Origin of the sequence: Pedobacter gandavensis, assembly GCF_014172405.1 — a bacterium.
Lineage (GTDB): Bacteria > Bacteroidota > Bacteroidia > Sphingobacteriales > Sphingobacteriaceae > Pedobacter > Pedobacter gandavensis.
Map to the genome: position 1 here is coordinate 1 of NZ_WNXC01000003.1, position 57,671 is coordinate 57,671.

The 57,671-nt window shown below is 41.1% G+C and carries 35 protein-coding genes; 12 read left to right on the forward strand and 23 right to left on the reverse strand.

The window, feature by feature from the left end; genetic code table 11:
- Nucleotides 1-980 precede the first annotated feature (980 nt).
- From GM920_RS10255 to GM920_RS10285, 7 genes are all read right to left on the reverse strand, one after another.
- Entirely contained in the window at nt 981-1,850 is an 870-nt protein-coding gene (locus GM920_RS10255; protein WP_182956655.1) for a DUF6266 family protein, read from the reverse strand.
- A gap of 599 nt (nt 1,851-2,449) precedes the next feature.
- Nucleotides 2,450-3,175, reverse strand: a complete 726-nt coding sequence (locus tag GM920_RS10260) for a hypothetical protein (RefSeq protein ID WP_182956658.1) — start codon at nt 3,173-3,175, stop codon at nt 2,450-2,452.
- A gap of 115 nt (nt 3,176-3,290) precedes the next feature.
- Nucleotides 3,291-3,668: a GntR family transcriptional regulator gene (locus GM920_RS10265; RefSeq protein WP_182956661.1), complete on the reverse strand. Its 378-nt coding sequence runs from the start codon at nt 3,666-3,668 to the stop codon at nt 3,291-3,293.
- Nucleotides 3,669-3,670: 2 nt separating this feature from the next.
- Nucleotides 3,671-4,450, reverse strand: a complete 780-nt coding sequence (locus GM920_RS10270) for a hypothetical protein (protein WP_182956663.1) — start codon at nt 4,448-4,450, stop codon at nt 3,671-3,673.
- A gap of 8 nt (nt 4,451-4,458) precedes the next feature.
- A complete protein-coding gene (locus tag GM920_RS10275; protein ID WP_182956666.1) occupies nt 4,459-5,289 on the reverse strand; it encodes an ATP-binding cassette domain-containing protein in 831 nt (276 codons plus the stop codon).
- 60 nt (nt 5,290-5,349) lie between these two features.
- Nucleotides 5,350-5,523: a hypothetical protein gene (locus GM920_RS10280; protein WP_182956669.1), complete on the reverse strand. Its 174-nt coding sequence runs from the start codon at nt 5,521-5,523 to the stop codon at nt 5,350-5,352.
- 28 nt (nt 5,524-5,551) lie between these two features.
- Nucleotides 5,552-7,957 carry a glycoside hydrolase family 3 N-terminal domain-containing protein gene (locus tag GM920_RS10285; RefSeq protein WP_235964495.1) on the reverse strand — a complete coding sequence of 802 codons (2,406 nt, stop codon included), beginning with the start codon at nt 7,955-7,957 and terminating at the stop codon, nt 5,552-5,554.
- A gap of 383 nt (nt 7,958-8,340) precedes the next feature.
- Here GM920_RS10285 and GM920_RS10290 point away from each other — a divergent pair, with 383 nt between their 5' ends.
- The 9 genes from GM920_RS10290 (at nt 8,341) to GM920_RS10330 (ending at nt 18,348) form a co-directional block, all read left to right on the forward strand.
- On the forward strand, nt 8,341-9,270 hold the full coding sequence (locus GM920_RS10290) for an outer membrane protein assembly factor BamD (RefSeq protein ID WP_182956675.1): 930 nt from the start codon (nt 8,341-8,343) through the stop codon (nt 9,268-9,270).
- Nucleotides 9,270-9,596, forward strand: coding sequence for a DNA-directed RNA polymerase subunit omega (locus GM920_RS10295; protein WP_062550173.1), 327 nt, complete (start codon nt 9,270-9,272; stop codon nt 9,594-9,596). Before GM920_RS10290 ends, GM920_RS10295 begins: the two co-directional genes overlap by 1 nt.
- A 43-nt stretch (nt 9,597-9,639) precedes the next feature.
- Entirely contained in the window at nt 9,640-10,836 is a 1,197-nt protein-coding gene (gene coaBC / locus GM920_RS10300) for a bifunctional phosphopantothenoylcysteine decarboxylase/phosphopantothenate--cysteine ligase CoaBC (RefSeq protein ID WP_182956679.1), read from the forward strand.
- Complete coding sequence (porD, locus tag GM920_RS10305; RefSeq protein WP_182956682.1) at nt 10,836-11,750, forward strand: type IX secretion system protein PorD; 915 nt, start codon at nt 10,836-10,838, stop codon at nt 11,748-11,750. Before coaBC ends, porD begins: the two co-directional genes overlap by 1 nt.
- 100 nt (nt 11,751-11,850) lie before the next feature.
- On the forward strand, nt 11,851-12,234 hold the full coding sequence (locus tag GM920_RS10310) for a BlaI/MecI/CopY family transcriptional regulator (protein ID WP_182956685.1): 384 nt from the start codon (nt 11,851-11,853) through the stop codon (nt 12,232-12,234).
- A 20-nt stretch (nt 12,235-12,254) separates the two neighbouring features.
- On the forward strand, nt 12,255-14,162 hold the full coding sequence (locus GM920_RS10315; RefSeq protein ID WP_182956688.1) for a M56 family metallopeptidase: 1,908 nt from the start codon (nt 12,255-12,257) through the stop codon (nt 14,160-14,162).
- Between the two features lie 110 nt (nt 14,163-14,272).
- Nucleotides 14,273-15,928 (forward strand): DNA repair protein RecN, encoded by a 1,656-nt coding sequence (gene recN / locus GM920_RS10320; RefSeq protein WP_182956690.1) that lies wholly within the window; start codon nt 14,273-14,275, stop codon nt 15,926-15,928.
- A gap of 61 nt (nt 15,929-15,989) precedes the next feature.
- Nucleotides 15,990-17,237: a carboxypeptidase-like regulatory domain-containing protein gene (locus tag GM920_RS10325; RefSeq protein WP_182956693.1), complete on the forward strand. Its 1,248-nt coding sequence runs from the start codon at nt 15,990-15,992 to the stop codon at nt 17,235-17,237.
- Between the two features lie 37 nt (nt 17,238-17,274).
- Nucleotides 17,275-18,348, forward strand: a complete 1,074-nt coding sequence (locus GM920_RS10330; RefSeq protein ID WP_182956696.1) for a PA0069 family radical SAM protein — start codon at nt 17,275-17,277, stop codon at nt 18,346-18,348.
- 19 nt (nt 18,349-18,367) lie between these two features.
- Here GM920_RS10330 and GM920_RS10335 read toward each other — a convergent pair whose 3' ends face one another.
- From GM920_RS10335 to GM920_RS10350, 4 genes are read right to left on the reverse strand one after another with little or no spacing between them, the layout of a single operon-like run.
- Nucleotides 18,368-19,303: a hydroxypyruvate isomerase family protein gene (locus GM920_RS10335; RefSeq protein ID WP_182957552.1), complete on the reverse strand. Its 936-nt coding sequence runs from the start codon at nt 19,301-19,303 to the stop codon at nt 18,368-18,370.
- 31 nt (nt 19,304-19,334) lie between these two features.
- A complete protein-coding gene (locus GM920_RS10340) occupies nt 19,335-20,345 on the reverse strand; it encodes an FAD:protein FMN transferase (protein WP_182956698.1) in 1,011 nt (336 codons plus the stop codon).
- A 13-nt stretch (nt 20,346-20,358) separates the two neighbouring features.
- On the reverse strand, nt 20,359-21,678 hold the full coding sequence (locus tag GM920_RS10345) for a Gfo/Idh/MocA family protein (RefSeq protein WP_182956701.1): 1,320 nt from the start codon (nt 21,676-21,678) through the stop codon (nt 20,359-20,361).
- A 48-nt stretch (nt 21,679-21,726) separates the two neighbouring features.
- Nucleotides 21,727-22,692 (reverse strand): formylglycine-generating enzyme family protein, encoded by a 966-nt coding sequence (locus GM920_RS10350; protein WP_182956704.1) that lies wholly within the window; start codon nt 22,690-22,692, stop codon nt 21,727-21,729.
- A 234-nt stretch (nt 22,693-22,926) separates the two neighbouring features.
- Between GM920_RS10350 and GM920_RS10355 the strand changes: the two genes are divergently transcribed.
- Nucleotides 22,927-23,844: a sugar phosphate isomerase/epimerase family protein gene (locus GM920_RS10355; RefSeq protein ID WP_182956707.1), complete on the forward strand. Its 918-nt coding sequence runs from the start codon at nt 22,927-22,929 to the stop codon at nt 23,842-23,844.
- 94 nt (nt 23,845-23,938) lie between these two features.
- Here the strand turns inward: GM920_RS10355 and ettA are convergent, their stop codons facing one another.
- Nucleotides 23,939-25,618, reverse strand: a complete 1,680-nt coding sequence (gene ettA / locus GM920_RS10360) for an energy-dependent translational throttle protein EttA (RefSeq protein WP_182956710.1) — start codon at nt 25,616-25,618, stop codon at nt 23,939-23,941.
- Between the two features lie 534 nt (nt 25,619-26,152).
- Between ettA and GM920_RS10365 the strand changes: the two genes are divergently transcribed.
- Nucleotides 26,153-28,696 (forward strand): ATP-dependent Clp protease ATP-binding subunit, encoded by a 2,544-nt coding sequence (locus GM920_RS10365; protein WP_182956714.1) that lies wholly within the window; start codon nt 26,153-26,155, stop codon nt 28,694-28,696.
- A gap of 104 nt (nt 28,697-28,800) precedes the next feature.
- Here GM920_RS10365 and GM920_RS10370 read toward each other — a convergent pair whose 3' ends face one another.
- The 8 genes from GM920_RS10370 to GM920_RS10405 form a co-directional block, all read right to left on the reverse strand.
- A complete protein-coding gene (locus GM920_RS10370; RefSeq protein WP_182956716.1) occupies nt 28,801-29,625 on the reverse strand; it encodes an alpha/beta hydrolase in 825 nt (274 codons plus the stop codon).
- 8 nt (nt 29,626-29,633) lie between these two features.
- On the reverse strand, nt 29,634-30,500 hold the full coding sequence (locus tag GM920_RS10375; protein ID WP_182956719.1) for an ROK family protein: 867 nt from the start codon (nt 30,498-30,500) through the stop codon (nt 29,634-29,636).
- A 276-nt stretch (nt 30,501-30,776) separates the two neighbouring features.
- Entirely contained in the window at nt 30,777-32,771 is a 1,995-nt protein-coding gene (locus tag GM920_RS10380; RefSeq protein ID WP_182956722.1) for an OmpA family protein, read from the reverse strand.
- Between the two features lie 15 nt (nt 32,772-32,786).
- The gene (locus tag GM920_RS10385) at nt 32,787-33,782 is read right to left on the reverse strand and encodes a PorP/SprF family type IX secretion system membrane protein (RefSeq protein ID WP_182956725.1); all 996 of its coding nucleotides are present in this window, start codon (nt 33,780-33,782) and stop codon (nt 32,787-32,789) included.
- Between the two features lie 21 nt (nt 33,783-33,803).
- On the reverse strand, nt 33,804-51,119 hold the full coding sequence (locus tag GM920_RS10390) for a T9SS type B sorting domain-containing protein (protein ID WP_182956727.1): 17,316 nt from the start codon (nt 51,117-51,119) through the stop codon (nt 33,804-33,806).
- Nucleotides 51,120-51,464: 345 nt separating this feature from the next.
- Nucleotides 51,465-51,713 (reverse strand): DUF1456 family protein, encoded by a 249-nt coding sequence (locus tag GM920_RS10395; RefSeq protein ID WP_182956730.1) that lies wholly within the window; start codon nt 51,711-51,713, stop codon nt 51,465-51,467.
- Nucleotides 51,714-51,762: 49 nt separating this feature from the next.
- Nucleotides 51,763-53,070 (reverse strand): DEAD/DEAH box helicase, encoded by a 1,308-nt coding sequence (locus GM920_RS10400; RefSeq protein WP_182957554.1) that lies wholly within the window; start codon nt 53,068-53,070, stop codon nt 51,763-51,765.
- Between the two features lie 67 nt (nt 53,071-53,137).
- A complete protein-coding gene (locus tag GM920_RS10405) occupies nt 53,138-53,356 on the reverse strand; it encodes a hypothetical protein (RefSeq protein WP_182956733.1) in 219 nt (72 codons plus the stop codon).
- 366 nt (nt 53,357-53,722) lie between these two features.
- On the opposite strand from GM920_RS10405, the gene GM920_RS10410 reads away from it, so the two are divergent.
- Nucleotides 53,723-54,196: a ribonuclease H-like YkuK family protein gene (locus tag GM920_RS10410; RefSeq protein ID WP_182956736.1), complete on the forward strand. Its 474-nt coding sequence runs from the start codon at nt 53,723-53,725 to the stop codon at nt 54,194-54,196.
- On the opposite strand, the gene GM920_RS10415 is transcribed toward GM920_RS10410, so the two are convergent.
- The 3 genes from GM920_RS10415 to GM920_RS10425 all read right to left on the reverse strand — a co-directional run bounded on the left by GM920_RS10415 (nt 54,197) and on the right by GM920_RS10425 (nt 57,407).
- Nucleotides 54,197-54,796, reverse strand: coding sequence for a DUF4468 domain-containing protein (locus tag GM920_RS10415; RefSeq protein ID WP_235964496.1), 600 nt, complete (start codon nt 54,794-54,796; stop codon nt 54,197-54,199). It lies immediately after the preceding gene.
- A gap of 95 nt (nt 54,797-54,891) precedes the next feature.
- The gene (locus GM920_RS10420; protein ID WP_182956739.1) at nt 54,892-55,911 is read right to left on the reverse strand and encodes an outer membrane beta-barrel protein; all 1,020 of its coding nucleotides are present in this window, start codon (nt 55,909-55,911) and stop codon (nt 54,892-54,894) included.
- Between the two features lie 119 nt (nt 55,912-56,030).
- Nucleotides 56,031-57,407: an ammonium transporter gene (locus GM920_RS10425; RefSeq protein ID WP_182956742.1), complete on the reverse strand. Its 1,377-nt coding sequence runs from the start codon at nt 57,405-57,407 to the stop codon at nt 56,031-56,033.
- Between the last annotated feature and the right edge of the window lie 264 nt (nt 57,408-57,671).

The window sequence follows — 57,671 nt, forward strand, 5'->3', positions numbered from 1 at the left end:
GTCAGTTTCTGACTCGAAAAAATAGCGTTGGTTTTCATGTACTTTGAAACCGTACTTTCTTACCTCGCTACGTATATAAATGACATCTCTTTAATGAACTTCTCGAATCACCTCACGGATCCTCTTGTATATGTTGCAATCTGCTTTCTCTGTTTTCCGCAGGTCTTATCGTCCTGGGCTGGTTTCGAATCTCGATTGTTTCAGTCTTTTTGTTTTGTTACTAAACTCCGTTTGGTAACCCCCGTTTTTGTTGGGACTGCAAAGGTAGAAATCTTTTTGATATTGTCAAGCTTTTATTTAAACTTTTTTACTTTGTTCTATTTGGTGATTAAACCTTCAAAACAACCTCTGACTCTTCTCTACTGCAATCTTTCAAATTCTTCTCTCTGTAGCTCTCGCACAAACCCTTCCTCCGAATCGGGATGCAAAAGTAAGAAAATTAAACGCCCCCACAAACTATATTACCCTTATAATTGAATCACATCCATAACTGTGTGATCTACAGTGCAAAAAACTTAGTCCAAACTAAGTAAATTAACCATAATCAGGTCAATTCTAACTCCATTTCAGGATAAAGCGAATCGCAAACCCGTTATCCTGCTAGTAATTCCCTTAAAAACCGAGTAATTTCATTGGTAGAACAACCATGTGGCACGGTAAACCGGCAACCATAACCTACACCATGCAATCCTACTATTTATAGTATAGCTTATATATACAACACAGCAACAACACATCGAATTACGGAGCATGGTTAATCTATTTCATTTCTGACCACATAAATGCCTTTTCAGAATACATTTAGTTCAGCATACCCACCGCTTAATCTATCATATAATCCTTATACTATATATAATATACTGTCAACAACATAGAGTGCAAGTCTTGGTTTCACAATCCATACTATATATGTGGCAGACCATCAAAAACAATTCCTACCATTAAATCAAAAAATACTAATCCTATATTGATGCCCGCTCCTAACCGGCTTTTGATTGTCGGGATCTAGATGTAGATTCATACCTGTTCATGAGTACCAGGTATTCCTTTTCTAAGTTTCTGAAAGCTTTCTCCGATATCCTGTCATTAGGCTTTAGTTTCATTTGCACTTTATATTGTTCCTTTATCTGCTCATACCTCAACTTCGCCCGCAAACCACCTCCCTGCTCGTTTTTTTCCTTTCTTTCTCTTTGCGCTGTAATTTCAGGATTTTCCCAGGCACCGTTTAAATTGCCCAGATATACTGTATCCGAAACTGAATCATGGTTTGCGGCACTTAAAAACAGATAAACTTCCATTGACCTTTCCAATTCTTCCGCCGCTAAAGGCAGAAAGGCAGTTCCCATCTCTCTTTTAGAGAAATTCAGCTCTACCTTTCTTGTTCGGCTTTTTGGAAAATAAACAGCTAGTTGCAGACAGTCATCATATTGTGAGCCAGATCCAGATAGATATGACGGGTCCCAACTGATTTGCAGACCACCTGACACTTTCTCCATACGGAGCTGGTCAGGAATATTTAAAGTCCCTTTACTGAGTTGTATTTTAGCATAATCGATACTGATGTTAGGAAACACCCCCTGCAATGCATTTTTCTTATTAAAGGAAACTGCGAGGTTATGCTGATTTCTGATCGTCCCACGGGCTTCCAGTTCAAATCCATTGTTAAGGTAGTCTTTAAAATGACCTAGAAAATGTGTGGTTATTGCCATAGACTGATGATTAGCTTTCTGCCTTAGGCTAGGTTTTCCTTGTTTGCCGATAGTCCGATGAACAAGCTGTCCTCTTAACATATAAGACACTATATTACCGAGCTTACCGATTGGCCAGCCACCGCTTCTTGAAATTGACATAATTTTAAAATTTAGTTGTTTCCTCCGTCCAAGTTGGACATAATTAAATCACTAAACAACCACCTAAAAACCTACATTCACATTTCTCATAAGCAGGCATTCATATGGTTTAAGAGCCGCATTTGTACCAAAAACCACAGACAGCTATTCACAAAAATCACAGACAGTTAAGCCTTTAAAAAGCGTAAAATCAAACATGAAAGATACCATGATCCATTTCAGAACAAAAACAAGGTAGTTGGAGATTCAGATAAAAGTCCACATTGAAAAAGAGCAAATTTAAATGACGATGCAAATCGCAAAACTAAAATGGATAGTAGAACTGCGTTAAGATTAAAAAGGATAGGTAGCCTTAAAACAGGGCTTTCTGGGCCATAAAGCCGGCTATAGCCCCAGCAATCCCCCTACAAAAGTGGCTCACCCCCCTCATAAATTAAACCAATTCCACAGCTCCTCTAAATATTTATTCTGGAGAAAAATTCATTACCCAATAAAAAAGGACCTTGCAGATCGCAGGGTCCTTCCATTTTCCTATTTAAATGCTCAAAGGACAACAAAATACCTCAGCAAGGTTTCATTGATTCTTAAAGAAACCTCAGTTACTGATTTTTAATGACCTGCAATGCGGTACCATTTAAAGTCACAGTTGCCTTATCAGACAGGTTATAACGCGTCTTTACGATCTTTGGATCATTCAAAGACAATTTACTTGCTCCTGGAATTGCAAATTCTGCAAATTCAATTTGATTGTCGGGATCCAAGTGCATTGCTGCACCGCCTTTCTCATCTCCCACTACCACATTTAATGTATTTAGTATCATCTTATCCATAGTGACAGATGTTGATGAGGCCATACGAATATCCAACTCAGTGCTTTTAATTCCTTTCAGAGAAACCTCTCCTCCGTAAACATTGACATTTTCGCGTTTATTATCTTTTGGCCAATAGGCAACTGTATTTAACTTCTTCAAGCCATTGGTAACTAATACAATATCCTCATATCCTGTAAGCCTGCTCGTTTTTCTAGCCTCATCCGTCAGGCCGACAGTTAACGTATTTCCTACCTGATTTAACATCAAATGTTCCTTCACCCTTTTTCTAATCCAGATTCCTTCTTTCTTCCCTGGCTCTACTATAATCGCTATCAGGTTAGCATCGGTTATATTTAACGTTTCAATATTTTTAACTTCTCTAAATTCGCTTTCTTTGAAGCGATTTTTATAATCTCCTGCTTCATAAGCAGCCTTTAAGGAGAAATTATAGGTTGTAACCATCCCTAATGAGACGATTAATGCGGCAATGATCAACATGTTACTTGTTTTCATCTATATCTAAATTTTATGGTTAATTATCAGATTAGCCTTTCATCATTCATTTCCTTACGCCATAGTAAGTGTATAGTTTATCAGGAAATTGGCTATCTGATGGCAACATTTCTATTTAATTCTGGTGGTAATGTTCAGCTTTAAATTGCTCAAACCTTTCTTCGATTTCTTTCATACTAATATCGAGCAAGTACATGTTTTTAAAGAATTCGGGGAGGGCATTACCAAGAAATCGTTCCTTACTATATTCTTTAATTTTCTTTTCAGCATCTGCTGCGATAAAAAAACCTATTCCTCGTTTGTTCGTGATCACCTCTTTATTTTGCAGAAACTCATAAGCCCTCACGACTGTATTTGGATTCACCTGTAATTCAACGGCTAAATCTCTAACAGATGGAATCTTTTGATCTAAAGGCCATTTCCCCAACACGATGTGTTCTCCAACATAAGCTGCGATCTGCAGATATATTGCTTCATTCTCCCTAAATTCCATACTTACACCTGTTTTTCTTTCAATTTAAAATAAGCACCAATCCATAAGATCATGACTATCGTATAGGTCATTCCAATCATTATTGGTTTAATTGACGATTGTGGTTCCAAAGCATAATAATTATCAGCTTCTTTAATGGCCGCATGGGCAAAAGGGACAACCTTCTCCAATTTTACTCCTAAAATTACATTTGCTAAAGGCTGATTGATTAAGATGATGAATAGACCGAATACTGCAACCAGGCAGGCACTTTTTATAAAATGGAGTTTTTCAAAAAACACAGCACCTAGAAAAGTAATACCGTGAAGCACAGCGAAAGCAATCAGTGCCATACCATAAGGAGTTCCAGCGCTTTGTAAGTCTAGCAAAGCCATTTTTTCATCAGTCCCGGAATTTTGCAGCATCAAAACGATAAGATCGACTGCGTAGAAACTTAGTGTAAAAACCAATTGATAAATTAGGAAAGAGTAAATCCAGGCCACCAGATACTTTTCGAAATGTGATGCTGGCAACATCAACATGGTTATTGATTTCCTACTATTACCAAGTTCAGAGAAAATCATACTGGTAAAGATTGATCCAGCACCTATAAAGAAAAAGAAGAAAATAGCATATTGACTTTTTACACCGAGATTCCCATCACTTACATAAGATATGAAACCTAAAATCGCGGCTAACAAGGCTACAATTACACCTACGGATAACAAATAGGTTTTATAATATTCCTGAGTATGTTTAATGAAGAGCTGTGAAAATCTCCGAAGGTTAAATATATTATTCATTAGTTTTTTTAGTTTAAATGGTTTATAACTGATTTATGATCACTGATTACTGCACTAAAAAGAAGTTCCATATCAACTTTACTAAAAACTTCATTATGGTTAACACTCATTGTATTCAAACCTATTCTATGTGGTTCTTCATATAGGACCATTTCTTTATCCAGTAGTGCTGAACTGCCGAAGTAAATGCGCTCAGCAATTTCATCCAAACTCTTATTCAATACAATCTCCTGTTCATGAACAATCAATAAACTATCAATAAGACTGTCCAGGTCTCTGATCTGATGTGTAGAAATAATAATGCAACGTTCCTCTGTTAAGGCTCCGGCAATAATTCTTCTAAACTTTGCTTTAGAGGGAATATCTAAACCATTTGTAGGTTCATCCATAATTAGCAAAGTCGTATTTGTAGCAAGGCCGAAAGCAATCATTACTTTCTTCTGCTGCCCAAATGAGAGTTTACTCAGTATACTGGTTTGCGGTACATCGAATTCTGCGAGCATCCGGAAATATTGTCCCTCGTCGAATTTAGGGTAAAAGTGCGCTGTACTTTGGGCAAATTGAACGGCAGAGGTTCCAGGTAAGTAAATTTCTTCTGGAATAAAAAAAAGTTCCTGCAAAAAACCTGGTAAACGGTCTGCGGCACGATATCCTTTCAGTTTACACTGCCCTTCCAGCGGAAATACCAGGCCGGCAAGGTTTTTAAGAAGTGTGGATTTACCTGCCCCATTTTTTCCAAGAAGCCCGTAAATGTGGCCCATTTGAAGTTTTAAGTTTAGGTTTTTAAACAACAGTTTCTTTTTGCTGTATCCAAAAGTCAGGTTTGAGATTTCTATCATAGCGGTTAATTTTAGTGTACTAGTAAACTAGTACACTGTAAAACTAAACAATAGTTTTAATTATCCAAATAACTTATAGAAAATATTTGCTGCGCCTTCAAAAGCAAGGTTGGAAGGATATGATTCTGATGCTTCCGTCATCAATACGGTAAAAGGGCTTAAAAGATTGTAAAAAAATACCCTCCACTGATACTCATCATCAATGGAGGGTTGATTCCTAAACGGTCTAACCATTTTATGGGTTATCTGGTTCGTAACAGCATTAAGGAAGGATATCAAATTCTTCTTTTAACTTTATGTCTTCAGAAGAGTGACCAATCATTACACGAAACTTACCTGGTTCCACTTTCCAGTTCATATCCTTATCAAGAATGGAAAGGTCGTCTGGATTTAATATGAACTTTATTGTTTTTTGCTCGCCCGGTAATAGCCCAATTCTTTCAAAACCACGCAGGTCAGAATCATAAGTAGTCACGCTACTCACCACATCTTTAAGGTACAGTTGAACCACATCATCACCTTTACGTTTTCCGGTATTCTTTACGTCTACGCTAACTTCAATAATTGAACCTGCATGTGGTGTGCTTTGTTTCACTTTAAGATTTGTGTATTCGAAAGTTGTATAACTTAAGCCATAACCGAAGGGATACAAAGCTCCGTTTACACTGGTTTTCCCATATCCATTATTTCCACTACTTGGTTGCCCGGCTTGAGAAGCTGGTTTAAAAGGGAAATTATACTCTAACTGGCCGATTGATTTTGGGAAGGTAATCGGCAATTTCCCTCCGGGGTTGTAATCACCGAATAAGGTTTCTGCTATGATATTTCCACTTTGCGGACCAGGAAACCAGGCTTCCAATATTGCAGGTAAGTTTTTGTTTTCCCAGTTGATCGTTAATGGTTGCCCATTAATCATCACCATCACAACTGGTTTACCAGTCGCATGTAAAGCCATTAGCAACTGTAATTGACGGCCAGGAAGGTTTAAACCAGTACGACTCAAACTTTCACCAACACGTTTTTCATCCTCACCTACAACTGCAATAATTACATCTGATAATTTTGCTTCTGCTACAGCAGCATCTATCCCCGCTTGCTCTTCAGCGGTTAAGGGTGTAGGCATGATTTCACTTTCCGGCCATGTTGGATCAATGATGTCGCAACCTTTTACATAATTTACTGTCGCTGCTGTACCCACATAATTTTTCAGACCATCAAGTACAGAAGTAATCGGATTATTCGAGGGGCCATACCTACTCGTTGTGTAGTTCTGCTCTGCCGCCAAGGGACCCGTGACCATGATTTTTTTCAAATTTTTAACCGTTAAGGGCAGGAGATTTCCTTCATTTTTCAGCAACACCAATGATTCACGACTTAACTGTGCTGAAAACGCTTCATCTTTGGCTGTATGCACCAACTGATCTGATGCTTTAGTATCCTGGACATAAGGTTGATCAAAAAGACCGAGTCTAAATTTAACCCGCAACACATTTCCCACACGTTCATCTATAGTTTTCATAGACACACGACCTTCTTTTATCAGTGCTCTTAAAGGCATGATGTACTCTTCAGGCATGGTAAAATTGGTTCGTACATCAAGCCCTGCTTCCACCGCTTGCTTTACTGCCCCTTTATAATCGTCCACCACGTGGTGTTTAGAATAAATGTATTCTACCGCTTCGCTATCAGAAACTATATATCCTTTAAAACCATATTTTTCTCTTAGCAATTCCGTTAGAAAATAATGGCTTCCAGTAATTGGGACACCATCATAATCGTTGTAACTACTCATCACGCCCATTGGCGCAGCTTCCTGCACTACCCTTCTAAAAGGATATAAATGAATCTGGTGCAATTCACGAAGTGCCACATGGGGATCTGTACGCGCGCCTCCATCTCTCCCCCCTTTAGGAATACTATACACTGCAAAATGCTTTAAAGTTGCTGCGACACCATTTTCCTGGATGCCCAATACCATCTGTTTACCCATTTCGGCAATGTGGTAAGGGTTTTCACCATAACATTCTACGACTCTTCCCCAACGTTGATCTCTTGCTGGATCAAGGATAGGCGCATAAACATTGGTATAACCCAGTGCTTTCGCTTCTCTTCCAACAATTGAACCTGCTTGTCTCACCATCGCCTTATTCCAGGTACTCCCTATATTAATAGGTGCAGGTAAGGGAGTCGCACGGTCATGACACAATCCATGAATGGCTTCATTTGTGAAATCCACAGGAATTCCCATCCGTGTTTCTTCAATAAACCACTTTTGAAGCATATTTATAGCATCTGCATGTCTGCTGAATGGGAAAGAATATTTCGTTTCTGCCTTTTTATTATAGGCGAGACTATTTAATGCTTCATCGATGTTAGCGATGCCATCTTTCCAAACTTTAGTTTTCCATTCTGCAACTGGCATTTCCTCTTTAAGCACCCTACCATAGCCGTAAAGTGTGGCCATCTGGCAGGTTTTTTCCTCCACATTCATCAAGGAAAGCAGATCGGCCACCCGTTTTTCGATATCCTGCGTGGGATCTTCGAATATATCCTTCTTTCCATTTTTATTAAAGTCTATCCAGTTTTTCTTGTAAATATTTTGATGTTGGGCAAATGAAACACTCTGTAGAGATAAGAATGCAGCACCAATCATCAGCGTCTTTTTCATTGTCATCGGCTATTACTATACTTGGTTATAAATTCGACTAAATTAAAAGAATTAACTGATTTACTACTGGCTAATCTATCAATGATCTTGGCAATTAATTACGAAACGAAAAACCGTATAAATCAGATTGAATTATCAGATCAGATCTTTATTCCTTCTGATTTAATTTTCCAAATTCCTGAGCTATTTACAGCGTTAGACCTGTTGGCAATAAGTCAGCAGAAATACCTATATTTAATCCGCCCGATTGCATTAAATGATGGTTTTATGAACTGTCATTTGTTAAAATATGTTAAGGGTTTGACAGGATGAAACGCTTTACATAGCTTAGCGTCCTATTATTTTTAATTGACGTTATCGTATTATTAACTTATCTTTGCAGAATGTTTAAAATTAAACACGTATTACTATTAAGTTTCACCATTATAGCCCTGACTATAGCGGGTTGCAAAAGCCAGTTTGAAAAAATCAGATTGAGCAATGATGTAGCCAAGAAATATCAGGAGGCCATGAAGCTCTACAACAAGAAGAATTATTCGAAAGCGATTATTCTTTTTGAAGACCTTTCACAGAAGTACAGAGGTAGAGCGGAAGCAGAAGACTTAAACTACTACTACGCATTAACCCTTTACAAATTAAAAGATTACACTACTGCAAGATACCAGTTTAAATCATTTGCGGATACTTATCCAACCAGTAAATATGCAGAAGAATGTAGGTACCTGGGCGCTTATTGCTACTACCTGGAGTCACCAAAATCTTCTTTAGATCAGACCAATACCAAGGCAGCCATTGACGCTTTACAGTTGTTCATCAACTTTTATCCAAAAAGTGAGCGTGTAGCTGATGCAAGTAAATACATTGCAGCCTTACGATTAAAACTAGAAACTAAAGCATTTGACAACGCCAAATTATATTATGATTTAGGCGGATTTGAAGTCAGCAATTATAAATCAGCTGTGATCGCTTTAAAAAATGCGCAAATTGATTTCCCTGATATTAAGTATGCAGAGGAGATGGATTTATTGATCGTTAGATCTCAATACAACTATGCAAAAAACAGTATTGAAATCCGTCAGGAAGACCGTTACAATGAAGCCATTACTTATGCAGATGAGTTTATGGAATCTTATCCACAGAGTAAAATGTTGGATCAGGCAAAAGCATTAAAAGCTGATAGTGAATCTGGCATTGAGCATGCAAAACGTATGATTGCCGAATTCCAAAAGAATCAGGAAAAATATAAAGCCATGTTGGCGAAAGAAGCTAAGGCGGATAGTACCAATACTACAATTAAAACCCCCATCAAATAATGAACACGAATAAACCTGCTGTACCGAATACTACGGTTACTAGAAATGTTAATGATTTAGATCAGAAAACTGAGAATATCTATGAGTCTTTAGTAATTATTTCTAAAAGGGCTAATCAGATTTCTAACAACATTAAAGAAGAGTTACACGGTAAATTAGCTGAGTTTGCTTCTTCAAATGACAACCTGGAAGAGATCTTTGAAAACAGGGAACAAATCGAAATCAGTAAGCATTATGAGCGTATGCCTAAGCCGAGCTTAATTGCTATTGATGAGTTTCTGAATGATAAAATTTACTACAGAAACCCTGCTAAAGAGCAACAATAAGATCAGGCATAGGTATTCCACTGCATTCATGCATTAAAAAACTATGCTAGAAAATAAAAACATTATTCTTGGCGTTTGCGGCAGCATTGCAGCATATAAATCAGCGATACTGGTCAGGTTACTGGTAAAGGCTGGCGCAAACGTTAAAGTTATCCTTACGGCCGATGCGGCGAATTTCATTACTCCGCTTACACTGGCTACCCTTTCAAAAAATCCTGTATATACGCAATACTTCGATCCAGAAACCGGCGTATGGAGTAACCATGTTGAATTAGGTCTATGGGCTGATTTCATGGTGGTTGCACCGGCTAGTGCCAATACTTTGGCAAAGATGGCTACAGGAATCTGCGACAACCTTTTATCGGCGGTCTACTTATCTGCAAAATGCCCTGTTTTCGTTGCTCCGGCGATGGACTTAGATATGTGGAAGCACGAGAGCACACAGCATAATCTGGAAAAACTGCTTTCTTATGGAAATCAGGTCATCCCTCCTGGTGATGGTGAACTGGCCAGTGGCTTATATGGTGCTGGTCGAATGGCTGAACCAGAAGACATCCTTTCCTTCCTGAATGAGGCGGCAAAAAAAGCACTGCCTTTATTGGGTAAAAAGGTGCTGGTTACCGCAGGTCCTACTTATGAAGCGATAGATCCGGTTCGATTTATAGGCAACCACTCTTCCGGAAAAATGGGATTTGCCATTGCAGATGTATTTACATCCTTAGGTGCAGAAGTTACGCTAATCACTGGCCCTACTGCTGAAAAGAGCAATAGTACACTGAATAGGATTGACGTAGTAAGTGCAGCAGATATGCTCGCTGCTTGCGAGACTGCCTTCCCTAAAACTGATATCATGGTGATGAGTGCTGCTGTAGCGGATTATACTCCGGTTGCCGCAGCGGATCAAAAGATTAAGAAAAACAGTGCAGAATTCAGTCTGGAACTTAAAAAAACAACAGACATCCTCGCTACACTAGGACAAGTTAAAACCAACCATCAGATCTTAGTAGGCTTTGCTTTGGAGACTGAAAACGAAGAGGCTTATGCCAAGGCGAAACTCAGTAAGAAAAATCTAGATCTGATTGTACTCAATTCGCTCAACGACAAAGGTGCTGGCTTTAAGCTGAATACCAATAAAATCACTATATTTAATAAAGCTGGTGAAAAGACCGTTTTTGAAACCAAATCAAAGACGGAGGTGGCAAGGGATATTTGCAATGAAATATTAAAACTGGTGCATTAATGAAAAAACGCTCTCTCCTTCTTTTTATCATTTTCCTTTTTAGTCAAGTCCTAGTTCAGGCACAGGAGTTGAACGTACGGGTTACGATTGCTGCCCCTACTGTTCCGAACATCAATAAACGGAATCTGGAAATCCTTCAAAACACCATTAGAGACTTTTTAAACAATAATAAGTGGACTAATGAGACGTACCTGCCAAATGAACGGATAGAAACCAATTTCGTGATCACGGTAACCGCATGGGATGGTGGCTCAGGCTACAAAGCGGAAGCACAAATCCAATCAAGCAGACCTGTTTATGGCACTGCTTACAATACAACACTCCTAAACATTAGTGACAAAGATTTTGATTTCAATTATAACGAAGGATCGGCACTAGACTATTCTGATTTGAATTTTATTTTGAACCTCAGTTCTTTACTCGGTTTTTATGCGCATACTATTATTGGGCTGGACAAAGATAGCTTCGGTTATCTGGGAGGAACACCATATTTCATTAAAGCTCAAAGTACATTAAATCTGGCACAAGCATCCGGAAATTCCGGATGGAAAGCTTCTGACGGATTAAGAAATAGGTACTGGCTAAATCAAAACCTCCTTGATAATTCTTTTGAAGAATTAAGAGGATTTATCTTTAATTACCATTTCAATGGCCTGGATCGATTACAACAAGACCAGGACAAAGCTTTAAAAAAGATTATTTCTTTTGTTTCCAATTTAACAAAAATGGACCGTCAGAAAATAGGTTCGATCTTCCCAAATGTATACTTCTCTACCAAAGCAGATGAAATTGTGAACGTACTTTCCCTAGGTAATCCACAGGAGCGACTCACCTCTTATCAACTTCTCTCAGAAGTTGACCCTGGGAATCTCAATAAGTATGAAGCCTTAAAACCGGCTAAACAAGGCATGTAACCCTTTTTTGCAAAATAAATTATTTTTTTTTTATCATTTATTTTGTTTCTACGAATAGATTCGTACATTTGAATACGAAACAATTCGTAGACCAAAAGATATGACCCAACCCATCCCCCTTAAGCCCACGGAAAGTGAATTAGAGATCTTACAGATATTGTGGGAAAAAGGCCAGTGTACAGTAAGAGAAGTACATGAGGTATTGGAAAAGAATAAGGAAGCTGGATACACCACTACTTTGAAGCTCATGCAGATCATGGCCGAAAAGGGATTGGTAATTCGTGATACTTCTTCAAAAACGCATATCTATCGTGCACTGGTTAATCAAGAGAAGACCGAGCAACATCTGGTCAGTAAAATGATAGACAATGTATTTAATGGTTCCGCCGCACGCTTAGTTATGCAGGCATTAGGAAATCATAGTGCCAGTAAAGACGAAATAGATTCTATAAAAAAATACCTAGACAACCTAAGCGACAAATAACCATCTCAACAAACCAAATTATGGAAGCAATTGTAAACAACCTGATCAAAGCAACCGGCTGGAGTATATTCCACTCCTTATGGCAAGGCGCCATCATCTATGGCCTCTTGTTCCTAATCGTAATTGCTTTTCCAAAGTTAAGGTCTCGTCTAAAACACAACCTCGCTTACGGCGCTATGTGTCTGATCTTCGTTTGCTTTTGCATTACCTTCTTTTCCATCTTCAAGCTTCCACAGGAGAATGGCACGCAGCAGCGTGCGGAGCTGATGATTAACGCGACCTATTATGAATACCTAAATGACATTCCACAGGACATCAGCGGCAGAGCGGAACAACTTTTCCCATATCTGGTGAGCATTTACGGTGTTGGTTTAATGTTCCAGTTATTCATTCTCCTTGCTGGTTATCAAAAGATGCAGCAGCTTAAAAATTCAGTACATACTGCTGTTCCGGATGCATGGGCTTCGATATTTCAAGAAATGATTGGAAAGTTAAAATTGAAGCAGCAAATTGGATTTCAGCTTTCTGATCAGGTTAATGTACCGCTGGTATTGGGCTACTTTAAACCTATCGTTTTATTTCCTATTGCCTTAGCTGCACAATTGGATCTGAAACAGGTGGAAGCCATTTTAATTCATGAGCTTTCTCACATTCGCAGAAATGATTATCTATTAAATCTTATTAAAACCGGTATAGAGACCATTTTATTTTTTAATCCATTCATCTGGCTTAGCGGAAGGTTCATCAATATAGAACGTGAACATGCTTGTGATGACCTGGTTGTACAGCTAACCGGGACGCCGGTAACCTATGCACATGCCTTGCTAAAGTTGGAAATTCTGAAAGACAAATCTGCCCCTGCCCTCTCTATGGCAGCGACAGGAAAAAATCAACATTTGTATCAACGTATAAAAAGAATTACAGACATGAAAACGAATTATATGAATGCAAAGCAGCAGTTCTTTGCCATCACATTGACCATTGTTACCGTGATTTCACTTGCTTGGGTAAAGCCTTCAAAAGCAGAAAAACTAACTACAATCAAAGCAGCTGAAACCACTGATATGGAGATTGCTGGTGTTGGGTTCAAATTCAAAAAACAGGAGATCGAAGCGCTGAAGTTAGCCAAAAAAGTGACGGTGTTACCTATTGATACCGCAAAAAAGAAAAAGACACATCAGAAAGTAATCATTACCAGAAATAACAATGGCCATCAAACTTATTACTACCCTGACAGTCTTGGTGGAGGTGTATTTATAGCTGATAGCGCAACCAATGCCAGCCTTGCCTTTCTCTCTTCTCCAGAATGGAAACATCAACAAGAAGCCATCCGTAAAAATGCCGAAGAAATCAGAAAACGTTTTGATTCACCAGAATGGAAAAAGCAGCAACTTGATATTCAAAAAAATGCGGAAGCGATCAGAAAGAAATTTGATTCTCCAGAGTGGAAAAGTCAGCAGCAAGCTATCATCGCCAGTTCCGAAGCAATCAGAAAAAAATTCGACTCTCCAGAATGGAAGAAGCAACAGGAAGATATCCGGGCAAATGCAGAGATGATCAGAAAGAAATTTGATTCGCCAGAGTGGAAAAAGCAGCAGGAAGATATTCGTGCAAATGCCGAGATGATCAGAAAAAGATTCGATTCTCCAGAATGGAAGAAACAGCAGGAAGATATCCGGGCAAATTCTGAGGAGATCAGAAAGAAATTTGATTCCCCAGAGTGGAAAAAACAGCAGGAAGAGATCCGGGCAAATGCAGAAGAAATCAGAAAGAAATTTGACACTCCAGAATGGAGGAAAAAAATAGCTGATGCAAAAGCAGTTCAAAGCACTGCAGAATACAAAGAACTGCGCCGTAAGTTTGACCAGGAAGTAGAAGTTTTATTAAAGAAAAAAGAAGCTGAAGCTTCATCGAAAGCAAAGCCATAAGCAAACTATAGACCGATAAACATCATCAAGGGCAGAAGATTTTTCTTCTGCCTTTTTTACTGAAAGAAACCACTGTCATTGCTTAAGATTTCCTATTTTAGCAGCGTAATATGCTACAGAAACTTTCCATCCGCAACTACGCTCTAATAGACAGTGTTGAGCTAAAACTTGACAAAGGTTTGAACATTATCACCGGGGAGACTGGTGCTGGTAAATCTATTATGCTTGGTGCACTCTCCCTTATTTTAGGGCAACGTGCAGAAACCAAGTATTTCTTTAATCAGGAGAAGAAATGCATCATAGAAGGTCAGTTCCTATTGACTGATGATACCTTACATTCTTTATTTGAAGAGCATGATATTGATTTTTATGAGGAAACAATCTTAAGAAGGGAGATCTCTACGGACGGTAAATCGAGGGCATTCATTAATGATACTCCGGTTACTCTTGGTGTCATGAAGCAAGTTGGAGAAAAATTAATTGACATTCACTCTCAACATGCGACGCTGGAAATTAATGATCCAGGATTTCAGTTGTCCGTGGTGGATACCTTGGCGGATCATCAGTCGCTATTATCTCAATACCGCAAAGGCTACAAACAATATAAAAAGCATTTACAACATCTTTCTGCTTTACAAACTGCAGCGGACGAAGCGAAAAGCAGGCAGGATTACGAACAATTTCTTTTCAATGAACTGGAAAATGCAAATCTTAAAACAGATGAGCAAAGTTTGATGGAAATAGAATTACAAACACTCAATAATGCGGAAAGTATCAAGAGGAGTTTGGTTAATGCTTACGGCTTACTTTCTGACCAGGAGGCTTCGGCCTTACCGGTTTTAAAAGAAGTTGTGGTCCAGATTCAGGCGATAGAACGTTTTAATCCTGATTATGCACAGCTGAATGATCGTCTGCGTTCTGCACTTATCGAATTAAAAGACATCGCTGCTGAAACCTTAAATCTAGAAGAAAGTACGGTTTTCAATCCTTTGAGAATTGAAGAGATCAATGGCAGGCTAGATGTCATCTATACTTTACAACAAAAACATAAAGTCAATAGTATAGAAGATCTGATGGGCATCCATCAGAAGCTTTCCGACAATTTGAATAATTTATTAAGTAGTGATGAAGAAATTGATCGCTTAAATCAGGAAATTGCTCAATTGAAAGAACAATTGGAGCAAATGGCTGCCACACTATCTGCAGACCGCGGTACTTCTATCATTGCTACCGAGCAGCAGGTAGAAGCTGTACTGCAACTGGTCGGTATGCCAAATGCAAAAATAAAAATTGTAAAAACACCTTTAGAGGAGTTAAATAAAGATGGAAAAGACAATGTGGTCTTATTATTTTCTGCCAATAGCGGTCAGCCGCCAGCTCCGGTTGGCAAAGTAGCTTCTGGTGGAGAGCTTTCCAGATTGATGTTGGCCTTGAAATCAATCATGGCTAAACATACTGCTTTACCCACATTAATCTTTGATGAAATTGATACCGGTATTTCTGGTGAAACCGCCTTACGTGTAGGTGATGTGATTGGTGATCTGGAGAAAAATATGCAGGTCATGTGTATCACTCATCTTCCTCAAATTGCGGCTAAAGGTGAAGCTCATTATTTTGTTTACAAAAATGAGAAAGGCGTACGTCCTACTACAGGAATCCGCAGATTGGCCCCTGAAGAACGTGTTCATGTTATTGCGGAAATGCTGAGTGGAAAAGACCCTGGTCTGCCCGCAATTGCAAATGCGAAAGAACTTTTGGGTTACTAAAATCCTGGAAAACTCATTTTTTTATCTTTCAAATTTATAAAGCTTTAGCTACATTAGTCCTATGACAAAATGGTTACACTTTTGTAGTTTATTTTTATTGATTGGGCTCAGCGGATATGGCCAGAGTAACTTTAACATCAGTGGAATTATTAAAGACCAACAAGGGAGAACTATTCCTGGTGCCGGTGTATACTTAAGCAGTTACAAAACAGCTACCGTCTCTAATAATGACGGTCAATTTACCCTGACGAACATCAAACCAGGAAATTATGATGTACTGATTGAGATGATGGGTTACCTTCCTTTTAGTAAAAACGTCATCATCTCTGACAAGTCTGTTAAAATCGATGTTTTATTAAAAGAAAATACGATTCAACTCCGGGAGGTCGTCATTAAATCAGATCCCAACCGACAGAAATATATTAAACAGTTTATCGATTACTTTATTGGAACGACTCCTAATGCGGAGAAATGTAAAATATTAAATCCTCAGGTCATACAAACAGACTTCGATAGTGATCATAATCTATTGAAAGTTACTGCAAATGAATTTCTGATCATTGAGAATAAATCCTTGGGTTACCGCATCAAGTACCTTTTGGAGTATTTTGAAAGAGATTATAAAAGTAACATCGTTTATTACTCCGGCCATCCCTCCTTTGAAGAATTACCTGGATCAAAGTCAAAAAAGAAAGATTGGTTAAAGAAAAGAGAAATCGCGTATCAAGGTTCTTCCCAACATTTTTTCCGTTCTTTATATCAGAACAGTACGGTTGCCAATGGCTTTATGATTTATAAACTGGCTAAGGTTCCCAATAAAAACCGACTTCCCGACAGTCTGATCAATGCACAGCTCAAGCGACTTCAGCGACCAGGGAATAACATTGTTAGAATTGGCCAGGGCGGATTCTCTCCATTAAACGACTCCGTTAATTATTGGATGAAACAAAAATCTGTTCCAAAGACAATGAGCATCTTGAATCGGGCTGAAATTCTTACTGATACTTTGGTGAAAGCCATGTACACTGATTTGAAGACCATTAATTTTAGTGATGATCTTTACGTGATCAATACCAATGAAAGAGAAACGCCGGAATACACGGATCGTTCAGGTTACGCTATAGATCGCCCATTAGACATACCAAACTACCAGATCTCTACAATTCATTTACTTCAGGCACCTATTCATTTTTACATCAATGGCGGGATTTACAACCCTAAATCGACCTTGTTTAGCGGATTCTGGGCATATGAAAAGATGGCCGATACGGTGCCCATGGACTACGTCCCGCTCACAACTAAAAAATAGCCATTGCTGATTACTAATAATATTAGTAATTTTGAAAATGGAATTAGACAGCGATACTGGTGATCATTACTTTAAAGGAAGAGGTGCACAATTCAATCCACACAATAGGTTTGCAAAGAACGATTATGTCAGAGCACACCAGGAAGGAATAGATGACTGGGAAGAAACAGATCAAAAGACCACTTTTATTTTTGGCCAGAGCAAGTCGATTGTCAATAAAGTAGACAGTCCGGATGTTGGTATGGCTTATTCTTTGAATCCTTACCAAGGCTGTGAACACGGCTGTACCTATTGTTATGCGCGCAATGCGCATGAATATTGGGGGTTCAGTGCCGGACTTGATTTCGAACGCAAAATTGTGGTTAAAACAGATGCACCAATGTTGTTTAAAAAATTTCTGGAACGCAAAGGATGGGATGCCTCCGTCATTTCTCTTTCCGGTAACACCGATTGTTATCAACCTGCAGAACGCCAATTTAAAATCACGCGACAACTCCTCGAAATTGCACTGGAGTATCGGCAACCCATCGGTATCATCACTAAAAACTCCCTCATTCTCCGTGATATGGATATTTTAACTGAACTGGCCAAATTGAATCTATGCATGGTTTATGTATCTATCAACAGTTTGAATGAGCAATTGAGACAAAAAATGGAACCGAGAACAACCACCGCTAAACAAAGGCTGAAGGTAGTGGAAGAACTGAGCAAAGCGGGTATCCCTATGGGTGTTATGGTTGCCCCACTCGTTCCGGGATTAAGCGACCATGAAATTCCGGCGATATTAAAAGCAGTATCAAATGCTGGTGCACAATCTGCAGGTTATACTGTGGTACGCCTCAATGGTGCAATCGCTGGTATCTTTGAAGACTGGCTCCGTAAAAATTATCCAGATCGTTTCGAAAAGGTTTGGCACCAGATTCAATCTTGTCATGGGGGAAATGTGAACGACAGCAGATTTGGAGAAAGAATGCGGGGAGATGGAAATATTGCCAAATTAATTCATGACAACTTCAAGCTCCATTGCCGCTTAAATCATTTGAATGAAAAGCGTTTTAAACTGGACTCCAGTTTGTTTAAAGTCCCCGGAACCCAGTTTAGCCTATTTTAAGGTCTTATTTCGTTAGCGTTTAAGCTAAAAAGTTATCCACTTCACGGTAAGCCTGAATCACGCGAAGCTCTCCTTCTTTACCCGATTTAGAATTACCATGTTCCATACCCATGACACCTTTATAACCTTTTCCATGGATGTGTTTAAATAAATTCTTGTAATTGATCTCTCCGGTAGTTGGTTCTTTCCTACCTGGATTGTCACCAATCTGAATGTAGGCGATCTCATCCCAGCAGCGATCCATATTAACCATCAAATTACCTTCGGTTTTCTGCATATGGTAAATATCATATAAGATTTTGCAGGACGGGCTATTGACCGCTTTACATACATTATAGGTTTCATGTGTTTGCTGAAGGAACAATTCTGGTGTATCACTCAACGTTTCCAATACCATAATCAAACCATGCGGTTCAAAGATTTCTGCTCCTGCCCTCATGGCATCGACTACATTGGCCATTTGATTTCCATAAGGAAGTTTACGTTCATAAAAACCAGGAACTACGGTTAACCATTTCGCATTACAGCGTTTAGCTGCTTCCACAGAACGTTTACAGGTATCCACAAATTTATCTTTAAACTCCTTTTTCCCGGTGGTTAGGGAAGTTTTCCAATTATCGCCACCATCTACTACAAACACCCCCATGGTCATCCCCAATTTAGCCAAAAGCTCGCCAATTTTGGTTTGTTCCTCTAGGGAACGCCCCAGGTAGCCATTATCCTCAATGGATCTAAATCCCTGATCATACATGAAGCGGATCTGATCCAAAAAATCTTTCCCTGCATGATTGGCAAACATTCCCTGGTGCGGTGCATAGTCCAGATTAAATATTTTTCCTGCCGTTGCTTTGTCAATAGCACCTTCGGGAGTATCGGCAACTGCATTTACAGCTGATCCGGCCAATACTGCACCAGTCGCTATAAAACTATTTCTTAAAAATTCTATCCTCTTCATCATTAATATTTTAGTAGGTCTTGAATAGTTGTTACTTTAAAATCATTTTTTTGAAACCATTGGTTAGGGTATCGGCCACACTACCATCCTGACGATGGTAGATAAGGTAGGCTTCCATTCCTTTCTTGCTGGCTACAAAAGCCAGGGCTTCCTCCATGTTCATGGCCATAACCGCATTGTCATATCCATCAGCAGTAATTGCGTCTTTAGCGAAAATTGTGGCACTGATTAATTGATTATCCAGTGGATACCCTGTTTTAGGGTTGATTAAATGAGCAATTTTTCCCTTTCCCCGTTGCAGGTATTTCCGGTAATTACCGGAAGTGGTTACTGCTCCAGTGCTAAAACTGAGTATATGTCGGATTTCAGGTTCATCCGTACTGGATGTTGCCGGCCCTTCAATGCCAATTCTCATCACAGAGCCATCCGGTTTAGGTCCTTCCACCCTTAACTCCCCACCAATTTCGACAATAAAAGATTTGATTCCTTTTTTCAAAAGAAAATCTGCGACCACATCCACACTATACCCTTGAGCTATGCCGTTTAAGTCTATGGTAATGGCAGGATTTTTCTTTTTCAAGTAACTTCCCTTTAGTTCCAGGTGGTTCATTCCAACATTTTTTAACAACGCTTTGATTTTAGCGGAGTCTGGAAAGCTGGTTACCGGTTTCGGGCCAAAGCCCCAGGCCTGCACCAATGGTGCTACTGTCACATCAAATTTTCCATTTGTTGCCCGATAGACTTCAAATGATTTCCTCATTACTGCAGCGAAGTGGTCATCTATGCGCATACCTTTCTTACTCAAATTAAACTGACTAATCTGGGAATATGGTTTATAGAGGGACATAGAGGAATCAATCTTTAGCAAGATGCTATCAATTGATCCCTTGGTCACCACGCTATCAGTAGCAAAATACTTAATGGAATAATCTGTCCCTTGCGCATAGCCATGAATGCTATACTGCTGCTGATCCTTTTGCTTCGTGAAAAGCGTGATCAGCAGCGGTAAGAACAGCAAAGCCGATTTATGGATTACTGCCACAAGCAGGTCCGGCTTAAATTATTTTAGATTTTCCCGGAGTTGGGATTGGATATAAACCATTTGCATCCGGCATTAGTTTTGGATTTGCGGTCCAGCTTAATTGATCAGGCATCAGGCTATTGTCGGCCTGTAAAGCCTCATCCCATTTAATGGTTTGCCCCGAATAGGTAGCATATCTACCAATGATGGCGGTGAAACAGCTTTTTGCACCACGTTCTGCATCTGCAAATTTATAATCTCCTTTTGCGATCGCTGCAAACAACTCATCATGTTCTGTTTGGTAAGGATTTGCATTTCCTTTTGTTGGGTGGCTAAACAGCTCTTTGCCTTTCAGGTCCCAAAGTACGCCATTATTTCCTGCGGATAAATAAGTACGACCTTTTGTTCCCTGGAATGTCTCATCTACACGGTTGGCAATTCCTTCAAAGTGGCGACATTGACTATAAATTACTGCACCATCAGCATAAGTTAATTCAACCGCATGATTGTCATAGATCTCTCCATAATCTTTCCCTGTTCTCCAGGCCCGACTTCCTGTTCCCTGAACAGAAACCGGATAAGCATTTTTCACCCAGTTGGCAATATCTATATTGTGTACGTGTTGTTCTACGATATGATCACCACATAACCAGTTGAAGTAATACCAGTTTCTCATTTGATATTCCATCTCTGTTTGCTGTGGCTGGCGTTTTTTAACCCAGACCCCACCGCTGTTCCAATATACCTGGCCGCTCATCACTTCACCAATTGCACCATCCTGGATACGTTTTAACGTTTCTCTATAGTTCGCTTGGTACCTGCGTTGCAGTCCGACTACTACATTTAACTTTTTCTTTTTAGCCAACTCAGCCGCAGCAAGGACTTTACGAACTCCCGGAGCATCTACTGCTACTGGTTTTTCCATAAATACATGTTTCCCTTGTTTCACCGCTTCCTCAAAATGCGTTGGTCTGAATCCTGGAGGCGTTACCAATAAGACTACGTCCGCCAGTGCGATGGCTTTCTGATAACCATCGAAACCAACAAATCTGCGCTCAACTGGTACGTCTACTTTATCTTTAAATTTATCGGAAAGTACTTTATAACTGTTGTCCATGCGATCCTGAAAAGCATCAGCCATGGCCACTAATTTAATATTCTGTTTAGTGCTTAGTGCCTGAAAGGCAGCACCTGTTCCGCGATCTCCACAGCCAATCAATGCGATTTTAATGGTATCATCGGTAGAGGAATGTCCTCCTGCAAAAGCGAATTGGTTCATCATAACACCTCCTGCAACCAGGGCGGATGTTTTTAAAAAGTCACGGCGCTTATCGCGTAATTCTTCGTTGTTCATAGTTTGGTTTGGTTAATTATTTGGTTGTTAATGTGTGAGTTCTTTTTATTAGTAATCAGCGATCACTGGTTTATTGTAATAAGCTTCGATTTCTGCTTTTGAGGGAGGCGTAACTGGTCTTACCAAACGCATTCCTATAAAAGGAGCTTCAGGAAACCACCAATTACTTTTTGGAATTTGCGGATCCAGTTGCTTCCATACCGGATCTGAGGCTAGCCTGGCAGCAGAACGTAATTCTTTTGCAGCATCATCATATGATCCACCTCGAATAACATGTGCATACAATTGACTGGGTACAGCCACTGGGTTTTTACTTTTTTCGCCATTTACACTGGCATAAAAATCGGGCTGATATTGGTCGTAGGTCCATTCTCCAACGTTCCCATACATATCATATAATCCCCATTGATTGGGCTTTTTCTTTCCAACCTCATGTGTTTTACCCCCACTGTTTTCTTTAAACCAGGCATATTCTCCCAATTTAGAGGGCTCATTGCCAAAAGCATAGTCGGTCGTATTTCCTGCCCTACTGGCATATTCCCATTCCGCCTCTGTTGGCAGGCGATAAAACACGCCTGTTCTTGCATAAAGCCATTTACAATATTGGATGGCATTATAATTTGTCATCGCTAAAGCAGGATGATTTTCTTTTCCCATCCCAAAAGTCATGTCCAGATAAGGTTTAGTTGGACGCGTCACTGCATCTACATTTGCTGGGACAGTTGTAGTGCTATGGGTAGTTTCGTAATCTTTATATAAGAAGGGTTCATAAATATCCCAGGTAACTTCATAGGTACTCATCCAGAAAGGATCGATTGTTACTTTATGCAAGGGCAGCTCATCGGCTTTTCCTTTTTTGCTACCCATTTGGAATTCTCCTCCAGGGATGGCCTGCATTTCGAAGTTTAATTTTGTCCCATCAATCTGTTGTTTGTAGGGTTGATGTTTCTCCTGAGCGGAGGCAGAAAGAGCAGTTAGTAAAAAGGGGACTGCCCATAGTTTGTTGAGTTTCATTGATACGTTTTTGATTCAATTGATATTTTAGCCTAACCTATTTCATCCCTAAAATAGAAGCATTTACCTAGAATGCAAAATCTTAACGTGCTTTAATTAAGAAAATGTGTCAAAATCACACTAAGTTACAACCGATTCCCCCCATACATAGTGTTTACACGTCTTTTTTAGAAAGTGTTTTTTTTACAATAAGAAATTAATACCTTGTAAGATCAACTCCTAAACCAAACGTAAATGAAAACAAACGACCGTAGAAAATTTCTTAAAGATCTGGGCTTATTGTCTGCAGCTGCAGGTCTTTCATCTGTTATCCCTTTGGATAGTTTTGCTTTCGAAAAGAAAGAGTTTTTCCAGATTTCTCTGGCTGAATGGTCTTTTCACAAAGCGCTGTTTGCTGGAAAGCTGACAAATATGGACTTCCCATTAAAAGCTAAAAAGGAATTCGACATCCATATTGTAGAATACGTGAGTCCTTTCTTCAATAAGAAGGAGACTGATAAGGCTTATTTAAAAGAACTTAAAGACCGTACGGACAGTGAAGGCATTCAAAATCACCTGATCATGATTGATGGTGAAGGTAGTTTGGGAGATTCTGATGCTAAAGCGAGGTTACAGGCCGTAGAAAATCACTATAAATGGATTGAAGCTGCCAAATACCTGGGTTGCAAAACCATTCGTGTCAATGCTGCAGGAAAAGGTACAGCCGAGGAAGTAAAAGCTGCAGCAATTGATGGTTTAGGAAAATTAAGTGAATATGGAAAGCAGCATAAGATCAATGTGATTGTAGAAAACCATGGTGGATATTCATCGGATGGAAAATGGCTTTCTTCAGTTATTAAAGCGGTGAATAGCCCTTATTGTGGTACCTTACCTGACCTTGGAAACTTCAGAATCAGTCCAGATAAAGAATATGATAAATACCTTGGGGTAAAAGAATTGATGCCTTATGCCAAAGGGGTTAGTGCCAAAACTCATGACTTCCTTCCTGATGGAGAAGAGAAAGACATTGACTATACCAAGATGTTTGAAATTATCAAAGCGGCAAAATGGTCCGGAATTGTAGGTATCGAGTATGAAGGTTCCGTATTATCAGAAGATGAAGGCGTTAGAAAAACCAAAGAATTATTGGAAAAAATAAGGCGTAAATTTTAGTCTTAATTGTAGCCTATCTAGAAAGCTATTTTATATTAAAAGTGGCTGTTTCCTTTCGGAACAGCCACTTTCTATTAAGATTAAAATCAGATACTTATACCAGTTTTTTATATTTCAGACGGTGTGGGGTCACATCGCCTAATCTTTTCTTACGATTTTCTTCGTAATCACTATAGTTACCCTCGAAGAAGTAAACCTGAGAATCACCTTCAAAAGCAAGAATATGGGTACAGATACGGTCTAAGAACCAACGATCGTGACTAATCACTACTGCACAGCCACCAAAATTCTCTAAAGCTTCTTCCAGTGCTCTTAGCGTATTTACGTCAATATCATTGGTAGGCTCATCCAGTAACAATACGTTGGCGCCTTTTTTCAGCGTAATGGCCAGGTGAACCCTGTTGCGCTCTCCACCGGAAAGTACACCTACTTTTTTCTGCTGATCACCACCATTAAAGTTGAATTTAGAAACATAAGCTCTTCCACTTACTGCTTTATTGCCCAACTGAATGTTATCTAAACCATCAGTAATGTTCTCATAAACGGTTTTATCCGGATCAAGGTCATTGTGCATTTGATCCACATAACCTAAAGCTACGGTTTCCCCTACGCGGAAAGTTCCGGTATCCGGAGTTTCTTGTTGCGTGATTAAGCGGAACAAAGTAGTTTTACCTGCACCATTGGGCCCGATGATCCCAACAATACCAGCAGGAGGTAAAGAGAAACTTAGATTTTCGAACAACAACTTATCACCATAAGCTTTAGTAATGTTATTCGCTTCTATCACGACATTACCTAATCTTGGACCAGCGGGGATAAACAGCTCCAGTTTATCTTCTCTTTCTCTAGAATCTTCAGAAGCCAGCTTATCATAGTTTGATAAACGCGCTTTAGATTTGGCGTGTCTGGCTTTTGGTGCCATACGTACCCATTCCAACTCACGCTCCAATGTTTTCTGACGTTTGCTTTCTGTTTTCTCTTCTTGAGCCAGTCGTTTAGCTTTCTGCTCTAACCAAGAAGAATAATTTCCTTTCCATGGAATACCCTCACCTCTGTCTAATTCCAGAATCCATCCAGCTACATTGTCAAGGAAATACCTATCGTGGGTTACTGCGATTACAGTTCCTTTATAGTCTTTTAAGAATTGCTCTAACCAATCGATACTTTCGGCATCCAAGTGATTCGTAGGCTCATCCAATAGTAATACATCTGGCTCTTGAAGTAATAAACGGCACATCGCTACACGACGGCGCTCACCACCAGACAATACACCGATTTTAGCATCTGGGTCCGGACAACGTAGGGCATCCATTGCACGCTCCAGTTTGTTATCCAATTCCCAAGCATTACAAGCATCAATTTTATCTTGCAACTCGCCTTGTTTGGTCATCAGTTTATCCATTGCATCAGCATCTTCATAAACTTCAGGTAATCCAAATTGTTCGTTGATCGACTCGTATTCTTTCAGAATTGCTGTAATTTCCGCTACTCCTTCTTCTACGACCTCTCTAACGGTTTTATTTTCGTCCAGGATTGGTTCCTGAGCCAGGTAACCAACGGTGTATCCAGCAGAAAAAACGACTTCTCCCTGGAAGGACTTGTCCAAACCGGCGATAATTTTCAAAAGGGAGGACTTACCAGATCCATTCAAACCGATTACGCCAATTTTGGCACCGTAAAAGAAGGAAAGGTAAATGTTCTTTAGAACTTGCTTTTGGGGTGGATAAATCTTATTTACCCCCGCCATTGAAAATATTATTTTTTCGTCTGACATAGTTACTGATTATAATTCATGCCTATATAAAGGCGGTTACTTTATTGATTGAATATTTTAATGGAGATCTATCTCCGTATCTCCGCAAAGATAAGCAGGAAAAGTCCATTATAAAATTTGTTTAGCAGATATACAACCAATTCCTGGCGCCCCGGGAAGGATTTCAATACCTATAGATATCTACATACCTTAGCAATACAAATCATCCCCTTAAGCCATCTCGCCAAAATAAAGAAAAACCATGACTCAATTCGCCAAATCATGGAGAGAAATTATGTTACAACCTATTGAACCTGAAAAAGAAAGCATGATACTCTACTTAGAAAATCGTATATTTATGCTGACATATTTGCTTATGGATTAGGGAAAGTGGCCAATTAAGTCAGTAATTAGTAAGATTCATGAAATATCGGCAGTTCCAACATCCGTTTCCTTCCCTATGGCGTAATTGTTGATAAAATAAAAGAATCGGGGGCTGCCTATTTATAAAACAAATTTTATAGTTTAGAGCATTCCCGATTTAGAAAGGTATATATGGAAGCTAAATTTTCTCCACAAGTAAAAGACGTGATATCTTTTAGCAGGGAAGAAGCCCTGAGATTAGGTCACGATTACATAGGCGCAGAACATCTTTTGTTGGGCCTTATTCGCGAAGGCGATGGTATGGCCATAAAGATATTAAAATCGCTGGGTGTAGACACTTCAAAACTTCGTCGTTCAATAGAAGACTCTGTTAGAGGTACGTCCAGTGTAACGGTCAACCTGGGGAATATCCCATTGACTAAGCAAGCCGAAAAAGTTTTAAAAATTACGTATCTGGAGGCTAAAATCTTCAAGAGCGACCTGATTGGAACAGAACACCTGTTACTGTCGATCTTACGTGATGATGATAATATTGCTTCTCAAATCTTATTGCAGTACAGCATTAATTACGAGATTTTCAAACAGGAAGTTGAAGTGAATAAAAACGGTTTCAGAGATGAGACTCAAAATAGCGCCTCAACTGGTGGTGATGATGATTATCGTGAAGAAGAGAGCTTTAGTAGCCCTAAAAAGGTTTCGGACATTAAATCTAAGACTCCGGTATTAGATAATTTCGGAAGAGATTTGACGAAAGCGGCTGAGGAAAACCGTTTGGATCCTATTGTAGGACGTGAAAAAGAAATTGAGCGTGTATCTCAAATCTTATCCCGTCGTAAAAAGAACAATCCGATTTTAATCGGTGAGCCTGGAGTAGGTAAATCTGCGATTGCAGAAGGACTTGCTTTACGTATTGTTCAACGCAAGGTATCCAGAGTATTGTTCAACAAACGTGTGGTTACTTTAGACCTGGCCTCGTTAGTGGCAGGCACTAAATACCGTGGTCAGTTTGAAGAACGTATGAAAGCGGTGATGAATGAGCTGGAAAAATCTACGGATGTGATCTTGTTTATTGATGAGATTCATACGATTGTAGGTGCTGGTGGTGCTTCAGGCTCATTAGATGCGTCGAATATGTTCAAACCTGCTTTGGCAAGGGGCGAGATTCAATGTATTGGTGCAACTACATTAGATGAATACCGTCAGTATATTGAGAAAGATGGCGCTTTAGACCGTCGTTTCCAAAAGGTAATGATTGAACCTGCTACACCTGATGAGACCATTGAGATCTTGAATCGTATTAAAGAAAAATATGAAGATCACCATGGAGTAACTTATACAGATGAAGCAATAAATGCTTGTGTGGCCTTGACATCAAGGTATATCACTGATAGGTTTTTGCCAGATAAAGCCATTGATGCTTTAGATGAGGCGGGTTCCAGGGTACATTTAACCAATATTCACGTTCCTGAGAACATTATTGAAATTGAAAACAAGATTGAAGAAATCAAGCTTGAAAAGAATAAAGTAGTAAAAAGCCAGAAATACGAAGAGGCTGCAAAACTGAGGGATACTGAAAAGAATCTTTTAGAGGAGCTGGATCGTGCTAAAGCAGAATGGGAAGCTGATACTAAAACCAAACGTTATACCGTAACAGAAGATAACGTGGCTGAGGTAGTTTCTATGATGACTGGTATTCCATTGCAACGTGTAGGACAAACAGACAGTGTAAAACTGTTGAATATGTACGAGACAGTAGCAACGAAAATTATCGGTCAGGATGAAGCGATTAAAAAGCTAACCAAAGCCATTCAACGTACCAGAGCTGGATTGAAAGATCCGAAAAAACCGATTGGTTCCTTCATTTTCTTAGGCCCTACCGGTGTTGGTAAAACAGAATTGGCGAAAGAACTTGCACGTTTCATGTTTGACAGCGATGATTCCCTGATTCAAATCGACATGAGTGAATATATGGAGAAATTTGCGGTATCCCGCTTAGTGGGTGCGCCTCCAGGATATGTAGGTTATGAAGAAGGTGGACAACTGACTGAAAAGGTACGTCGTAAACCATATGCGGTAATTCTATTGGATGAGATTGAAAAAGCGCATCCTGATGTATTCAATATCTTATTACAAGTATTGGATGAAGGGCAGCTGACAGACAGTCTGGGTCGCAAGGTAGATTTTAGAAATACGATCATTATCATGACTTCTAATATTGGCGCACGCCAGTTGAAAGACTTCGGACAAGGCGTTGGTTTCTCTACTACAGCAAAAACAAACCAGGTAGATGCACATTCAAGAGGTGTGATTGAAAATGCTTTAAAACGTGCTTTCGCTCCGGAATTCTTAAACCGTGTAGATGATGTGGTTGTTTTCAATACTTTAGGTAAAGATGAAATCTTCAAAATCATTGACATTGAGTTGAAATCGTTGTTTGGTCGCGTACATAACTTAGGTTATGAAGTGAAATTAACAGATAGAGCAAAGGACTTTATCGCAGATAAAGGATTCGACATTAACTTTGGTGCAAGGCCGTTGAAACGTGCTATTCAGAAATACCTGGAAGATCCTATCGCAGAAGAAATCTTAAAAGGGGAAATTAATGACGGCGATACGCTGGAAATTGACTACAATAAAGAAGATGATCTGATTGTTGTAGAGAATAAAAGCCCAGGTAAGAAAAAGAAAAAAGAAGAAGAAGGTAGTATTGAGTAATACGCCCCTTATCTGATAAATGACAAGCCCCTTGCTGTTGAAAGTAAGGGGCTTGTTTATTTAAATATTATATAGACCTGAACTGTGCAATCTGGCTGATCGGATCAAATGTTCCCTTTATTAAAGAAATTACGGAAATACAAAAGCTGATAACCTACCGCAATTTTCCAATAATCAAAATTATGTGCTCCTGGTCTGATGGTAAAATCATGGGGAATATTATGGTAGGTCAAATCCTCATCCAATTTCTTATTCACAGCCAAAAAGAAATCGTCCTTACCACAATCAATAATTAATGCCAATCGATTAGGAACAAGTAGATAAGTCATATTCAGCACACTATTTGCTTTCCAACGTTCTGGATGATTGGCGTAACTACCTAATCTCTTGTCCAAATCCCATTTACCTGGAAAAGGGCTCAGGTCTACCCCCCCACTCATGCTCCCCGCAGCACCAAATATATCCTGATGCTTAAAGGCGAGGTACAATGCGCCATGACCACCCATACTTAATCCGGTAATTGCACGAGCTTTACGATCTTTAATCGTCTTGTATTTGGCATCTATTTGTATTGGAAGCTCCAGACTTACATAAGTCTCATATTTCCATTTTGGGTCCTCCGGACTGTCAAAATACCAGCTGGATTCATTCCCATCCGCACATACCAGAATCATTTGAAATTCGTCAGCATACTTCTTTATATCCGGCACATAATTTACCCAGCCACTATAGCTATCTCCATGTCCATGTAGCATATAGACGGTAGGAAAACTCTTTTGCTGGTCATAATTATCTGGCAGGACTACTACCGCTTTAATGTTCTTTTTCATTGCAGTGCTATACGTCTGCAGTGTATCTACCTTCGCCGCAAGGGCAATAACAGGACTAAGCAGGCCCAATAACCCTGCAATAAAAAAGTATTTCTTCATATATTTATTTAAGCCAATGCATTCGCTGCACCTACCAGTGCCGCATCTTCCCACATTTCACTTTGTCTGACCACTACTGATTTATCGATAATTTTAGCAGTTAAGGCTCCAATAAAATGATCCCATGTTTTTGCGATATTACCACCGATCACTACCACTTCTGGTTTTTCCTGTGCGATAAAATCATTTAGAAAGATACTTAGATTGTCTGAAAATTCTTCGAATATTTCATTTTTAACAGCGATATCGGCTACCTCTAACAAGACTTCTACATTTTTAACTTCCGCTCCGGTAATCTCTTTATACCTTTTCAAAAACCATCGTGTGGAAATGTACTCTTCTGCGATGCTATCTTTAAAAGGACGAAATGCCCAATTCATATCAACAGTTACACCTGTTCCGTTACTTGTAGAACCTAGACCAGTGCCCAGGGTGATGCCAATTGCTCTTTCCTTATCCGCAGCAGCCCCAGACGCCAGTTCGCCTCTTAGGAATGCCTCAGCATCATTTATGAACACAATATCAGCTTCAGGGATTCCCAGACGTTGAGCCAAAATTTCCTTTACATTTATTCCATATAAAGCATCATATTTTTCCTGATTCTGCATCATAGAAATCCCTTTTTCATAATCAAAGGGACCTGGCATCGCAATACCGATCTTAGTGTTTTCACCGTTAGCACGTATAATCAATGAAGAAAGCACATTCAACCAGGATTTTAGAATCACTTCTGCTGTATCCATAGCGGCTACCCTTTCCCTTTTCAGCGTATTTTCAATTACCTTAAATGTGGTTGCGTCAACATGAGCAGCTGTAATGTGAGAGCCTCCTATATCCACACCTATATAAGGAAGTTTTGTTGAATTTGAATTCATTGTATTCGTCGTCTATTTTTTAAAATCTCAGCAAATTAAATAATTCCTTTTAGATTATCTAATTGTTATTAAATAGTTTTAGCAGTATTTACAAGCTATATAATTCCAAAAATAACTCGCTAAAATGCAAATCGATTTCTCCTCCTATTGCCAGAAGATGAGTCTAAAAAGCCCTGGAGGGCAACAGGCACTATCTTCGAGAAAAAATCAGGTTAAACAAAAACAGCCTGCCTTCTTTAAAAAAGAAAACAGGCTGTTTTTGTTTAATCGAAAAAACTAGTTTTTGATAATTTTAAACTCAGTTCTTCTGTTCAATTGATGTTCTGCGTGACTACATTTTACCCCATTCCCGCATTGATTGAGCAACATGGTTTCGCCATATCCTTTAGCACTGATACGGGAATGGTCAATACCACGATCAGTCAGGTATTTTGCCGCAGCATTTGCTCTTCTTTGGGACAACCATTGGTTGTATTGATCGGAGCCCCTACTGTCGGTATGTGATCCAAGTTCAATCGTAATTGCCGGATTTTCTTTTAGAATGGCCAACAATTTATCCAACTCTTTTGCGGCATCGGGTCTAATGTTGGACTTATCGAAATCATAATAGATGTTCTTCAATACATAGGTCTTGCCTGGCTCAAACTTCTCCTTATTCAGGAAAGCCTGCATCGTTAAGGTGTCAGACTTAGTCAATCCTTTAGTACTAATTGTTTTCAATTCTTCAGCATAACCCAATTTACCAAAGCTTACTTTATAGTCCTGGTCTTTAGCCAGGCCGAAGAAGAAATTACCATCCTGGGCAGTCAACTTAGTATTCAGCTGTTTTCCATCACCGTCGGTTAAAATTACGGACACATCACCTAAACGAGCCTTACTTTGCTTGTCAAATACACTACCTGACAAAGCCAATATCATCATCGGAGGCTGCTCATCAGAGAAACTATAAATATCATCATCTCCGGCACCACCTTGTCTGTTAGAAGACAAATATCCGAATTTACCGTCCTTTGTGAACAAATAAAAATCATCACTGGTGGAATTCAGTGGGTATTTTAAATTTTCCGATTTACTCCATTGCGTTCCCGATCCCTTACTTACATAAAGATCATAGCCACCCATACCAATCTTACCTTTAGAAGCGAAAAACAGCTCCCCATTGGGGCCTATTGTTGGAAAAGTATCTTCTTCTCCAGTATTGATTTCAGCACCACAATTTACCGGTTTCCCCCAACTGCCATCTGCTTGCTGTTGGCTAAACCAGATGTCTGACTTGCCAAATCCTCCAGGCATATCGGAAGCAAAATAAATCAGCTTTCCATCTTGAGCCACTGCGGCATGGCCTAGAGAATAGGCTTTCACATCATTGTAGGGGAAAGATTTCAAGTCCCATTTATCCCCATTTTCCCTGGCGATTAACAGCTCCAATCTACGGGTGTATAAACGATCTGCACCTTTGGTTTTATCCAGAGGAATCACCGCTGCTGGCGCCCTGGTGGCGATCGTCACATAAGCAATATCACCGGTACTATTGAACACGACTGGCCCAACATGATACTCCGCTTTGGCAGGTCTATTGGCTTCAGTAACGATTGCAAGTTCTCCTTTTAACTGGCCATCTGCAGTTGCACTAAATAATTTCAACCAGGGATTCCCATTCCATTTAGATAAATCCTTGCCTTTGGTTTCTCTGGCCAATGGACGTTCGGAGGTAAAGGCCAAGCCATCATTGCCATAGGCTGTTAATCCCCAATCCGCAGATTTGGTGTTTAAAGATTCCATATTTTTAATCTTTACAGGTCTTGGTGTTTTGATCCACAAAGCTGCACTATCACAAGAAGCTATCTTTAAAGCCAGCTCTTTTGGATGACCATCAAACTCAGCATACTTCATATAAGCTGACTTGGCAAGGTCGAACTTTTCATTTCTTTGCAAGGCTTCTGCGTAATAATAATAGCTCAAAGGACTGGCTTTGGGATTTAAAACCACTTTCGAATACCATTTTTCTGCCTCATCGTATTCGTTCATCATTCGATAACACGCAGCCAATTGCTCTAATACTTTGAGGTCTGGATTTTTTCGTTCTGCCAATGGCAGATACAATCTGGATGCAGGGTAGTACTCATAACGATTGAAAAACACATCTGCTTGTTGTTTCCGACTCAGTTGCTCTTGAGCCATCCCATAATTCCCTAAAAATAGCGCCAGTATTCCGATGATCAATAACCTGGTTATGGAACGATCTGGACTTTTAAATGCTGTTCTGTTCATATATTTTTATGATGCTTAAAAGTAACGTGGACTCAATACCCTTGCCTTCTTACCTGGGAAACTCATGCTCAATGAAAATTCATGGGAGCCACTTTGGTAGCTGGAAAGCTTGCTTGTTGTGTAGTCATAGGAATAACCCAACCGGAAGCGATTACTCATTTGAAGCTCTACAATTCCGGCAATCGCATCACTATGACTCAATCCATTCTGCAAATTTTTCTTATCCCATAACGCAACTCCTGTACGATAGGAGGCGCCCAACCAGACCACCTTACTGATCAACAAATAAGCGTTTAGATCTAAATTTGTAGGGCCTTTAAAATCCTCTTTCAGCATAAAGCTGGGCTTCAGATCCAACGATTCCGTCAACGGAATCATAACTCCACCCGTTACATAAAGGTGGCGAACCTGTCGAAGCACTTTATAATCTCCTTCTGTAGCGATGTCATTTCCTCTTAAGCCGGACAATAAATCCAGCACGGAAGCACCGATATAAAATTTCGGAGTATAAAAATAAACACCAACCCGCACATCTGGTCTCAGTTTACTCTCATTTCCTAATGGGATTACGCCATCTCCTGGATCCGTAGAAATAAACTTCGAACCATCCAGGTTATACTGCGTCGCTCCTGCACCGATACCAAAACTCAAGCGCTTGGTATCTTCTGCATCCAATTGTAAACGATAAGCATAATTCACATAAAAGGCCGAAGTATTTTGGGGGCCCAAACGATCTGTACTCGCAATAAATCCAAGCCCCATCTTCTTCCCTTCCTGATCTGTTAATCCATCAAAAGAGGCGGTACCAGTACGCGGAGCGCCATCAATACCTACCCATTGGGACCGGAAGCTAAAATTTGCTGTCCATTCTTCTTTATAACCGGCATAAGCAGGATTTACAGCCAAACCATTAAAAACATACTGACTGAATTGGATTGTCTGCTGTGCGTATGCACTGCTCATCCCTAGTACGAGCAGTGATACTAAACCATATTTCTTTAAATCTCTCATTGTAGCGTGTTCTTAAATGTTCTACCTTTTAATAAATAACCAACCTTTGAACGTTGTTGTCGGGCCCGATTTCTCTCTTCTCAAAATCAGATAATAATAGGTTCCCTCGTTCAACTGACTACCATCCCAATCATTGTTATAATTGTCTGATCGGTAAACCTCATTACCCCATCTGTTAAAGATCGTCACCTGAGTTCCCGGATAATTCTCCAGTCCTTTGATTTTGAAAGTATCATTACTTCCATCACCATTTGGTGTAATGACATTTGGAATAATAAAATCAGCATTTTCTACGGTAGTAGTTACGGTATTACTACTTACTTCCGCAGTACCTGTAGTAGACAAGGCCCTTGCTGTATTCTCCAGTTTTCCGGTAAAGGATTTTGATACCGTACCGGTAATGGTTAACACAATTTTATTTGCCGTACCTGCTGGAAGGTCGGAAATCAGATTTATGCGGCTGCCGGTACCTGTACCACCAGAAATAATTTTGGCCGTACCCAATGCTTCAGCAGTCCATTTTACATTTTGAATATCTGAAGATACCAAATCGGTAACTGTTAAATTATCTGCATTACTTAGGGAAGGATTGCTTACCTCTATCACATATGTAATTGCATCACCGGATTTCAATTGTGACGGACCTGTTTTGTTGACAGTCACCGTTGGTATCTTGCTCACTACTGTCGCTACCGGAGGCGTCACCACTGCTGGAATACCCGGCTCTGCTGGTTTCGCCGTAGCAATATTGCTCAATGTTCCGGCGAATCCCCCATTTACGGTACCAGTTACGGTGATGGTTATTTTATTTGCTGCACCTGATGCAATATCTCCGGTTACCGCCAAGACGTTACCTGTTCCGGTTGCACCGGTAGTTACTGCAGCCGTTCCAGCCGTATTGGTTGTCCATTTTACATTGGTAATTTCCGCAGGAACGTTATCGGTAATCAGAGTTCCTTTCGCATTACTCAATCCTGTATTTCCAACTTCAATCACATAGGTAATATTCGAACCTGCACTAATGGTAGCCGGCCCCGTTTTCGTAATGGTTATCGATGGTTTAGCAACGGTCACCGTGGTTACCGGAGGAGTTACCACAGGCAGATTACCTGGCTCTGTTGGCGTCACCGTGGCTGTGTTACTCAATGTGCTAAAATTAGCAGCGTCAACTTTTCCGCTCAGGTTTATCGTGATCCCATCTGCAGTACCTGCAGGAATCGTTGCCGTTACGCTAAGGTTATTTCCTGTCCCGGTTGTTCCATTGCTAATCGTTGCTGCTCCGTTGGCAACAGCAGTCCAGGTTACCCCCGATAACTGTGCAGGAACTAAATCGCTGATCACTGCATTTTGTGCAGTACCCGGACCATGATTAACCACGTTGATCTGGTAAGTCATCATTCCACCTGCAGTCACTGTTGAAGCTCCTGTTTTAGTGATTCTCAAGGCCGACAAACTAGTTACCGTAGTGCTCACCTGTGCATTGATCACTGCTTTACCAGGATCTTCAGGGGTAAGGCTTGCTTTATTAATTAAAGTTCCAGCATAGGTAGGACTTACCTTACCTATAATATTCACGAGGATACTACCATTTGCAGGAACATTAGCGGTCAGCACAAGGGTATTCACGTTACCCGTAGCACCTGCACTAATTGTTGCTCCGCCAGTCAGTGTGGTGGTCCAGGAAACATTCGTTACCGCAGCATCCAATACATCCGAAACTTTAACACCTATTGCATCTGATGGGCCGTCATTTTTAATGGTCAAAGTATAGCTGATGGCTTCCCCTGAATTTAATGTCCCAGGACCACTTTTCGCTAGACTTAAGCTTGCATTATTTACAATTGCTGTAGTTACAGTATTAGAATTCACCACTGGATTACCCGGTTCTGAAGGTTTAATTGTTGCAGTATTGCTGATATTTCCTGCGGTGGTATTTCCAGGAACCAAACCAGTAATATTTACTGTAATGATCCCATTTACAGCTGGAAGGTCTGCAATCATCAACAGCGTATTCCCTTGTCCAGTTGCACCAGATTTGATCAAGGCCGCACCAGAAACATTAGTTGTCCAGTGTATGTTAGTCAATTGGGCAGGAATTAGATCGGTAATCTCCGCATTCACTGCATTACCCGGACCATTGTTACTAATGGTCAACGTATAATTCACCGTTTTCCCAGCCTCAATACTATTCGGCCCAGATTTCACAATTTTCAGTGCCGATTTATTCAACACATTCGTGGTTACGGCTGAAGAAGTCACTGCCGGATTACCCGCTTCTGATGGAGTTACCACAGCTGAATTCAACAATACGCCACTAAAACCTGCATCGATAATCCCATTGATGGTAATCGTTACCTCATTGTTCACACCTGCAGGAATATCTGCATTTACACCTACTGTGTTTCCTGTTCCAGCAGCTCCAGAGTTAATCAGGGCATTGCCGGTGGCCAGCGCTGTCCAGTTGACTGCTTTTACGTTAGCTGGCACCATATCCATAATTTGTGCCTGACTTGCGTTACTCAATCCATTGTTACGTACTTTGATCGTGTAAGTGATTGCAGAGCCGGAAACACCATCCTGAGGACCAGCCTTACTAATTGTTAGTCCGGAAACCGAGCTAATCACGGTTTTCACTTCACTGGTATTGTTGGACAGGTTAAAATCAGAGATACTTACTGGTAAGGTCACTGTCGCAATGTTACTGATATTTCCGGATGGGACACTTGCTTTCACGGTACCATTCAGGGTAATTAACACATAATTACCTGCACCTATGGGCACATCTGCATTCAGCAATACCGAGTTATTAGTACCACTTGATGCACCATTAATTACTGCGATACCATTTGCCTGAGCAGTCCAGTTGATCCCGCCAATTTCCAATGGAATCTGGTCTCTGATGATCAATCCAGCCACATCTCTTGGCCCCTGATTCGTTACTTTAATCGTGTAAGTAATCGCTGATCCGGAGATCACTGCCTGCGGACCAGTTTTTTCTATTTTAACATCGGTAGACTGATTTACTGCCGTTACCACAGAGCTTTTACGCTCTCCATTGGCAGTTACCGTCACCGTATTGGTAAACATCGCATTTGCCGTACTTTTCACGATACCATTTACTGTAATCACTACTGCAGTATTTGGATCGGCATCTGCTGGGATATCTGCCGAAGTCGCAATCGCGTTGGTTGTACCAGATACAGCTCCTTTCAAGATAGCGCCACCTGAAACCGCAGCGGTCCAACTGCTTACCGCCACATCATTTGGTACGGGATCGGCAATCATTGCATTGACAATATCTCCTGCTCCACCGTTTCTAATCACAATCGCATATGAAATCGGATCACCGATATTTACTGTTGCCGGACCGCTTTTCGATACTTTCAATACCGGGTCATTGTTGATGATGGTTGGCACAGTACTGGTATTTGAGCTTAGTTCCGGATCGGTAATTAAACTGCCCACAGGGAAATAAGCGGTAGCCGTATTGGTGAATACCGTTTTATCCAGATTACTGGCTTTTACTTTTCCAAGAATCTTGATTTCGATTGATCCTGTTCCTGAAGGAATATTTCCGGTCAGATTAATATCTCCGGTTCCAGTTGCCTGACTTAAGGTAGCTCCACCTTGCAGTGTACTTGTCCAAGTTGATCCTGCTTCCAGATTTGGAGGAATCACGTCTTGAATCAATACGCCAATGGCATCACTCGGTCCATCGTTTACGATACGCAAGTTATAACTCATCATTTCTCCAACTGCAATATCGGCGGGGCCTGATTTACTGATTCTAACATTTGCCACTCTGCTGATTGCAGTACTCACCGTACTACTTGCCGGACTTGGATCTGTTACCCCTGCACCTGGCATAGCCGTTGCTGTATTAATCAGAATGGTTCCTGTGTAATCAGCATTTATTTTTCCATTCAGCAGGATTTGTACATTACCATTGGCCGCTGGAATCGCAGCGGTAACATTCACATTGCCAGTTCCAGTTGCAGGGCCGCTGATTACTGCACCATTTTGTCCTATGGCCGTCCAGTTTAACACTGTAAAACCAGCTGGTACATTGTCTACAATATTTGCCGCAGTAGTATTACTTGGGCCCACATTTGTCACATTAATCGTATAGGTAATCTCAGAACCAGCAACCACTGCTGATGGCCCTGTTTTCAGAATCTGAAGATCCGCAGTTCTCAGCAGTCCTGTAGTCACTTCTTCCGAAGTTATCGGAGGATTTCCTGGTTCAGCTGGCGTAGCAGTAAAGCTATTTTTCAGGAATGGGCCAGTAAAACCAGGGTCTACTACCCCTTTAACCGATACAGTAACGGAGTTTCCAGAACCTGCAGCGATGTTGACGCTTGGATTAACCGTACTTCCCGAACCTGTACCATTTGAAACTACACTTGCAGTACCGGTAACACTGGTTGTCCAGCTTACATTATTAATTCCCGCAGGAACCACATCCTTAAGTGCCAGATTTACGGCATCCCCAGGACCATCGTTGTAAACTTGTAAGGTATAATTGATGCTTTCACCTGCCGCGATAGTCGCTACTGCAGATTTAACTGCTCTAATATTTACCGTATGGTCTACGGTAGTAGTCACCGTATTTGAATTTACCGAAGGATTTCCTGGTTCAGACGGTGTGGCGATTGCCACGTTAGTCAAGGTTCCGACAGCGGCTGAAGCAGGTACTTTTCCGGTGATGGTGACTAAAATTTGATTGGCAGCACCAGCAGGAATATCTCCTGTCACTTGTACCTGATTTCCAGTACCCGTTGCGCCTGTTGTCACAGCAGCAGTTCCTTGCGTAGCTACAGACCAGGTAACTCCGGTTAATCCCGCAGGCACCGCATCTGCAATTTGCAAACTCCTTGCATCCGAAGGACCATTATTTCCGGCTAACAGCGTATAAGTCACTGATTGTCCTGCTGAAATTTGTGATGGGCCGGTTTTGATCAGGCTAACTGATGATATGGAGGTCATGTTAGTCGTCACAGTTGAACTTGCAGGAACTGTTCCAGGTTCTGATGGGGTAATTGTTGCTTTATTTACCAGCGCTGCTGTTGCAGATGGGCTAACCGTTCCTTTAATGGTTACCAATATTGTATTACCCGCACCTGCAGGAACATTGGCATTTATAGCTAAATTATTGGTATTTCCAGTTGCGCCGCTTACCACACTTGCTGCACCATTGGCTACTGCCTGCCAACTGACCCCGGTAATATTTGCAGGGATCGCATCCGTGATGGTCGCATTGTCAGCATTCGCTTTCCCTGTATTACTGATACTTAAAGTATAAATGATCTCCTGCCCTGCAGCAATAGTACCAGGGCCATTTTTCGCAATGGCCAACACTGGTGTTTTACTTATGATCGAAGTAGTCGATGCATTGACCGGAACGGTTCCTGGCTCTGATGGTGTTGCTACAGCAGTATTAGTTAGGTTACCCTGATAAGCAGGATCTACTGTTCCTTTTACTGTGATGGTGATCAGATTACTGGCACCAGTCGGAATATCACCATTTAAAATCAGCGCATTTCCGGTTCCAGAACCACCTGTGTTAATCACTGCGGCTCCGGAAGCTACACTTGTCCAGCTCACATTGCTCAGCAATACTGGCACTGCATCCGTAATGGACAATGCTGTTGCATTACTCAAGCCTGTGTTTCCGGCTATAATGGTATAGACCATTTCTGATCCGGAGATCGTTGCCGCAGGACCAGTTTTTGTCAGGGTAATTCCTGGCTTCGCATCCACTACTGTTTCCACTGGTGGTGTGATTACATTAGGGAAATTAATTAATGGCACTGCAATAGAGGCCTCATTATTCAGCGTTCCAGAAAAAGCAGGATCCACTGTTCCAGTTAAGGTAATCGTGATTTTATTATTGGCATTACCTGCAGGGATATTGGCCGTCAGTGCTATAAAATTACCTGAACCTGTACCACCACTCAGGATTGATGCTGTTCCTCCAGAAACGGAAGTCCAGCTCACATTACGCAATTGGGTAGGAACATCATCAACGATGGTTACTCCAGAAGCGTTACTCAATCCATTATTAACCGCAGTGATCAGGTAAGTAACCGTTCCACCTGCCGTTGCCGTAGGCTGTCCGGTTTTGGTGATAACCACGATTGGTTTTTGATCAATATTAGTCTCCACAGGGTTACTATTTACCGGAGTTATTCCCGGTTCTGATGGTGTAGCAATGGCCATATTGACCACTTTCCCCTGGGCAGCAGGATTGATTGTTCCGGTAATACTGATGCTGATTTTATTATTGGCACCAGCAGGAATATTTGCATTTAACACCACATTTCCGGTTCCGGAACTTGCCCCGTTAATGGTACTTATTCCTGCTGTACTGGCTGTCCAGCTCAGTCCTGTTATTGCCGGATCGATCTGATCGGTAATATTCAGATTTTTAGCATTACTCAGACCGGTATTGATCACCTCTACCACATAAGTTATCGTACCACCTGCAGTGGCTGATGCCGGGCCAGTTTTATTCACTACAATCACTGGAACCTGATTTACCGTGGTAACCACTGCTGGAGTTACCACTGCTGGAATTCCTGGCTCAGCAGGGCTAGCTGTTGCAGTGTTACTTAAAGTACCTGCATAGGCCGGGTCTACCGTACCTGTGATGGTAATGGTGATTTTATTCGCTGCACCTGCTGGAATATTTCCGTTAAGCACCAGGGCATTGCCAGTTCCCTGGCCGCCGCTATTGATACTACCGCCAGCAGAAGTACTGCTGGTCCAGCTTACATTTTTAATATTTGGATCTATGCTATCTGAGATGACCAGGTTAGTTGCATCACTCAAACCGGTATTATTTGCTTCTATGTTGTAACTAATCTGACCACCGGCAGTCACTGTTGCCGAACCTGTTTTACTTAAATTGATTTCTGGTTGTTTCGTTACAATGGTTTCTACCGGCGGAGTCACTACTGCTGGATTACCCGGATCAGCAGGGGTCACAGTGGCGATATTGCTGAGTGTACCCGCATAAGATGCCAGGATGGTGCCTGTAACCTCAATCACAACTTCGTTTTGCTGACCTGCAGGAATATTCGCTTTCACACGCAAGCTGTTGCCTGTTCCCTGTGCGCCTTCCGTAACTACTGCGGCTCCTAAGGTGGTGGCCGTCCAGCTTACAGATTGCAATTGCACTGGAATTGCATCCGTAATCAAGGCATTCAGGGCAGTACTCGGCCCGGTATTCGTTACCTTAATCTGGTAAGTCATCACCTGACCGGCAATGGCATTTGCAGTTGCGCTTTTGCTAATTTGCAGGTTTGTTAATTTACTTACAACTGTTACGGCCTCTGCATTCACAGGCTGTTCACCTGGCTCTTGCGGACTCAATAAAGCAGTATTCGTTAAAGTACCGGCAAATAAAGGATCTACTGTTCCTTTTACATTCAGCAGGATGGTTCCATTTAATGGAATATCTGCTGTCAGGTCGATATTATTTCCAGATCCTGTGGCACCACTAGTGATCAATGTGCCACCTGTAACGGTACTCGTCCAGGAAACATTTTTGATGTCTGCAGGCACAGCGTCCGTTAACCTGGTAGCCGTGGAATTTGAAGGACCTGTATTTTTAATGGCTAGTGTATAAGTGATGTTTTCTCCGGCATTTAAGGTTGGAGGGCCTGATTTTGTTAAGCTCAGTGTTACATCTTTCACAATTCCCGTGGTCACTTCATTAGAAATAACCGGCGGATTGTTAACATCTGGAACAGCTGGGGCTACTGAGGCCGTATTACTAATACTTGACAACTGGCTGTTTGCCGGAACATCCGCCAGGATCGTCACCACCAAATTACCAGAACCTGCCAAGAAATTAGCGGTCAAAGAAACAGGATTAACATTCCCGGTTGCTCCGGCTGTTACTACTGCACCAGTAGTGGTAGCTGTAGTCCAGCGTACATTCGTTAAACCTGCAGGAATCTGATCACTAACGATCAGCCCTACCGCATTACTTGGACCTGCATTGCTTAGCAATAATTGATATTGAACCGTTGTTCCCGCAGCCACACTAGATGGTCCTGTTTTTACAATACTCACAGCCGATTTATTGATGACCGTAGTGGTTACATTTTGTGACGTAACCGGAGGATTCCCTGCTTCCGCTGGCGTAGCTACTGCATTGTTTAACAAAGTGCCACTAAAGCCTGGGTCAATTGTACCTTTCACTACAATTGCCACCTCATTACCTGCACCTGCCGGAATATTTGCGGTTAGCGAAACCAAATTATTTGCGCCTGCAGTACCTGTTGCACCAGCTGTAATATTGGCTGTTCCAATCTGGCTGGAGGTCCAACTTACATTTTTAACATTTGCTGGAACAGCATCAGTAATTACGGTACCAACCGCGTTACTTGGTCCGGCATTCGCCACAATAATAGTATAAGTAATTTCCGATCCGGAGATTGCATCTGCTGGTCCCATTTTACGTACCGACAATCCGGATTTTGAGGCCACTACTGTTGAGGCGGTGCTGGTATTGTTGGTTAGATTAAAGTCTGACACCCCAGCAGGAAGCGTTACATTTGCTATGTTATTAATCGTAGCCACATTTGTAGCGGGATCAACAGTCCCCTGAACATTGATGAGGATATAATTTGCTGGATCTGCATCAATCGAAGCAGTAGTTTGAATATTGTTTGTACTTCCACTACTGGCACCAGTAATTGCAGCCGTTCCGAAGGCTGTAGCCGACCAGGTTACGTTTTGGATAACCGCTGGTATTACATCTGAAATACCAAGGCCAGCCACATTGACTGGACCGTCATTACCTACCTTTATCTGGTAACTAATTGGGGAACCGGCAAGGATACTCTGAGGACCATTTTTCTCGATGTAAATATCGGTAGACTCATTTAATGCGGTTACAACAGCACTCTCTTTGATGCCATTTGCTTCCACTGAAACCGTATTGGTAAAGCTCGAGGCCGCCGTCGTTTTCACAATACCCTGAATGGTCACTGTGATCTTAGAAGGGGGATCACCTCCTACAGTAGAAGGGATATCACCATAAGTGATCACTGCGTTACCTGTACCAGAAGCCGTTCCGTTTTGTAATCCCTCAATAGAGGCTCCATTTGAGGCCACTGCGGTCCAGCTGCTCACGGCAACTGAGTTAGGCACGACATCAGTAATCGAAGCATCAGTGATATTACTCAATCCATTATTTTTAACTTCTATGGTATAAGTAATCGGATCGCCGATATTGATTTTGCTTGGTCCGCTTTTAGACACTGCTAAATTAGTTTCTACCAAAATAGCGGTAGTCACTGAGCTTGTATTAGATCCCAGATCAGGATCTATAATCGAGCTTCCGTTAGGGAAAAGTGCAGTAGCCGTATTCACAAAGGGCTCTGTAGCACCCGGACTCACTATTCCCTTGATGGTCACATCTACGACACCTGTTTTAGAAGGAATATCCGCGTTAAAGGTTATATTTCCGGTACCATTCAACGTATTGTTTACTGATCCACCATTTAACGCTGCTCCCGTTGATGCTACAGCAGTCCAACTTACATTAGTTACTGCTGCATTTGCAGCAAACAAATCACGAACCTGGACAGCTTGTGCAAAACTAGGTCCATCATTTACAATTCTTAGGGTATAAGTAATATCCTCACCGGCAGTAATATTTGCCGGGCCAGATTTTACAATTCTCACATTGGCAGATCGGCTGATCGCTGTAACTACCGTACTTGTTGCCGGTGTCGGATCGCTAACACCTGCTTCCGGAGTTGCAGTGGCAATATTTGTCAATATACTTCCTGCATAAGCCGGGTCAATGGTTCCGCTTACATTAATGGTTACGGTACCTGAATTCGCAGGGATTGCTGCTAGCACATTAATGCTGTTGGTATTCCCTGAAACCGGGCTGCTAATCACCGCACCATTCTGTGCAGTAGCAATCCAGGTTACCCCCGTAATTGCTGCAGGAATCGGATCTACAATACTTGCATTGGCAGTATTTGATGGCCCTGCATTATTCACGGTAATGGTATAATTGATCGTTCTACCTGCAACTGCGGTTGCCGGGCCTGTTTTTGAAATCTGCAGATCCGCGGTTTTATTAATCAGTGTAGTCGTCGTATTAGAGTTTACGGTCGGATTTCCTGGTTCTAAAGGATCCACGCTAAAGGTATTTACCAATTGTGTTCCAGTAAAATCAGGATCTACTTTACCGGTAACCGTCACCAAAATCACATTGGCAATTCCTGCTGGAATATTTGCGCGAAGACTCAAAGAGTTTCCTGTACCAGTTCCACCAGAAACTATCGATGCAGCGCCATTCGCGTTTGTGGTCCAATTGACATTTGTGATACCTGCAGGTAACTGATCTGAGATCAGCAAATTCTGCGCATCACTAGGGCCTGTATTTTTCACCTCTAAAGTATAAGTGATGTTCTCTCCTGCCGAAAGTACTGCTGTGGCAGATTTAACCGCGGCGATGGTCACTTGTTTATTAATCGTAGTGGTTATCGTATTGGAATTTACCGGAGGTATACCATCTTCTGTCGGACTGGCCTTCGCCACATTGGCGAAAGTGGTAGCTGTTGTGTTAGCTGGCACGAGGCCGGTTATGGTCACTAGGATTCTGTTTCCAGTACCCGCAGCAATATTTCCAATCACAGTTACACTGCTACCTGTGCCAGTGGCGCCAGTCGTTACTGCTGCTGTACCTTCCGATACTGCAGTCCAGCTGACATTGGTTAAAGGAGTTGGAATTGCGTCAGTAATATTAAGGTTTGTTGCATCCGAGGGGCCAGTGTTACCGGCAATCAGCATATAGGTAACCATTTGTCCTGCAGCGATCTGCGAAGGACCAGATTTAGACAAAGTAATCCCTGGAACAGATTTTAAGGTCGTGGTTACCGTAGAAGTAGATGGATTAGCACCTGCTTCAGCTGGTGTTACAGTTGCGGTATTTACTAAACTACCAGTTGCTGCCGAACTCACATTCCCTTGAATATTTACACGGATTATATTGGCTAATCCTGCCGGGATGTTTGCATTAAAACTCAAGGCATTTGTACTTCCTGAAGCCGTGCCAATAATTGTCGCTGTTCCTCCTGCATCGGCTGTTGCCGTCCAGCTAACATTCGTAATTCCTGCTGGAATTGCATCTGTTATCGTGGCATTTGTTGCATCTGAAGTTCCTCCATTACCAATCGTTAACGTATAATTGATTTGCTGACCTGCAGAAATGGTTGCAGGTCCTGTTTTTTGAATGGCCAGTACCGGTATTCTACTGATGGTACTGGTACTGGTTGCCGACTTGGCTACCGTTCCAGGCTCTGCTGGCGTAGCGGTTGCCGTATTGCTTAATGTCCCACTGAATGATGAGGCAACTATACCTTTTACCGTTAGGGTAATCGTATTGCCTGCACCTGCCGGGAGATCGGCATTAAGACTGATTGCGTTTCCACTTCCGGTGACAGTCCCATTAATTAATGCGGTACCTCCGGTTACTGCTGACCAGCTGACACCAGCAATGGTTGCCGGTACCTGATCTGCAATGACCAATGCTTTGGCATCCGAAGTACTAAAGTTATTTACGGTAATGGTATAAGTAATATTTTGCCCGGCTACCAATGCTGCTGGCCCGGTTTTGGTAATACTCAATTCTGGTGTGCGCGTCGCGGTAGTCGTTACTGAAGAGCTGACTGGTGTTGCGGCATTTTCTGTTGGTGTAGCGGTTGCAGTATTTACGATACTACCATTAAAGGATGGATCAACTGTTCCTCTAACGGTCAGTGTAATTTTATTGGCAGCGCCGGCAGGAATATCACCAGTCACAGAAAGGTTATTTCCAATGCCTGTAGCACCGAGGTCAATCACTGCTGCCCCGCCAATTGCAGTCGTCCAGGTTACATTTTTAATGCTTGAAGGCACTATATCTGCAATCACTAAATCAACGGCGTCTGAAACTCCGGAATTCGCTACAGTAATCGTATAGGTAATTTGGTTACCAGCAGTAATTGTAGCCGGGCCAGTTTTCAAGATACTTAAAGCGGGTTGTCTAACGGCCTGACCTGTACTGGTAGCCGATTTTACCAGGGTTCCAGGTTCTGCAGGTGTAGCGGTTGCGGTATTCGCCAAGCTTCCAGAAAAACCAGCACTCAAAGTTCCGCTAATATTGATTACAATTTTATTGGCTGCTCCTGCCGGAAGGTTTCCGGTTACACTAATTGCATTGCTAGTTCCGTTTCCTGTACCAATTACCGAGGCTGTACCTTGCGTACTGGTACTCCAAACGACATTGCTCAGCTCCGCAGGCACTGCGTCTGTGATCACTAAAGCTTTGGCATCAGCAGTACTGGTATTGGTTACGGTCACAACATAGGTTACTTGTTGTCCGGCAACTAAAGTCGCAGCTCCGATTTTCGTAATCGTCAATATTGGAGTACGACTCACCTGAGTGGTTACAGTTGAGCTGGAAGCCACACCACCTGTTTCTGATGGCGTAGCAATAGCGGTATTGCTTAGGGTACCGCTAAACGATGGATCAACGATACCATTGATCGTTACCAAAATTGCATTAGCAGCCCCTGTTGGAATATTTCCTTTCAGACTGATGGAGTTGTTGCCTCCCCCATCATTTGGGCCGATGATTGTTGCAGTGCCTTGCACTGTTGCATTCCAGGTCACTGTATTTATATTAGCCGGTATTACATCCGTAATACTTGCATTCAGGGCATCACTCAGCCCATTATTTGTAATTTTCAAAGTATAAGTAATCGGATTTCCTGCCTGTGCGTTTGTTGGTCCGTTTTTCAACATTACTAACCCTGATTTACTGGAAACTGTAGTCAGTACGGTATTAGAATTTACCGGAGAAACGGCTTCCACAGGCGTTGCGGTTGCCGTATTGCTAAAGCTGCCTGTGGCAGAAGGCAATACGGTTCCGGTAACATTAATAACTACCGTATTGGTTAATCCTGCAGGAATTGTTGCAGCAAAACTGATATTATTTCCGGTATTGCTGGCATTTCCTGTAAAGGTAGCCGAACCAGTTTTACTCAGCGTCCAGTTGACATTATTAATCTGCGCAGGAATCAGGTCTTTAATGGCTGTACCAATGGCATCGCTGGTACTTGTATTTTTAATAATGATTTTATAGGCAATTGCATCTCCCGCAATCACATTTGCCGGGCCATCTTTCTCTATAACCAGTACTGGTTTTCTATCCACCGGACTCGTTACTGTAGATGTTGCCCCGTCTGGATCTGGAATGATTGGAGAAGTTACCGTTGCTGTGTTCACCAGGTTACCAGAGTAATTGGCTGCCACAGTACCATTTACATCAACGGTAATGCTATTGCCAGCACCAAAGGCGATGTTACCGGTTACATTTACAGCATTACCAGCAGAAGTATTCTGGGTAACTGCTGCTGTGCCCATGGCATTGGCACTAATTGCAAGGACGGAAATATCAGCAGGTACATTGTCCAGCAGTTTTAATCCAGTAGCATCACTTGGTCCATTGTTGGTGGCCACAATGCGATAAACGATCGGTTGTCCGGAAACAAATGGTCCTGGAGTTACTACTGATTTCGTTACTTTAATATCTGCGAGTCTGGTATAATTAATCAGGACTTCATCAGAAGAAGGATTACATGTTCCATTAGATACTGTCCAGATTAAAGTTGCAGAGGTTCCTGGGGCAATCGTAACCAAGGTATTTGCTGCGGTTGGTGTGGCAATTGTTGCGGTACTTCCTGCTTTAACCGTCCATACTCCTGTTCCTGAAGTTGGACCGTTGGCATTCATGGTGAATGCACCAGAATTGTATTGGGTAATATCAGGACCTGCATTTGCAGTTGTTGGATTGTCAAAATTAGTCAGTGTTACATAGCTCACTGAAGAAGGACAAGCTCCAGCACTAATGGTCCAGGACAAAGTCGCTGTTTTCCCTTTTCCGATATTTACCGTACTATTTGGGAGTGTTACATCATCAATCACCGCTTGTCCGGAAACTACAGCCCATACACCTGTTCCCAAAACCGGTACATTTCCGTTCAGCCGGAATAAATCCACCGCACATTGTTGTTGGTTAGCACCTGCGTTAGAAGGCGTAGGGGCAAGATCAATATAGATAATTACCGGAACGCTGACAGACGTACAGGAACCAGAGCTCACCGTCCTACGGAATAGCGTCATTTGAGACACAAGTCCGGGAGTTAAATTAACGGTATTACCACCTACGACTGCCCAAGTAATACCAGAATCTGTACTTTTTTCCCATTTGTAAATAAAAGTGCCATTACCACCAGAAGGTGTTGAACCCGTAATCACACCAGGATCCGTTGGCCCACAAAAGACAGATACTACTGGTACAGTCAGCGCGTTTCCAGAAATTGCCGGCGTCACCGTAACCGCAATAGCCGAAGTATTTACCGGTCCACATCCTGAGGCTGCAGAAATCACCGTTCTGCGATAATAAGTAGTTTGAGTAATTGGGCTGCTTGCGCTATAACTAATTTGCGTAGCACCTGCAATGTCAGCAAAACCAGTAGTTGCACTCGTGGTACTACTTTGCCATTGGTAAGCATAAATCTGATCCCCACCGGTAGCAGGAGTCAATTGATTGAGTGTGGCAGGTGTACCTGTCGAACAGAAAGCTTGCGCGTTACCAATCGTACCCGCAGTCAGTACCGGATTTACCGTAAATTTAATCGGATTGCTGGCATTTGCCACCGTACAAGCTCCTGAGGTAGCCAAACGGCGATACCAGGTTGATACGGTAATATCTACCGGATCATAATTTGCTGCGGTTGCTGCAACTATATTGGTATAGGTAATATTGTCTGTACTGGATTGCCATTGATAAGCTGGAGTACCATTACCACCAAGCGCTGTTGAACCGGTCATCAGACCAGGATCACCTGTACCACAAAGTGCCAGGTTAGCAGGAGGAACAATCGTATTCGAAGTAATAACTGGTTGTACAGTAATTGTCACCACATTACTGGTATTTAGACAAGCACCACCTGTCACATTTCTACGATAAGAAGTAGTTGTTGTTAAGCCAGGAGGGGTATAATTTGCCTGGTCATTGGTGCCGGTTGCTACGGTCCAGTTTCCGCCGTTCACACTTTGTTCCCAACTATAAGTATAAACCCCTGATCCACCGCTTGGCACTGCTCCTTGTATGGAGGCTGGTGATAAACCTGAACAAATCGTTTGGTTGGCGGTAATTGTATTCCCTGTAATCAAAGGTTGAACAACCACATTAATAGTCGTCATTGGGCCTTCACAAGTACCGTTACTTGAAGTTACATAGTAACTTGTCGTACCAGCGGTAGTGGTTGATGGTGTAGGTGCAATTGTACTTCCCATTCCTCCAACAGGAACCGTATACCATTTTAAATTCGTACCGGTTGCCGTTAGCGGAGTCGCTGTTGCACCCAAGCAATAATTTACCGTGGAAGCAGTAGTATTTGGTGCAGCTGGAATGGCATAAGTAAGTACATTAGCAAGATTGTTGGTCGCATCTGCGTCTAATGCATAAAAAACCGCAGCCTGGTTTACCCAGGGTCCCCCAGTAGCAGGTCCTACAGCTTTTATGATAATTGGTGGATAGGCAAATCCTGAAGCCAAAGGATCGGAAAGCGTTCTGGTGAAATTATAAACACCAGAAGCCAATGTCACCGTCCAGCCCGTACCCGAAGGTGTACCTATCACAGTGAATCCTGCAGGTGGGGCATATCTTACTGTAATTAGTCCAACTGTTGATGTTGCACCCTGGTTGGTCACTAAATAATTAAAAGTATTCCCACTAGGTAGATAACATGTATTGTCTACTGTCCCTGAGATCGCCAAATCAACATTTTGCCTCAAAACATTGGTCGAAACCGAATAATAGTTATTGGTTAAATCGGTATCTGTAATACCAGTTGCTGAGGGATCAACCCCGACAGAATTTTTTAGAATACTGTTGCTATAATTGTTATTAATCGTACCTCGAATGGTAAAGCTACTGGTGGTATTCGCCGCCATATTCAAGGTTGCATTGAAAGGATTAGTTCCTCCTGCTACAGTTGTTCCATTCGTATATCCTGGAGCAGTATTTCCACTGTTTCCGTTATTACTAAAAGTAATGCTATTTATCGTAAAATCCGCTGGTGTAAGCAGTACATTGTTTGAATTCCTTAGTGTATCCGCTAATTTCAACCCCGCAATCCCGGCATTAGTAGAGTTGGTCACATTTACAGTATAGGTCAAATCCTGACCTGCCAATGCACTGGATTTATCCACTGCTTTATCCACCCGAACTCCACCCGGGGTTGTAATAATCACATTTCTGACTTCATGATTGTTTACCGAACCACCAGTTGAACCGGCAAAGCCCAATTTCAGATTTGCAGGAGGTAAAGTCGCCATTACATAAGGACCTAAAACCGTCGTAAAACTACCCGTTAAAGTAGTTTTCATCTTCACCGTCACCTGATATTTGCCATTGTTTACACCTCCTACAATAGGGATGATTTCGATCTGAACTCTTCTGTAAAAAACAGTTGGATCTGGCCTTGAAGTGACAGCAGTAGGATAATCTACACCACCAGAAACACTTGCACTGGTCAGGTATTTGTAGTTTTCTGCTTCAGCGCCCCTCATAGAGATTCTATCTGGCCATAACGTTCCGGTATTGGTCGATGCCCCTCCGGTTCTACCCTCTCCAGGGTTAGAGAAGTTACCATATTCATCTAAACCAATCCCCAAATAACCTCCAACTACACCAGCATGGTCATTCGCACCACCAGTACTGATTGGAGCATATCCAAGAGAACCTCCTTTACCTCCAATAGAATTGGGTTTTGTGGCATCGTAAAGAAAAACAGAAAAGCCATCAGCTGGCCCAAGACCAACTACGATTCTACGCCAATCGGTATATTCGAAATCGACCAAGACGCCTAAAGTAGAAGGGAAAGATTGATTTACATAACCATATCCAATCTTATTCGTAGAGTCTGGAGTCAGCCTTAACCAACCATTATTCACCGGGTCTTCTTTCCCCGAAGTCAGCTTAGCACTTCCACCAATTGTAATATTTCCAGTGGAACTGCCCTTAAAATTTTCAGTAATCGTAAACTGTGCTTTTGCAGATGGGATTAGCATTGCAAAAAAAAAGAAACAAGTCAGATAAGAACAAACTTTAGGTTTAAAACCTTTTGCATCTGCCAGTCGGCTAAAGATCAGATTAAGCTGATCGAGCAAATAAAAGAAAGTCTCATTATAGAAATTGGAAGATGAGTTTTTGGAAGTCATCAAGACTCCCGGCTGCGGTAAAAGTCTACTCATAGGGAAGGGTATAATAAATATAGAAAATCAGCGTTACACAATGATTCTACCGAGCCCTTTACAATTCACGTTCCACCTTAGGGGAAACACCCTTCCTTCCTTAAGACATCAGTATATTCATTTTACCTAAAATATATAAAAAAAAATCATTTTCAATAATCAAACACAACAACATACCTATATTAAAAATAGATTTCATTAAAATTACACCAAAAAGAAATAAAGAGAAAGCAATATAAAATCCTTTAAAAACCATTAATTAAATGATCCAAATAAAGATTTTCGCAAAAAAAAACCGCGAAGAAAACTTATTTTTTCTCCGCGGCTTAACCTAGAATATAATTTTTAGTTGGCTGGCTTTTCCTTTGGTTCAGTAACTCTTGGACCTCTTTTATATATAACCAAACCATTTAGAAAGTTCCTCAAAATCTGGTCTCCGCAAGCTTTGAAATTTGGGTGATCATCGCTTCTAAAGAAGGAACCAAGCTCACTTTTAGTGATTTTGAAGTTTACCAGCTCCATAATTTTGATAATATCATCATTTGTTAGTTCCAGCGCTACGCGCAATTTCTTAAAAATATCGTTATTGCTCATTATTTTGAACTTTATGTATTAAATTCAGATCAACAATTAATCGTTGCGATTACATCGCAACTTCAATTTTCACCTTTTTGTTTTTAATTTTTTCGTTAGTTAAAGCGGCAAGCACTCTACCGACCATATTTCTTTTTACTGCGACATAGGAAGCTGTATCTTTCACTTCAATCAGACCTACATCGTCTTTTTCAAGTCCACCTTTTTTCAATAATAAACCAACGATATCAATCTTGTTAACCTTATCTTTTTTACCAGCTGCAATGTATAAAGTTTGCCACTGACTATCTTTAGGAAGCGCGAAATTACCTTTTAGGTTTTCCGTTTCGATATCTGCTTTTAAGAAAGGGTACTTCTCATCATCAGCAATCACCAGATAAGCTGTTCCTTTTGCATTCATACGGGCTGTACGTCCGTTACGGTGTAAAAACGCATCCTCTGTGTATGGCAATTGGTAATGAATGATGTATTCTACCTCAGGAATATCCAAACCACGAGAAGCCAGATCCGTAGTAATTAAAATTTTAATACTTCCATTTCTGAATTTCAACAAGGCACGTTCACGCTCATCTTGCTCCATGCCACCATGAAAAATATCGTGTGCCAAGTCTTTATCGATCAACAAATCACTGATCCTGTCTACCGTTTCTCTGTGATTACAGAAAATCAAGGTAGTTTTATTACCTATCTTACAGATCAATTGAAATAAAGTATCCAATTTATCTGCAGCAGTAGTTAACACCTTTTTTAGTTTCAAATCGGGTGCAACTTTCACATCTTTCAGGAAATCTATCTCCACCGGTTTTTTTACCCCGGTAAAATCAGGAATCTGATCCATTGCCGTAGCGGAGGTCAAAATTCTTTGTTTTAAAGAAAGTAATTTCGCGATGATATAGGCCATGTCTTGTTGGAAGCCAAATTCCAGCGCCTTATCAAACTCGTCCAACACTAAGGTGTGGATTGGAGATTCATCAAAATTCTCATGGCGTAAATGATACGCTATTCTCCCCGGTGTACCAATTAATACTGCCGGTGGTTGTTCTAAGTTATTTCGTTCTGTTTTTACAGGGTGCCCCCCATAACAGCAGTTCACTTTAAAACCAGTTCCCATCTGCTTGAATACTTGCTCAATTTGTAAAGCAAGTTCACGAGAAGGTACCAGTACTAAAGCCTGCACTCCTTTTACATCTGCATTGAGGTTGTTCAATAGAGGAAACAAAAAGCCTAATGTTTTACCAGAACCTGTAGGCGCTAATAAAACCACGTCACTTCCTTTTCCGGTCGCCGCAAGTGATGCCTGCTGCATCTCGTTCAAAGAAGTAATTTTTAATTTCTCCAGTATCTTTTCTACCATAATGGCACAAAGATAAGGGAATTAAGCCAGTAAACGTCAGGTGGAAAGGTGGGGAAATATAAAATTCCGGTTAAAATTTTAAATATTTCCTTCTAAGGTGCTTCATAGAGCTATTCATTTTCCGATCCAGAATCATCAACATCTTACCGCGCCTATAAATCCAGGAGGTCATTTTATGATTGGCCTTTTTTAAAGGTTCATAGACTTGTTCCTCCATTTTCTCCCGATAATCATAAGGAGCCATGCTTTGTTGTAGTAAATAAAACTCATTAATCAATTCTGCTTTCATAATGCTTATATTTAAGGTATGGTAAATCACTCTTCTGTAGGTAAGTAGCTACTCTATTTATAGAAACGCCCTTGAAGGAAGAGTTATTATAACAAATAATGAATAAAAAGGGTTTTCAATTTCCGCCCTAGTCATCCGATTTTATTTCAATTGACTTCAGCTTCGAAAGTCCATTGAGACTGCAAAACAAAACCAGCTACCTTTTAAACCAGCTTTATTCCGATTACCTCAAAAAAACAAACCACAACCTGTTGAAAATTAAGTATTTGTTGACAATTAAACCACAGTAAATTAATGGTTTTTTAATTTAATCAAGCTATTTTTAAGAAACCTGAATACGGGTTGTTTAACTAACACCAATAACGTATGACCTGGAAGAAATTTAGCGGCGAAGTGATTCACTCGTCCATTTTAGAAGAAATTGAACAAGCCATTATCAGGGAGACCGAAAAAGGGTTCCACCTCAAGGTCTGTATCGGTACAGACTCACAGGTAAAAGGGCCCTTAACTGATTTCGCGACGGTAATTGTCCTATTGAGAGAAAACCATGGAGGTTTCATGTACATCCATCAGGAAAAGACGCCACAAAAGATGAGCATCAAGGAAAGAATGCTTGTTGAAGTACAAAAATCCATTGAAACCGCTTACTCTGTTTGCGATTTACTGGACTTGTATGACGTGGACCTGGAAGTCCATGCTGACATCAATACCAATCCGATGTTTAAGTCGAATAAGGCTTTAAATGAAGCTATGGGCTATATCCTAAGTATGGGATTTATTTTCAAGGCAAAACCGGAGGCTTTTGCCAGTTCTACCTGCGCCGATAAAATGGTACACTAATTACCATTTTTGATCTTTTGTAACCTGTACAGGAACCGCTTTAGTGGTAGGAATAGCTATTGCCGTATCGGCCAACATTGTCTGTTTAAATTTATCCGCAAACAACTGTACTTCTTTAGCCGTTACCTTCAGATAAGACGCCCATTCTAATGCATTCAATTTTCCCGGATTTTGCTCTAAAGGTATCCCTATGGAAGTAGCAGGAACAAAATTACCATAACGATCCCGCTGATACGGGATAAAATTGAAATCTGTGAGCCAGAAACGATACTTCCCATTTTTAAAGTCCAGGTATAACTGATAACGCACTTCCCCTGATGGACGCGTCAATACGAAAGCGGTTTTGTTGATGATCAACTTTCCTTTACCTATCCACAGTGAATCCTGTGTTAAAAACTGAATTTTCGGTGCTGCTGGACTTCTAAAATAAGCTTTTGCCCTTTCTTTAAGCGCTTCGGCGCTCTTATCTTGCTGAGTTACGACTTCATAATAGATATATTTCCCTTTGTCATCAAACGACAACATCGGTTCTTTACGCTCCTGAGCAAAAACACTGGACATTTCAATAAAAAAACATAAACACATCACAACAATTTTCATAATCATAAATTTAAAGGAAAAAGGCTGCTTAAAGCAAAGTTCGAATCACAAAACTCAGATCTAAACAACCTCTTCCTGTATTTAATTAACGAAGACTAAAAAGCATAAACCGCTGCCAGAGAAAATTGGGAGGCATTTTTTGAAGGATTAAGGTTCTTTTTCAAAAACATTGCTGAAGAACTATCATCAAAGCGAACCTCTGGAATAAAGGTCAATCCACCAGCTTTAACATTTGCTGAGAGGGTAAACGCGAGAACATTTTCATCGCTATCTCCTCCTGTTCCTTTCCAATTAAAATATTCCCCCCTCAATCCCAAAGAAAAAGCCGTTGTAAAAGCATTTTGCACATACAATGCTCCGCCGGTATAACCTCCTCCATCATGGGTTACAGAATAATCCGCGGCATTTAAACCCAATTTCACTTTTTCCGTCACCTGATAAGCAGTGGTCAGATCCAGGATGGTTCCTGTACCTACTGCTCCTGCAGATTTCCCGGATAGTACATTCAGATAAGCCGTCCAGCCTTCAACAGGGCTTAAGGTTAATTGCCCGCCTACATGAGACACCCCATTCAGGTCTTTATACACATTCCAATCGTTAAACAAACCCAACATCAGACTTACCTTACTGGAAAAAGCATAACTTCCTTTTATTCCTGCATTCTGAAAAGGCCCATTAGTAAACAAGTAAGAAGTGGAATAATTGTAATTTCCTGTTGGAGAAATCACTTCATACCCAATAAAGGTTCCCATATATCCGGCAGTTACCGTGAACTTATCCGTAAAAGCATAGGCAGCATATAGATTTTGAATGTGAAAGGAATTATCGTCAGTACCGTCTCCATTAATCAGGGATTGATATTGTCCTCGTGGTCCAAAAGACAATTCTCCAACAAATGAAGCTTTTCCTGTGGTTTTCTTTAACGCCAGGTCTATCATCCCTAAAGAGATAGAATTCTGGTCGCTCGCAAAGCTCGTTCCGATATTAGGTTGTTTCGCAAAATCATACTTGTAGTAAGTATCGACAGATCCGGAAATCTGCAAAGGTGCTTCCTGAGCGTAAGAAAAGGAAGCGAAGGACAGTGATGCAGTGGTAAAAATTGATTTCAGTTTCATAGTTTGGTTGGTTTGAGGTATAGAATCAATGATGGGTTAAAGCATTTGTACTGAATGGGGTATTATGACATAGGGAAATATTTTTTTATGGTTATTCTTATAAGGGCTGATAAAGTGGGTTAATCAGCATTGTCTATCTCTACTCCTGTTGCGGCCACAATCAAGGTACCCTGGAAGTATTTTTCATCATGCTGACTCGCATCAAGCCCAGCCTCTTCTTCTTCGGAAGTCACACGGATTGGCTGTACTACATTGATCAATTTGAAGATTAGAAAAGAAACTACGAAGCTGAAAACCGCTACGATAAGTACACCTTTCAATTGCGTAAAGAAGAAAGTTGGATTGCCATATAACAAGCCATCCACACCCGCTGCATTTACTGTTTTTGTAGCAAAAACACCGGTCAATAGCATCCCTACAATACCTCCTACACCGTGACAAGGAAACACATCCAATGTATCATCCAGGCTTGTTTTAGATTTCCATACTACAGCAAGATTAGAAACTACTGCTGCTGCAGCACCGATGAAAATACTGGAAGGAATGCTCACAAATCCTGCGCCTGGAGTAATCGCTACCAACCCTACCACTGCACCGATACAGAAACCCAGAACGGAAGGTTTTTTGCCTCTGGCCACATCAAAAAACATCCATGACAATCCTGCTGCACCGGCAGCGATATTGGTTGTTGCAAAGGCAGAAACTGCCAGACTGTTTGCGCCCAATGCAGAACCTGCATTAAAACCAAACCAGCCGAACCATAGCAAGCCAGTACCAATTAATACATAAGGAATGTTTGCAGGAGGAACCTCTTGATGGTCCTGGTGGCTTCTTCTTCTTTTCAATACCAGGGCTCCTGCCAAAGCAGCCATCCCTGCAGAAATGTGAACTACTGTACCGCCAGCAAAATCGAGTACACCCATTTTAAACAGGATGCCTTCCGGATGCCAAGTCCAATGTGCCAATGGAGAGTATACGAAAAGAGCGAACAGAACAATAAATAAGATATATGAAGTAAAACGGATACGCTCTGCAACGGCTCCGACTACCAGACCTGGAGTGATGATCGCAAACATCAATTGAAAAAGTGCAAACAAGGTTAGTGGAATCGTTGGCGCCATACTCCATGAAGGTCCAGAGTTTACGCCCTGAAAGAACAAATAGGTTAATGGATTACCAATTAACCCGTGGATACTTTCTCCAAAAGCCAGACTAAAGCTCACAGTTACCCATAAAACACTGATCACTCCTGCGGCAACCACACTCTTAATCATCGTAGAAAGTACATTTTTACGGTGAACCATCCCTCCATAGAAGAAAGCAAGGCCCGGAGTCATCAAAAACACCAGGGCTGTTGCCACTAAAATGAATGCAATGTCTGAAGTATTGTATTTTCCTTCATCAAAGTTCGGATGAAGGGGTACAAAAAGGGCTAAAATTGCAATTATTGCTAAAACTGCAAAAGGTCCCACCTGTTTTAATAAAATTTTGGCCATGATTCTCGGTTTTTTAAAATTTATAATTGATTTTACTCTTATTTTTTTGATAAAACTAATGAATAATTAGAATTACACGAAACAAAAGTGATACAAAATCACGAAAACGTTATATAAACTTCAATAAAACCAACAAAAAGAGATGAAAAATCCAATTAAAAACAAAATAAATATCAAAATATCACAAAAACACCCCAAAACAATCTGTTAAAAATGAAATAATTTGAATTTACTCAGCTAATTATAGAAAAACAGATAAAAACA

Coding starts and splice junctions, on each gene's coding strand:
- GM920_RS10255 (WP_182956655.1), bottom strand. CDS start 1,850: ATGTCAATTTCAAGAAGCGGTGGCTGGCCAATCGGTAAGCTCGGTAAT.
- GM920_RS10260 (WP_182956658.1), bottom strand. CDS start 3,175: ATGAAAACAAGTAACATGTTGATCATTGCCGCATTAATCGTCTCATTA.
- GM920_RS10265 (WP_182956661.1), bottom strand. CDS start 3,668: ATGGAATTTAGGGAGAATGAAGCAATATATCTGCAGATCGCAGCTTAT.
- GM920_RS10270 (WP_182956663.1), bottom strand. CDS start 4,450: ATGAATAATATATTTAACCTTCGGAGATTTTCACAGCTCTTCATTAAA.
- GM920_RS10275 (WP_182956666.1), bottom strand. CDS start 5,289: ATGATAGAAATCTCAAACCTGACTTTTGGATACAGCAAAAAGAAACTG.
- GM920_RS10280 (WP_182956669.1), bottom strand. CDS start 5,523: ATGGTTAGACCGTTTAGGAATCAACCCTCCATTGATGATGAGTATCAG.
- GM920_RS10285 (WP_235964495.1), bottom strand. CDS start 7,957: ATGAAAAAGACGCTGATGATTGGTGCTGCATTCTTATCTCTACAGAGT.
- GM920_RS10290 (WP_182956675.1), top strand. CDS start 8,341: ATGTTTAAAATTAAACACGTATTACTATTAAGTTTCACCATTATAGCC.
- GM920_RS10295 (WP_062550173.1), top strand. CDS start 9,270: ATGAACACGAATAAACCTGCTGTACCGAATACTACGGTTACTAGAAAT.
- coaBC (WP_182956679.1), top strand. CDS start 9,640: ATGCTAGAAAATAAAAACATTATTCTTGGCGTTTGCGGCAGCATTGCA.
- porD (WP_182956682.1), top strand. CDS start 10,836: ATGAAAAAACGCTCTCTCCTTCTTTTTATCATTTTCCTTTTTAGTCAA.
- GM920_RS10310 (WP_182956685.1), top strand. CDS start 11,851: ATGACCCAACCCATCCCCCTTAAGCCCACGGAAAGTGAATTAGAGATC.
- GM920_RS10315 (WP_182956688.1), top strand. CDS start 12,255: ATGGAAGCAATTGTAAACAACCTGATCAAAGCAACCGGCTGGAGTATA.
- recN (WP_182956690.1), top strand. CDS start 14,273: ATGCTACAGAAACTTTCCATCCGCAACTACGCTCTAATAGACAGTGTT.
- GM920_RS10325 (WP_182956693.1), top strand. CDS start 15,990: ATGACAAAATGGTTACACTTTTGTAGTTTATTTTTATTGATTGGGCTC.
- GM920_RS10330 (WP_182956696.1), top strand. CDS start 17,275: ATGGAATTAGACAGCGATACTGGTGATCATTACTTTAAAGGAAGAGGT.
- GM920_RS10335 (WP_182957552.1), bottom strand. CDS start 19,303: ATGAAGAGGATAGAATTTTTAAGAAATAGTTTTATAGCGACTGGTGCA.
- GM920_RS10345 (WP_182956701.1), bottom strand. CDS start 21,678: ATGAACAACGAAGAATTACGCGATAAGCGCCGTGACTTTTTAAAAACA.
- GM920_RS10350 (WP_182956704.1), bottom strand. CDS start 22,692: ATGAAACTCAACAAACTATGGGCAGTCCCCTTTTTACTAACTGCTCTT.
- GM920_RS10355 (WP_182956707.1), top strand. CDS start 22,927: ATGAAAACAAACGACCGTAGAAAATTTCTTAAAGATCTGGGCTTATTG.
- ettA (WP_182956710.1), bottom strand. CDS start 25,618: ATGTCAGACGAAAAAATAATATTTTCAATGGCGGGGGTAAATAAGATT.
- GM920_RS10365 (WP_182956714.1), top strand. CDS start 26,153: ATGGAAGCTAAATTTTCTCCACAAGTAAAAGACGTGATATCTTTTAGC.
- GM920_RS10370 (WP_182956716.1), bottom strand. CDS start 29,625: ATGAAGAAATACTTTTTTATTGCAGGGTTATTGGGCCTGCTTAGTCCT.
- GM920_RS10375 (WP_182956719.1), bottom strand. CDS start 30,500: ATGAATTCAAATTCAACAAAACTTCCTTATATAGGTGTGGATATAGGA.
- GM920_RS10380 (WP_182956722.1), bottom strand. CDS start 32,771: ATGAACAGAACAGCATTTAAAAGTCCAGATCGTTCCATAACCAGGTTA.
- GM920_RS10385 (WP_182956725.1), bottom strand. CDS start 33,782: ATGAGAGATTTAAAGAAATATGGTTTAGTATCACTGCTCGTACTAGGG.
- GM920_RS10390 (WP_182956727.1), bottom strand. CDS start 51,119: ATGAGTAGACTTTTACCGCAGCCGGGAGTCTTGATGACTTCCAAAAAC.
- GM920_RS10395 (WP_182956730.1), bottom strand. CDS start 51,713: ATGAGCAATAACGATATTTTTAAGAAATTGCGCGTAGCGCTGGAACTA.
- GM920_RS10405 (WP_182956733.1), bottom strand. CDS start 53,356: ATGAAAGCAGAATTGATTAATGAGTTTTATTTACTACAACAAAGCATG.
- GM920_RS10410 (WP_182956736.1), top strand. CDS start 53,723: ATGACCTGGAAGAAATTTAGCGGCGAAGTGATTCACTCGTCCATTTTA.
- GM920_RS10415 (WP_235964496.1), bottom strand. CDS start 54,796: ATGAAAATTGTTGTGATGTGTTTATGTTTTTTTATTGAAATGTCCAGT.
- GM920_RS10420 (WP_182956739.1), bottom strand. CDS start 55,911: ATGAAACTGAAATCAATTTTTACCACTGCATCACTGTCCTTCGCTTCC.
- GM920_RS10425 (WP_182956742.1), bottom strand. CDS start 57,407: ATGGCCAAAATTTTATTAAAACAGGTGGGACCTTTTGCAGTTTTAGCA.